The sequence below is a fragment of the Spongiibacter pelagi genome, from assembly GCF_014705705.1.
Classification (GTDB): Bacteria; Pseudomonadota; Gammaproteobacteria; order Pseudomonadales; family Spongiibacteraceae; genus Spongiibacter; species Spongiibacter pelagi.
Genome location: NZ_JACXLD010000011.1, coordinates 1 through 41515, shown reverse-complemented (window position 1 = coordinate 41515; position 41515 = coordinate 1). Strand labels below are relative to the sequence as shown.

At 49.3% G+C, this 41515-nt stretch carries 32 protein-coding genes and 1 pseudogene; 22 read left to right on the top strand and 11 right to left on the bottom strand.

Annotation, left to right across the window (positions count from 1 at the left end; translation table 11 throughout):
* Positions 1-110 precede the first annotated feature (110 nt).
* Both IB286_RS13940 and IB286_RS13935 read left to right on the top strand, forming a co-directional pair.
* Positions 111-785 (top strand): DUF4113 domain-containing protein, encoded by a 675-nt coding sequence (locus IB286_RS13940; RefSeq protein WP_190766565.1) that lies wholly within the window; start codon positions 111-113, stop codon positions 783-785.
* Between the two features lie 11 nt (positions 786-796).
* Positions 797-1030, top strand: coding sequence for a hypothetical protein (locus IB286_RS13935; protein ID WP_223826416.1), 234 nt, complete (start codon positions 797-799; stop codon positions 1028-1030).
* Positions 1031-1548: 518 nt separating this feature from the next.
* On the opposite strand, the gene IB286_RS13930 is transcribed toward IB286_RS13935, so the two are convergent.
* The 3 genes from IB286_RS13930 to IB286_RS13920 form a co-directional block, all read right to left on the bottom strand.
* The gene (locus IB286_RS13930) at positions 1549-2454 is read right to left on the bottom strand and encodes a hypothetical protein (protein ID WP_190766563.1); all 906 of its coding nucleotides are present in this window, start codon (positions 2452-2454) and stop codon (positions 1549-1551) included.
* Between the two features lies 1 nt (position 2455).
* Positions 2456-2947, bottom strand: coding sequence for a hypothetical protein (locus IB286_RS13925; RefSeq protein ID WP_190766561.1), 492 nt, complete (start codon positions 2945-2947; stop codon positions 2456-2458).
* A 207-nt stretch (positions 2948-3154) separates the two neighbouring features.
* The gene (locus tag IB286_RS13920; protein WP_190766559.1) at positions 3155-3859 is read right to left on the bottom strand and encodes a hypothetical protein; all 705 of its coding nucleotides are present in this window, start codon (positions 3857-3859) and stop codon (positions 3155-3157) included.
* A gap of 475 nt (positions 3860-4334) precedes the next feature.
* Between IB286_RS13920 and IB286_RS13915 the strand changes: the two genes are divergently transcribed.
* Positions 4335-6467: a DEAD/DEAH box helicase gene (locus tag IB286_RS13915; RefSeq protein ID WP_190766557.1), complete on the top strand. Its 2133-nt coding sequence runs from the start codon at positions 4335-4337 to the stop codon at positions 6465-6467.
* A gap of 140 nt (positions 6468-6607) precedes the next feature.
* The gene (locus IB286_RS13910; protein WP_190766555.1) at positions 6608-7006 is read left to right on the top strand and encodes a hypothetical protein; all 399 of its coding nucleotides are present in this window, start codon (positions 6608-6610) and stop codon (positions 7004-7006) included.
* 511 nt (positions 7007-7517) lie between these two features.
* On the opposite strand, the gene IB286_RS13905 is transcribed toward IB286_RS13910, so the two are convergent.
* On the bottom strand, positions 7518-8387 hold the full coding sequence (locus IB286_RS13905) for a helix-turn-helix transcriptional regulator (protein ID WP_190766553.1): 870 nt from the start codon (positions 8385-8387) through the stop codon (positions 7518-7520).
* Between the two features lie 391 nt (positions 8388-8778).
* Here IB286_RS13905 and IB286_RS13900 point away from each other — a divergent pair, with 391 nt between their 5' ends.
* The 12 genes from IB286_RS13900 (at position 8779) to brxL (ending at position 28546) form a co-directional block, all read left to right on the top strand.
* On the top strand, positions 8779-9363 hold the full coding sequence (locus IB286_RS13900; RefSeq protein WP_190766551.1) for a DUF1819 family protein: 585 nt from the start codon (positions 8779-8781) through the stop codon (positions 9361-9363).
* 13 nt (positions 9364-9376) lie between these two features.
* Positions 9377-9949: a DUF1788 domain-containing protein gene (locus tag IB286_RS13895; RefSeq protein ID WP_190766549.1), complete on the top strand. Its 573-nt coding sequence runs from the start codon at positions 9377-9379 to the stop codon at positions 9947-9949.
* Positions 9950-9977: 28 nt separating this feature from the next.
* The gene (gene brxC / locus IB286_RS13890) at positions 9978-13556 is read left to right on the top strand and encodes a BREX system P-loop protein BrxC (RefSeq protein WP_190766547.1); all 3579 of its coding nucleotides are present in this window, start codon (positions 9978-9980) and stop codon (positions 13554-13556) included.
* A gap of 11 nt (positions 13557-13567) precedes the next feature.
* On the top strand, positions 13568-15313 hold the full coding sequence (locus tag IB286_RS13885; RefSeq protein ID WP_190766545.1) for a DUF262 domain-containing protein: 1746 nt from the start codon (positions 13568-13570) through the stop codon (positions 15311-15313).
* A complete protein-coding gene (pglX, locus tag IB286_RS13880) occupies positions 15306-18929 on the top strand; it encodes a BREX-1 system adenine-specific DNA-methyltransferase PglX (protein ID WP_190766543.1) in 3624 nt (1207 codons plus the stop codon). The genes IB286_RS13885 and pglX overlap by 8 nt, the downstream gene beginning before the upstream one ends.
* 3 nt (positions 18930-18932) lie before the next feature.
* Positions 18933-19454, top strand: coding sequence for a hypothetical protein (locus IB286_RS13875; RefSeq protein ID WP_190766541.1), 522 nt, complete (start codon positions 18933-18935; stop codon positions 19452-19454).
* 97 nt (positions 19455-19551) lie between these two features.
* Positions 19552-20115 carry a hypothetical protein gene (locus IB286_RS13870; RefSeq protein ID WP_190766539.1) on the top strand — a complete coding sequence of 188 codons (564 nt, stop codon included), beginning with the start codon at positions 19552-19554 and terminating at the stop codon, positions 20113-20115.
* A gap of 44 nt (positions 20116-20159) precedes the next feature.
* Positions 20160-21527 carry a DUF2130 domain-containing protein gene (locus IB286_RS13865; RefSeq protein ID WP_190766537.1) on the top strand — a complete coding sequence of 456 codons (1368 nt, stop codon included), beginning with the start codon at positions 20160-20162 and terminating at the stop codon, positions 21525-21527.
* Between the two features lie 86 nt (positions 21528-21613).
* On the top strand, positions 21614-22021 hold the full coding sequence (locus tag IB286_RS13860) for a hypothetical protein (protein WP_190766535.1): 408 nt from the start codon (positions 21614-21616) through the stop codon (positions 22019-22021).
* A gap of 345 nt (positions 22022-22366) precedes the next feature.
* A complete protein-coding gene (locus tag IB286_RS13855; protein WP_223826415.1) occupies positions 22367-23860 on the top strand; it encodes a Fic family protein in 1494 nt (497 codons plus the stop codon).
* Positions 23857-26496, top strand: a complete 2640-nt coding sequence (gene pglZ / locus IB286_RS13850) for a BREX-1 system phosphatase PglZ type A (protein WP_190766531.1) — start codon at positions 23857-23859, stop codon at positions 26494-26496. Before IB286_RS13855 ends, pglZ begins: the two co-directional genes overlap by 4 nt.
* Positions 26480-28546, top strand: coding sequence for a protease Lon-related BREX system protein BrxL (brxL, locus tag IB286_RS13845; protein ID WP_223826414.1), 2067 nt, complete (start codon positions 26480-26482; stop codon positions 28544-28546). Before pglZ ends, brxL begins: the two co-directional genes overlap by 17 nt.
* A gap of 245 nt (positions 28547-28791) precedes the next feature.
* Here the strand turns inward: brxL and IB286_RS13840 are convergent, their stop codons facing one another.
* Positions 28792-29859 (bottom strand): ADP-ribosylglycohydrolase family protein, encoded by a 1068-nt coding sequence (locus IB286_RS13840; protein WP_190766529.1) that lies wholly within the window; start codon positions 29857-29859, stop codon positions 28792-28794.
* Positions 29860-29945: 86 nt separating this feature from the next.
* On the opposite strand from IB286_RS13840, the gene IB286_RS13835 reads away from it, so the two are divergent.
* From IB286_RS13835 to IB286_RS13825, 3 genes are all read left to right on the top strand, one after another.
* A complete protein-coding gene (locus tag IB286_RS13835) occupies positions 29946-30704 on the top strand; it encodes a hypothetical protein (protein ID WP_190766527.1) in 759 nt (252 codons plus the stop codon).
* A 77-nt stretch (positions 30705-30781) separates the two neighbouring features.
* A complete protein-coding gene (locus tag IB286_RS13830; RefSeq protein WP_190766525.1) occupies positions 30782-31858 on the top strand; it encodes an AAA family ATPase in 1077 nt (358 codons plus the stop codon).
* A gap of 2 nt (positions 31859-31860) precedes the next feature.
* Positions 31861-32073 carry a hypothetical protein gene (locus IB286_RS13825; RefSeq protein ID WP_190766523.1) on the top strand — a complete coding sequence of 71 codons (213 nt, stop codon included), beginning with the start codon at positions 31861-31863 and terminating at the stop codon, positions 32071-32073.
* A 44-nt stretch (positions 32074-32117) separates the two neighbouring features.
* On the opposite strand, the gene IB286_RS13820 is transcribed toward IB286_RS13825, so the two are convergent.
* Positions 32118-33533, bottom strand: a complete 1416-nt coding sequence (locus IB286_RS13820; RefSeq protein ID WP_190766522.1) for a relaxase/mobilization nuclease domain-containing protein — start codon at positions 33531-33533, stop codon at positions 32118-32120.
* Between the two features lie 138 nt (positions 33534-33671).
* Between IB286_RS13820 and IB286_RS13815 the strand changes: the two genes are divergently transcribed.
* Positions 33672-33836: a hypothetical protein gene (locus IB286_RS13815; RefSeq protein WP_190766520.1), complete on the top strand. Its 165-nt coding sequence runs from the start codon at positions 33672-33674 to the stop codon at positions 33834-33836.
* Between the two features lie 44 nt (positions 33837-33880).
* Here the strand turns inward: IB286_RS13815 and IB286_RS13810 are convergent, their stop codons facing one another.
* The 4 genes from IB286_RS13810 to gpt form a co-directional block, all read right to left on the bottom strand.
* A complete protein-coding gene (locus tag IB286_RS13810; RefSeq protein WP_190766518.1) occupies positions 33881-34282 on the bottom strand; it encodes a plasmid mobilization protein in 402 nt (133 codons plus the stop codon).
* A gap of 338 nt (positions 34283-34620) precedes the next feature.
* On the bottom strand, positions 34621-35418 hold the full coding sequence (locus tag IB286_RS13805) for a hypothetical protein (RefSeq protein WP_190766516.1): 798 nt from the start codon (positions 35416-35418) through the stop codon (positions 34621-34623).
* Positions 35419-35672: 254 nt separating this feature from the next.
* Positions 35673-36962 carry a tyrosine-type recombinase/integrase gene (locus IB286_RS13800; RefSeq protein WP_190766513.1) on the bottom strand — a complete coding sequence of 430 codons (1290 nt, stop codon included), beginning with the start codon at positions 36960-36962 and terminating at the stop codon, positions 35673-35675.
* Positions 36963-37311: 349 nt separating this feature from the next.
* Positions 37312-37776, bottom strand: a complete 465-nt coding sequence (gene gpt / locus IB286_RS13795; protein ID WP_190766511.1) for a xanthine phosphoribosyltransferase — start codon at positions 37774-37776, stop codon at positions 37312-37314.
* Positions 37777-38025: 249 nt separating this feature from the next.
* Here gpt and IB286_RS15760 point away from each other — a divergent pair, with 249 nt between their 5' ends.
* On the top strand, positions 38026-38988 hold the full coding sequence (locus tag IB286_RS15760) for a sigma-54-dependent transcriptional regulator (protein WP_190766509.1): 963 nt from the start codon (positions 38026-38028) through the stop codon (positions 38986-38988).
* A gap of 121 nt (positions 38989-39109) precedes the next feature.
* Here IB286_RS15760 and IB286_RS13785 read toward each other — a convergent pair whose 3' ends face one another.
* Entirely contained in the window at positions 39110-40720 is a 1611-nt protein-coding gene (locus IB286_RS13785; RefSeq protein ID WP_223826413.1) for a PhoX family protein, read from the bottom strand.
* A gap of 55 nt (positions 40721-40775) precedes the next feature.
* Here IB286_RS13785 and IB286_RS13780 point away from each other — a divergent pair.
* Positions 40776-41515: pseudogene (locus IB286_RS13780) on the top strand (IS3 family transposase); the annotation flags it as partial.

Below are 41515 nucleotides of genomic sequence, written 5' to 3'. Positions count from 1 at the left end.
CTGGAGGGAGAAAGTTACCGGAAACAGCAGCACATGGAAAAGGCGAAAAGCCAGTAGAAAACTGAACCACCCAACCGGCCATCATAGTTGTCGCCGACCGGACAAGATAGTTGACGCTAAACAATACTGCCTGGGATTTGGCGAATGCCAACACCAAGCTACTGCGAAGACGGTTCAGCGTAAACCTAGAGCGAACCATTGCCGAACTCAACGGAGAAGCTTGCCTGGAACTGGAAGAACACCCGCCAGCCAAAAAGCAGATCTACTGTACCCGTGGATTTGGAGTGAAGGCGACATCACTGCCACCCATCAAAGAGGCTATATCTCTATATGCCAGTCGGGCTTCAGAGAAGTTGCGTCAGCAGAATCATTTGGCGACCACGCTGCATGTCTTTATCCAAACCAGTCCCTACGACCAGCACTACTACAGTCGCAGTACGGTCGTGCAGTTACCTTATCCCACAGACGATACCCGGGTACTGAGCCAGTATGCGAAGTACGCGGCAGAGCAACTCTATAAGCCGGGCTTCAGTTACCTGAAGGCTGGGGTCGGCATTATCGAGATGGTGGACAGGAAGTACATGCAGGGCGACATGTTCGAACTGGGACAACCCAAGCAAACCGATAGCCTTATGGCATTACTGGATGGCGTGAATCGCCGCTATGGCCGAGGCACCCTGCAACTGGCCTGTGAGGGCGTGCAAAAGAAATGGTTCATGCGCCAGCAATACCGATCACCGTCTTACACCACCAGACTCTCAGACATACCCCGAGTACATATTTAGGGAGGTACACCATGTTGGCAGAACAACTACCCAATGCCATGGACACTGAGGAAACTAATAAACCAGAGTCCTATCTGGTAAGCCGAGAACCTTGGTGGGCAGAACCACCGAAACCAGGACAGAGCGAGCTGGGTGTGGAATGGGGGTATCTAGAAGTATATTCCGACGGTGAGTTTCGGTTTGTCAGAGAGCGACCAAGTCTTGAAGAAATCGAAAGCCGCATTTCTTGTCATTACATGGACTAGCCAAAAGCTATTCGCCCATTACTGTCTTGAAAAATTCCGCCCCACTCGGTGGGTCGAATAAAAACCAGGTGGGGGTGGGTTGTCAGAAATATTATTTTATTATTTATATACACAAAATATGTAAAACAGCTGATGGGTAAAGCCGCAGAAATAGAGGTCTCTGGGAATTTCTATCATCACTTAGAATCCTGTCAAGCATACAAACTGAAAGTAGCGAAAATGACGAGAAACTAGCTGGCAATGAAGCATACTCAAGCTAGTTACTCGTCTCGTACCCGTAAAGCAGTCGCCAGGCCTTCGGTATACGAGCTTTCTCTTCGTTTCGGCGAAGGCGATGACTTATTGGTATTTCCTTTGTCTGCACCATGCAGCCTTCCCCGAACCCTAACCAACTACCCCGTGAGTTGTTTGGGTCGTTCTCTCCGGAGTGTCAGATACCGAGAGCGGCGTAGTTTCTCAGTTGCAGTCCTTGCTTTTGTCGGAGTCGCTTGTTTCATCCCGCTATTTTCGTTTAATTTTTAATCCTCACACCCTGCTGTGCCTCTTACAGGAGCGCCAAAGCTCTCCGCACTTGCCTCAGACTCGCAGCGGAGATGATCAAGTGTTTCGGATTCTCGGTCAGAGTCATAACCGAATGGAAACTCAAACACTACGTTCTGTGAGGACAGCTCTGCTTCATCTCTTCCGATATAGGTCATAATTGGTAGCTGAATAACATTGTGAAGCAGGGTCATAACCTGAGAGTTAATAAAGTATTTCTTCCTGATATTGTCAGCAAAAGCCTCGTTGTGGTTCGACAATCCAACTGCATGCAGCAGCTCATGAAAAACCAGTTCTCTATCAACCGTGCATCCACCACCAGACAATCCATTACCAATATTCACATAAAGCTTGCTATCGATAACCCCATCTTGATTTTGGCCGTACCACCCGTAGTTCATGCTGCGCCCACCAATCTCGCTACTTACATTGCCGCAGCTATTTGGATCAGGAGTACCGCTTGCTCCTACAGCTGTACCTGCAACGAAAACAATGCCCATTTCAATGTCTTCATTAGGAATATCAGCAATGGATGTTCTGTCGAAAATTTGATAACCAAGATGATCCTCAATCAAATCAGCAGCCTCTTCAGCAAACTGAACATCATTCAGCTTAATAGGAATGTAGATGCCAAGTTCTGGATTTACGTTCCATCCACGAATATGATATTCAGATGTTGCACCAAAATTGCCAGCATTAGACCATGCTCCAGCAGTAACACCTACAGAGTTGTGGTATGCAGCGAGTACAGTTTCATTCGTAACGGTGAAATAGCTGCTAAGACCTGAATCATCAGTGTTGCCTTTCCCGTCACCACCGCCACCGCCACCGCAGGCCGTCAGCATCGTAGAAAGCAGGACTGACGTTAGTAAAAGCTTATTCATCTTAGTAGGCCTCCTTCACGGCGTTGAGAATATTCTGGTGCGTGGTGGAGTAGCTCATCAGGGTGATTTCCTTCTTATGAGTTTTCAGCAGATGTACCTCCGCCCTAATAAAGTTTGCCAGGTCGTACTGCTCAACCCAGGATTTAAAGACCGCCAACTCTGGTGCCATAGCAAAACCGGCCATAACGTTCCGATAGGCGGTGTAGTAAATAAAGTTTTCAACAGCCTGATTGGTGTATGCGCTTTGGAATTCTTGAGAGTGATCAATCTCGCTGTAATTCACGCAGCCATCTTGCTGGCTGTAGCTACAGGGGATGGCTGGAATTTCACCGTCATAGGGCCCATGAAATCCGTTGATGCCGAAAGTTGATCCAATTTCAAAAGCTTGCATTGACGTGTGTGATGACGCGAGTTCTTCGGCAAGTTTGATGGGTTCAGCTGTTGCCAGTGAGGTGGCAGTAACTAGCAGCGCCATTGAAAGTGTTTTTTTCATTTTTCTTGCGGTTCCTTGTGCTGAAAATTGATGTATCAGGAGTGTGCACACAACATTACGATGTATAGACGATCGCAGTGGTTATAAGCTGATATATGCAGGACTTGCTGGGAGAGTAGCGGGGAATTACTCATTGACGCTTCCAGCGTTAAGTCATCCTTGTGCAATGGCCTTGATTGAGTAAAGTTGCCTTAACGTTTGCAATTTCTAGTCTTCAGATTTATTGAGTCTAATAAACCCGAAAAGCAGCAATAAAACAATCGGAGGGAGAATCCATGATTGCGGGATAAGCCAGTAGGAGTGCGTTTCTCCAATGATTGATATCGGGAATGTAACGCTGTCAGATTCATCACCCGTAAAATACAGTAAGGCGTCTAAGACAAGCAGTCCGATTCCTAGGCCTACAAGCCGCTTCCCTGAGTGGGCTTTCGGGCTAATGTTTGCTTTGATCTCGGCTTGAGAAAGCCCCAGCGCTTTCTCAAGACCAAGCAAAGATCTATGGCCAAAAAATATGAAAGCTATTGATAAACCAACCCCAATGGGCACGTCCCTTTGCGGGTCGAAGTCACCTGTAAGTCCGTATCCACCGAACACAGAAGCAACAACTATCAAAAAACCTAAAGCAATCAGGTAAAGAGCCATCATCGCAAAAACGCTTGCAGCGTTAATGCCTTTAATTACCCTGCCGGATTCATCTCGGACAATATAGATACCATCTGGTGATAAAAAGCCTCTGGAGATGACAAAATCGATCGTTCTGTCTGGCTGGATAGTTGTCTCCAATTCATCTGGGATGTGCAAGTTCTTATAGCGCTTTCCCGCGACCTCCACGTAACTGCGCAAAATACCATTTTTATTCGAACGACCTGCGCCGAGTTCACCAATCGTTCCACTGACAAGTGTCTTGCTCATGTAATTCCCTATATTGTAGAGCGTTCTTTGCTTCCCTAAATCACCAGCCGCGAGATCTGGGTTCCTTGCAATTTTCCTCGATGCGCCAAGTATCGAGCACGTGGCGATGAGTGTCGAGATTAATTAGAGAATTACTATAAGGTCAAGCCCTTGCATGCGCTATAGCTAATTCAATTGGTAGACGCTTGGAGTCGCAGAAGGGTGAGCTTAGGCTCCATTTGCCTGCTCTTTGCGGAACCCTTTTCTACCAGTCGCTGAATCCAGATCGTTGAAAAAAATAGCCCGGTTGGCGGCCGGGCTGGGTTTTCTTTGTTAACAACGTGTCCGGAAAGACAGCACCATAATAACAGAAATATATAATAAATCAATAAATATAAAATAGCCGTCAGATTTTGTTGATTAATAAAAATAAAAAACAATATAATATATATTGTGATTTGGCAGATCACATAAAACAACAGGATTTAACGGAAAGATGGTAGATATATTGGTCTCGGCGCAAGACGTTAAAGATGTGCCCTCCAAAATCATATTAGAGCGTGTTGCTAGCGATACTGAGCTGGCTGAGAAAGTGGAGCTCTACCGAAGTCTCCCGGATGCACGGGTTGCAGTAGCGGATTATCTTTTGGCGAAGCGGCTAAAGGTAATGCACTATCAAAACGGAAAACTTCTCAAAACATCGCCTTTCAGATTTTTTACTGACGCTGAGCCCTGGCGAGTCAATAAGCACCGCAACATCGTTGTCGAATCAGCGTCGATAACGCGTACTTTAACAAAAAATGTCGTACAAACCGTTGATAGTGTAGATGTTGATGAATGCGTGAAACTGGGAGGCGTTTATATCTTCAAAGTGCCCACTGGCGCGGGAAAGACAAGCAAAATTGCCAAGCCTGGTTTATATACTGCCCTAGATTCGGGCTTAAATGCTGCGGTTATTGCGCCACTCATTGCAATCTGTGAGAGCTATGTCGCTGACGCGCGTAAGTCAACGAAAATCCCCGTTGAACTCTATTCAGATTTAACCTACGAGAATCTGAACGCCCCTGGATTAGCAACAACGATCAATTCTATCTGTAAGCCCCACGTGTCACATAAGTTGGATGATTTGGGGCTGCTGGTTGTTGAAGAGGCTCAGAAAGCACTGGATACACTGTCCGAAAGTGATGATCTTATGCGCGGGCGAGAATCACTATATCGCAAGCTGCTTGAGGTAGTTGGCGATTCTAAAACCGTTTTTCTGCTTGATGCTGATGCAAACGATACTCTGATTGATTTTTGCAGAGAAGCAGGGCGTGAGCCGGTAGTCGTTGAGATGCCTGCTGATCATAGTGACATTTCGGCGGAATTAGTCTCTGAGCAGCGTCTTATCGAGAAGGTTAAGAGTGCATTGTCTAAAAACCGGCGAGTGGCTATTGCTGTAGACAGCAGAGCTCAAGCTGAAGCGTTGGCTGCGATATTTACGTCTAAGACCGGCTTGATGCTACTGCATGCTGAGAATAAAGATAAGAGGCGGGAAAGATTCCTACGTAGTCCAAACCAAAATTTGAAAAATGTGCGGTTGCTCATCTATACGCCGGTTATGGGATCGTCGGTATCCATAGAAAAAGAGCACTTTGATGAGCATTTCGGTGTTTTTTCAGGCGTTATCCCGCCTCTCTATTGTGTGCAAATGCTCCGTCGTGATCGCACGGCGAAGAAATTCACGATTTGCGTGAAAGGCAGTCAATTTGTGCCATCGCTAGAAACTGTCTCTAACAATCATTACCTCCCGATTATTCATCAGATCCGTGCTCAAAATGACTATCTGAGACAATCCATTGCGACCAGCCTTGAGCTTACTTTGGAGCATCTAAAGTTTGAGGTGCTCAGAAATTATGGCCAGTTAAATAAGCCGGTGCAGCCAAGTACGGAGGTAAGGGCGGCAAAATCTGAGCTTAAAAAGCTGCGTGTTAACCAGATTTTACAGGCAGAAATAATCGACTTAAATCTTGCCCGAAAACTCAAATATCGAGCAGACCTTAGTAGCGCAGAGATAGCTGCGCGAGATGCGGCGTTCGTGAGAGATCTATGCGGAGAGGTAACCCCGGATGCTGTCGAGTTTTGGTTAGGTGGCGGTGAATTTAAGGTTCAGCTTCATCGAATTATTGCGTTGACGGAAGAGATGGCGGTTAACCTCGATGGTGGTGTGTGCTCAGTCGGACATATTTTTGGGGATGTCGACTTCAGGCTTGATGGTGCAAATTTCGAGATGGCAAGAGCCTTGCTTCTCAGGCTATACAAGACCGGTCGTGAGTTTGACGAAACCACGGCTTTGCGAGTATTGAATGGAATCCGAAAGAGTGCAAATTGGAATCGGATTGGGCTGATAAAAATGCCAAGGACAGGTAGCTTGAGCCCGAAGGTTGCTGCTCAAATTGCCTGCAAAATCTACAGACAGCTTGGCTACAGTGTGCGAAATAATGCGAAATCAGGTGGGAGCGTGATTGTCAAAGAGGACTCAAAATCGCTGAAGTATATTAAGAGGGCGCTTGGAAACCGGTTTGATATTAATTTCCAAGACGCAGCTGATAAATTCGAGACCCTAAAAACCTTGCATAAAAATAAATAAAAAACAGTAAAATATATATTGACATGCTACCGGTGTCCGTATAATATATACCGTATATTAAATATTTGAGGGGGAATATTTAATATGATCTCAGTCGTTTGGGGGAGCGGCTACCAATTTAAACTTTTAAGGAAATTATTATGAAAACATTGAACGAAAACCTTTTCCCAGTAGCAATCGCTGAGTCGGAAAATTACCAGGACTTGCGCACCCGCTCTCCCTACATGGAATTCTATGAATTCATGTTTAGCCTATCTGATAAAGAGTTGGCTCAAGTTGGTGAGTCCTTGAAAGTCAAAATTAATGACTATCTTGAAGGTAAGCGTGGGGTTCCATTTAGCCTCCTGATGCTGAAAGAAGCTATCGCTCATCAGGGTTCGATCAGGCACGGAGAGTTGGACATCCTTTTCCATGTGGATGCGTGGGTAGAATCCTGGTGCGATGAATATTCTGATTTTGATGGCCAGTTATCAGGTGATTTTATTACTTCAGAAAGTTTGATTGATTTAGTCGGCGTTTTAAAACGACCCGTACACTAATCGTTGTGAGGCATGTGCTTCTCTCAGTGAAGGGGGGAGCATCTTGCCACATACAGTAGTGCAGCAATCTCAGTTATGGAGTTTAAGTTAGCCGCCATCTGGGCGGTTGATAAAAGCAGTAAGCCCCGAAAGTAGTTGAGGGTAGCCACCATTGCAGGTGGATAGTTGGTAGTGCAGTAATCTCCGATTTGGAGTTTTAGTTATCCGCCATATTGGCGGTTGATAGAAGCAGTAGGCCCCGAAAGGGTTGTTAGGTAACCACCATTCAGGTGGGTTGGTACAACAGTAATCTCCGATTTGGAGTAGCAGTGCCGACCTAGGTGTCGTCGTGACACCTAGGTCAATCTGTCTTACAAAGCTCATTAATGACATAGCAAACAACAAAAATCAGTACCCACCACATATCCAGACTCCTTTCTTCACTAGTTCGTTTACATCCTGCGCTCGAGACTGGTCAAAATCTATACTGTCCGAATTCACATGTCGCTTTTTCGAGCAGTAGTAGCGAGTGTTACGACCAGATCCAGCGTTTGAGCTTATCGCGGTTGAGGAGCGTGATCTGCTGGGCTTCAGGCGTGCTTGAGGGGTTTTCTTCAACCAGTTGGAGCTGCTGGAGTACGTAGTGAACTAGGGCGCCGCGAGTGGTTATTGTCAGCCGATTCCGCACCATACCGAAATCTTGCCTAATGATGGCTTGCTGTGCGGGTGTTAATCTCGGATCCGGGCCGATGAGCAGCTCTACCTCTTGCTGCCAGTCAGCGTCACCCTCAGCACCATTCTCGCCTTTCAGCGTAATTTCAGGCTCGTCAGAAATGCGGCTGAGTACAAAATCTCGGTAACCCTGTCGATGCTCGCAGTAAGCGCGCACATGCCAGCGGATGCCGGTGAAAACCACTGAATGGGGCTGTATCACCCGGTATTCCGGAACGGGATTACTCAGCGAGGCGTAGCATATTTCGACTCGTTTCCCTTCGCGAGCGGCGCGCAGAATAGGGCGCAGCACTTTCGGGCGCAGGTCGCGGTTCAGAGGCGAGATAACTTCGGTGAAACGCCGAATCGGGTTGTCTACAGAAAAGACAGAACCAAATTCTGCATTGGCATTGACCATTTGCAAGTACTCGTCGGCCACGCCTTGGGTGAAAACCGGCTCAAAGGCTTTGGTTGGACAGTAGCCCTTCTGAACCGCGTCATAGCCGAGGTTGTTGGGCGCAAACTCTGCCGAGTACTTATTAATGTCTTTGGATGCCTGCTGCCTGCCTATGCCGAAGGCGTCCTGGAGATGATTCGTCGTCAGACGGCCCTCCCACAAGGCTACTGTCTCAATCATCCTGTATCGAAGCAGGGTATCCCAGCGAATTGCCCAATCCGTTTTTTTGCTCATGGTTCAGTTCCTTCTGCTTGAAAATGCGACATGTATATGTAGCCAATATGTACATGTATGTTTTGGCGGCAGTATAGTTCACCCATGCCGACACAGGAAGCGTTGGTGTGATGGATGACTGGTTAATCGCCTTACGGATGGAATCGTGCGTTGCGCTTTGAAAGGAAGTAAAGCGCAACACCTTTTCAATCGCTGGGAATGGCATGTGATGCTGCAAAATTGCTTAAAAAATGATCGTATTCGAGATCCCTACTTATGTCCGTCTGTGCGGGTTACAATCAGGAGTTGTATCGATAAAATAGCAATAAAAACGGGCGCTTGGAGAAGCTATCGCCAGCTTCCCCTTAAACCCCGGCAGCCACTGCTGAACCAAGCCAGACAAGGAGTCCCATTGCTCGCCAATTTCACCAAGGCATCGCTCATCGTTCCAGAGACACAGGCAGTCGCACGCTTGCTGCTGGAGCACCCGGATTCCGAGCGTTGGCGACAGGCAATCGAGGTAGAAAACATCCTCCAGGCCAAAACAATTAACACGGCAAAAAGCTACGCCAATATCGCCAGAATGCGACTCGAATCCATGGACGAGGAGCTGTGGGAGATCGTGGCCAACGCAGAACGCCCCACGGCAACCCAGGCAATCCTGGCCTGTGCGCTCAAGTTTTCCCCCTTGTTGGCCGAGTTCATGCGCACGGCGCTCGCCGATGAATACCGCAGGATGAGCCCCAGTCTGGAAGAGCGTATCTGGCGCAGCTTCTTTGCTGATATGACCCTAGTGCACGCCAACCTGGCCGAGGTCTCTGAGGGCACACAGGCCAAGCTCCGACAAAATGCTTACCGCATTCTGACTGAGGCCGGCTATCTGGCAAAAAACAAAGCGAAGTCCTTGCAGCATGTGCGAGTGCTACCAGAGATCCGAAACTACCTGGCCAAACATGGCCATAATGACATCCTGTCAGCCATGGACTGTGCACACTGAAAGGGAGAGCGGCGTGAACCGCCTGGACGAGAGACTTAACAAAATATTACCGACCCTCACCTCGGAGAACTTTCGGGAGAACCGAGGGCTGGGCAATGAAGTACCGTTTTATGCCTTCGACTACCCGGCAGAAAGTGAACTGCAGGTGCGCGAGCATATCGATTTTCTGGTCACCCAGCTTTCCAAAGCGAAACCTGCAATGAAGGTCGCCCGTGTTCATCTGTTTCAAGTGTTGATTGAAATGCTGGAAGCGCGCGATTTCTACGACAAAGCCGTGAAACTGCAAGCCACCAAAGGTGGTGAGGCGCTGGCCAAGCAGCTAAAAGGCCCGCTCAAAGCCGAAAAAATCGCAGACTTCATTACCGCAAAATGGCCAGTAGATGAATACGATGCCTACCTGATCGACGGTGTAGGCAGCGCATACCCCATCATCCGCACTCACAAGCTACTCAACGTTTTGCAGCCCTATACCGGGCTCACTCCGCTGGTGCTTTTCTTTCCGGGCGAATACGACGGCCAGTCACTGCGCCTGTTCGGCCAGTTAAGCGACACCCCATATTACCGTGCCTTTCGGCTGGTCGATTGATAACAGAATACAAACAGGGAGATAAACCATGCCGATAGGGAATATGTTTGAGCGCAGCATCCAGCGCAGCATCAACGGCGTCATCAAAGCCGATCAAAAGGACGATGCCAACGTCTGGCAGGAGCTCGACGAATACGTCATCACCAAAGAGCTGGATGGTCACCTACGCGGCTTCTTTGAGCGCTACCTCTCTGCGCTGGATAACCCCGCCGACGCCAGTGGCAATGTCGGTGTCTGGGTCTCAGGCTTCTTCGGCAGCGGTAAATCTCATTTCATTAAAATTCTGTCCTACCTGCTGGCGAACAAACAAGTCAGCCAAGAAGGACAAACCCGCAAAGCCCAAGACTTCTTTGAAGACAAAATCACTGACCCCATGCTGGCTGGCGATATCGCCCGGGCCATTACCGGCGACAGCGATGTGTTGCTGTTCAATATCGACAGCAAAGCCGATGCCGACAATACCCGCGATGCCATTCTCAAAGTCTTCCTGAAAGTCTTCAACGAAATGCGCGGCTTCAGCCCAGATCACCCCCATATTGCCCGGCTGGAGCAGGAGCTGGAGGAGAAGGGGGTATTCGATACCTTCAAAGCTGAATTCGAGAAAGAAGCCGATTCACCCTGGCTGGATGAGCGCGACGGCTACACCTTCTACTCCGATGCTGTTGCCACCGCCTACAGTGCGGCCATGGGGCAAGCGGTGGCCGATGCCGACGCCTGGCTGGAGCGCCTTGAGCGCGACTTCGACAACTGGCTCTCGGTAGAAAACTTCTGCAAGATGATCAAGGAATACCTCGATAAATGCGGCAAGAAACACCGTATCGTATTTCTCGTCGATGAAATCGGCCAGTTCATCGGCGGCAATACCCAGCTCATGCTGAATCTTCAAACCATCACTGAAAACCTCGGCACCATCTGTGACGGTCGGGCCTGGGTCATCGTCACCTCTCAGGAAGACATCGACGCCGTTGTCGGCCAGCTCAAGGCCAGCAGCGCCAACGACTTCTCCAAAATCCAGGGGCGTTTCCGTACCCGCTTGTCGCTGTCTTCCGCCAACGTCGATGAAGTGATCCAGAAGCGCCTACTCAAAAAGCGCCCAGAAGCCGCAGACAGTCTGCGCGAGCTGTTCCGCAAAGAAGCCGACATCCTCAAAAACCAGCTCAGCTTCACCAATACCGGCCGAACCTTCAAAGCCTATGCCGATGAAGATGAATTCGCCGACGTCTATCCCTTTGCGCCATACCAGTTCACCCTGGTGCAAAGCATCTTTGAATCTGTGCGCAAGGCTGGCGCTACCGGCTTGCACCTGGCCCGGGGGGAGCGTTCCCTGCTGGACGCCTTCCAGTCTGCCGCCAAAGCCGTTGTAGAAGAAGAACCGGGGATACTGGTACCGCTTCACCGTTTTTATCCCTCAATCGAGAGCTTCCTTGAAGGGGTGGTGAAATCCACCATCGAAAATGCCGCAAAGAACCCCTCGCTGCAGGATTTTGATGTCAAAGTACTGCAAACCCTGTTTTTGATCCGCTACGTGGACGAAATCCCCGGCAATGTCGATAACCTCATCACCCTGTTTATCGACCAGATCGACGCCGACCGCCGTGGCCTGCGCACCCAAATCGAAGAAAGCCTGCAACGGCTGGAAGGCCAAACCCTGGTCAGCCGCAATGGCGATAATTTCTTCTTCCTGACCAATGAAGAGCGGGATATCAGTCGTGAGATCAAAGCGGTAGACCTCACCGCCGCAGAAGAAGCCAAAAAACTCGGTGAACTGATTTTTGAAGACCTCCTCGGCGGTATGCGCAAATTCCGCTTTACCGATAACGGCAACGACTTCGGCCTGAACCTCAGCTGTGATCAACACCCCTACGGCAACCGCAGTGATGGCGCGCTGAACCTGCAGGTCATCACCCCCCTGATCGATGACCGCGACCAATGGCGTGACGACAAAACCCTCATGCGCAGCACCGAAGGCGAGGGGCAGGTCATCTTCCGCTTGCCAGACGATAACCAGCTGGCTACCGAGCTGCGCCAGTACATCCAAACCGATAAGTACGTGATGAAGCGCACCGATGGCAGTCTGCCATCCACGGCGCGTCGCATCCTTCAAGACCGCGCCGATGAAAACCGCCAGCGCCGTGATCGCCTCAAAATCACCCTGGAAAAATTGCTGCAAAGCGCCGTGGCCTTCGCCGCAGGCCACCAGCCAGAGCTTAAAGCCTCAACTGCAAGGGGCATTGTCGATGAAGCCCTACACGACCTGGTGCGCAATAGCTTCGGCAAAATGGCGTTCATCGAACATCTCACTGCAGACCCGCAGGCAGAGATCAAAGCCCTGCTGGACGACCCTTCAACGCCGGCGCTGGATCTGGGCGAAGGTGAAACAGTAAACCCCCGCGCCCTCAAAGAAGTGCAGCAATACGTGGAGCTGGCCAGTGCCAGCCACCGCCAAATCATCCTGCACGATCTGGCCAATACCCACTTTGCCCGCCGCCCCTATGGCTGGTCAGAGTGGGAGACCGTTCTATTGGTGATTCGCCTGGTAAAAGCCGGAGAACTCAGCCTCAGGTTGAACCAGACGCCGCTCCCTATCGAAAAGATCTACGAGCAACTCAACCCGCCGTCGCGCTGGAAATCCATCGAAGTCGAACGCCGCAAAGCCATCGGCAGCAGCGAACTGCAACAGGCCAGAAACCTCACTCGAGACATTTTCGGCAAACTGCCACCAGATGATGAAGACCGTATCTACGCCGCCATCAAAGCGCATCTGCAAAGCTGGCAGCAAGAGTTCAAGCAGTGGGTCACCCTCAGCAATACCGGCTACCCCGGCAAATCTTTGGCAGATGAAGGGCTGGCACTATGCGACAAGCTGCTATCCGCACCCGACAGCTTCACGGCCATTCAACAGTTCACCAACCACAAAGATGACCTGCTGGATACCGCCGACAACCACCAAGAGCTTAGCCACTTCTTCACCAACCAGAAGCCGGTATGGGACAAGCTCATCAAAGCGCAACGTGAGTTTGAACCCAACCGCCGCGAGCTGGAAAAAGACAACGAGGCTAAAACCGCCCTGCAACGCCTGGAAGCCATCCGCACCGCGCCTTCACCCTTTGGGCTGCTGCAAGAGGTGGAGGCACTGGTCACCAAAATCGATCAGGTCAACACGGCCGCTATAGCCAGAGTGCGCACCCGTGTGCTGGGCCATATCGACAATCAAATCGAGCGGGTTACAAAAGATCTGGATGCCGCCAAGGCCGATGCCGATACTCGCAACCGCTGCCTGCGCCAGCTCCAAACCCTGCGCCAAAGCGCAGAAGCGCAAACCAGTCTGGCACACTTGTATCAGCTTTCAACACAGTCAACGGATGCTGCCGATGACGCAGTAGAGCTACTGGCAAAATTGTCGGCAGAGGCGAACAAAGCTTCAGAGCCAAAAGAGGGTTATGAAGCTAAACCGGCCCCCGCGGTGAAGCCTGTCGAGCGGATCTACGCCAGTAAAATCAGCATGGACTATATAGAAAGTGCCGAAAGCGCTGAGGAATACTTGGAAGAACTACGAAAACAAATCATGAATGCACTGGAGCAAGGCCGTCGCGTTCATATTCGGTAAGGAAACCAGCCATGTACAAACCCGGTGGAACCATTTTTGAGCTGCTGAAAGGCGTCGAGGAACACCAATACATACTGCCGGCGATTCAGCGGGAGTTTGTCTGGGGGCCAGATCAAATCTGCCAGCTATTTGATAGCCTCCTTCAGGGCTACCCTTTCGGCACCTTTCTGTTCTGGAAGATAGAGCCTGATCAGCAATCTCAGTACCAGTTCTATGACTTTGTCCAGAACTTTCATCAGCGGGACAGCTACCACTGTGAGCTCATAAAAGAGCTGCCGAATAAGGCATTAACTGCGGTGCTAGATGGCCAGCAGCGCATGACTGCACTCAATATTGGTCTGCGCGGTTCATACGCTTGGCGAATTTCCGGTAAGTGGTGGACAAACGACTCTGCATTTCCAGAGCGTCACCTGTATCTAAACCTCTTGGGTGAGCCTGATCTGGAAACCGGTTCTCAGTATCAATTCGAGTTTCTCACACGGGAGCAGCTCGCCAAGACCCCTGAAGGTGAATATTGGTTCAAAGTACCGCGCGCGTTTGGCGAGGATCGAGATGTCCTGACGGACGAGCTAGACGACATCGCAGATAAAGAACACAGGGGCAAGGCGAGATCTACTTTGAGAGACCTACTGCGGGTGATTCACGATAAAGATGTCATCAGCTACTACGAAGAAACCAATCAGGATCTTGAGCGTGTCCTGAATATCTTTATCCGTATGAACAGCGGCGGCACAGCACTTTCGTACTCGGATCTACTTCTGTCGATAGCCGTTGCCCAGTGGCAAAATCTGGATGCCCGACAGGAAATCCATTCCATAGTCGATGAAATGAATGCCGAAGGCGATGGATTCGCTTTCAGCAAAGACCTTGTGCTTAAAGCTGGACTAATGCTGGCGGATATCGGCAGTGTTGGATTTAAAGTTGAGAACTTCAACAAAGCCAATATGGCTAAGCTGGAAACTCAGTGGCAGGCCATCCGCAGCTCGTTGATGTTGGCCGTTCGCCTATTGGCCAGTTTTGGTTTCAATGGTCAGAACCTACGCGCCGATAGCGCCATTCTACCGATCGCTTACTATCTACACGCCCGTACTCTCGGTGATGGATATCTGTCTCGGTCTGAATTTTCTGCGGATCGCGAAGCAGTCAGAAAATGGTTTGTACGCAGTTTGCTCAAGGCCTCGGGGATCTGGGGGAGTGGCTTGGACACCTTGCTGACTGATCTGCGAGAGGTACTCAAGGAAAAGGCGGGCAACGGATTTCCTGCTGCTGAATTGGAAGCCGCGATGACCAAACGAGGTAAAACTCTGGTCTTTTCCGATGAAGAAATCGACGAGCTGTGTGAGCTCCCCTATGGGGGTAAAACCACATTCGCACTTTTGTCAGTGCTGTTTCCCGGCTTTGATTTTTCCCAGCATTTTCATGTAGACCATATCTTCCCTAAGGGCCGGTTTACCAAGACCAAATTGATAAAGACGGGCTTCGCGGAAGAGCAAATAGAAGCCTTGCAGGATCAATGTAACCGGCTACCTAACCTTCAACTATTGGTAGGTTCGATCAACAACGAAAAGCGCCAAAAAATGCCCGCTGAGTGGTATCAGGCGCAATGGCCAGACGAACTGGCCAGAAAGCAATATCTCGAAAATCAGGCTATTCAAAACCTACCTGAAGATCTAATGGGCTTCCCTGAATTCTACAAACAGCGCAAAGCCACGCTCAAAGCCCGTATCAAGTCAGTATTGGATCAAATCGATGAATAAATCCGCCCTAAAAAAATACGCCCCCCAGGCGCGACTCGACTTTATCGCCGCGGTCACCCGTCGCGCTGAGCTGCTGGGCCTCAACCCCAAAAGCCCCGCCAAAGTTGAAAAACAAGGCGAAGCGCTGCTGATCAACGGCAAGGCCTTCCCGGCAGCCTATGGCCAAATGCGATCGATACTGGAAGCCCGCATTCGCGACCAGGGTTTTGCCCAGGTGATGGAGGCTATGGCCTACACCTGGTTTAACCGCCTGGTGGCCATCCGCTATATGGAGCTACAAGGCTTTCTGGATCACGACTATCGGGTGCTAAGTCACCCGGCAAACGCAGCAACTGGCCACACCCAGCCAGAGATCCTCGACCATATTGCCGATCTGGAGCTGCCGGGGCTGAATAAGCCTGCCGCGCTGGAGCTCAAGCTGGCAGGCAATAAAGACGAAGAGCTGTACCGCGAAGTGCTGCTGGCCCAGTGCCATGCCCTCCATAACGCAATGCCCTTCCTGTTTGAATCACTGGACGACGCCACCGAGCTGTTATTGCCCGACGGCCTGCTGCGCACCGATTCACTGCTAGCACCATTAGTCACCAAAATTGATGAAGCCGACTGGCAAGAAGTCGAAATCATCGGCTGGCTCTACCAGTTCTACATCAGCGAGAAGAAGGATCAGGTCATCGGCAAGGTGGTGAAAAGCGAGGACATCCCCGCCGCCACCCAGCTGTTCACACCCAACTGGATCGTCAAATACCTGGTGCAGAACAGCCTCGGCCGCCTGTGGCTGATGGCCAACCCCACAAGCCAACTGGCGACCAAGTGGGAGTACTACATAAAACCCGCTGAGCAGACGGACGAGGTCAACGCCCAGCTCGACGCGCTCATCCAGGCCCGCATCGATGAGGACGGCGCCACTCTCAACCCCGAATCCCTCACGCTGCTCGACCCGGCCTGCGGCTCCGGCCACATCCTGGTGGAAGCTTTTGAGTTGCTGCGCGACATCTACCTCGAACGCGGCTACCGCCGGCAGGACATCCCCCGGCTCATTCTGGAAAAGAACCTCTACGGGCTGGATATCGACGACCGTGCCGCACAGCTCGCTGGCTTTGCCTTGTTGATGAAGGCGCGGGCGGATGATCGGCGCTTGTTTGGGCAGCCGGTGAGTTTGAATGTGTTGGCCTTGCAGGAGGCGAAGGAAGGTAGCGCGGCGGATCTGCACAATGCGTTGAATGCGCCACAGATTGACTCTGCGACCGTGATTCAGCTTGTGGAGACCTTCGACCAGGCCAAAACCTTTGGCTCGCTGATTCAGGTTCCCGACGAACTGGCGAATGCCTTGCCAGATCTGCGGCGGGAGTTGGAGGCCGTGCGCGAAGGCGGCGACATGCTGGGCCGCGATGCGGCGGAGACATTGCTGCGGCTGGTGGCGCAGGCGGAAGTGCTGGCCAAGCAATTTGATGCGGTGGTAGCGAATCCGCCGTATATGGGCAACAAGTACCTGAATCCGAATCTGAAGGCGCACCTCAAAGCCGAATACAAAGGCTACGAGAAGGATCTGTTCTCCGCCTTCATGATCCGTGATTTGGCGATGACCAAGCCCGCCGGGCAACTCGGCTTCATGTCGCCATTTGTCTGGATGTTCATCTCCAGCTACGAAGAACTGCGCAGCCACTTCATCGAACGGAACACGCTAACCACGCTGGTGCAGTTGGAGTACTCCGGCTTCGCCGAAGCCACGGTGCCAATCTGCACCTTCACGTTATCGAAGGCACATGTCGAGAACTTCACCGGCTCCTACGTCCGGCTATCCGACTTCCGAGGCTCCGAGAATCAGGGGCCGAAAACGCTGGAAGCCATTCGCAACCCAGATTGCGGCTGGTTCTATACCGCCAAACCGGATGATTTCAAGAAGATTCCGGGAAGCCCGGTGGCGTATTGGTTAAATCCTAGTTTGCGCGAGAGTTTTGTTAAGTTTGATTCGCTCGGTGAGCTTGCAGATTTAAAGCAGGGGATGTCTACGACAGATTCAGATTACTTCGTGCGCAACTGGTCTGAAGTTGATTATGAGCTTGTTGCTTTCGGCTGTAGTAGTGCCTCTGAGGGAAATAAGCGAGGGTGTTATTGGTTTCCCTTTAACAAGGGTGGAAAATTTAGAAAGTGGTATGGAAATGTGGAGCAGTTGGTGCGCTATGAGGATGATGGCGCGATCTTGATTGACTTGGTTACAAAAAAATACCCGAACATATCAGATCCCGAGTTTGTTATAAAAAACCGTCGCAGATACTTTCGAGAGTCGGTCACATATTCGGCAATTAGCTCCTCAAATTTTGGTGTTCGGCTTTTGCCTAAAGGATCTATATTTAGTATTGGTGGCCCAGTTATTCAAAGTGAGAAAATAGATAATAGGATTATTCTGGCCTTGATGCTTTCGCCCGTTGCGAATGAGGTTGTCTCTGCATTATCACCAACTTTGAACTTTCAAGCCGTAGATCTGGAAAAGATACCGGTTCCCGATGATCTGAAAAATGGCGGCGAGATATCAAATTCAATAAAAATCGCTGTTGAAGAAATAATCGCCATCCATAAGGCTGACTGGGATGCTTTCGAAGCATCTTGGGATTTTCAAGGTTCCCCTCTGGTTTGTATTGCTGATAGGAAGCTACATTTATCCTTCGACACATATTTCGAGGCTTCATTAAAATTAATTGCGCGAGTAAAAGACCTTGAAGAGATTGTCAACAAAAAAATCATAGCCTCATTCGGTTTGTCCCATGACGTAGGCGCGGAAGTTTCAGAGGGGCGTGTCACTCTCTTCACGAATCCAATTTTTCGATACGGAATGAAGTTGAATGTAAATGAACTCCGTGAGAAGTTTCGCAATGACACTCTAAAAGAGCTAATTGCTTATACTATCGGCTGCATGATGGGCCGCTACAGCCTCGACGCTCCCGGCCTGATTTACGCCCACGCCGGCAACGAAGGCTTCGACCTCGGCCGCTACCAAACCTACCCGGCCGACGACGACGGCATCGTCCCCATCACCGACGAAGCCTGGTTCGACGACGACGGCGCCAACCGCATCCGCGAATTTGTCCGTGTCGTCTGGGGCGAAGACACCGAGGCCGAAAATATGGCCTGGCTCGCCGAATCCCTCGGCAGCAAAGCCAGCGAATCCGCCGACGACACCATCCGCCGCTACTTAAGCCGCGACTTCTACAAAGACCACCTGCAAACCTACAAAAAGCGGCCCATCTACTGGCTGTTCAGCTCCGGCAAACACAAAGCCTTCGAAGCCCTCGTCTACCTACACCGCTACAACGCCGGCACACTCTCCCGCATGCGCATGGAATACGTCGTCCCCCTCCAATCCCGTATGCAAGCCCGCATCGACAACCTGGAGCAGGACATCCAATCCTCAACCTCCAGCGCCGAGCAAAAACGCTTCCAAAAGCAAAAAGACAAACTCGTCAAACAACTCGACGAACTCCGCCGCTTCGACGAAAACCTCCGCCACTACGCCGACCAACGTATCACCCTGGATCTCGATGATGGCGTAAAGGTCAACTACGGCAAATTTGGTGATTTGCTGGCCGAGGTGAAGGCGGTTACGGGGAAGAAGGGGTGATATATGCCTGATGGCGTCTGGCAGGTCATTCTCGCGGCTGTACTATCAAATGCAGTTGCACTGGGTGTGCTGGGCTTTTTGTTCAAGGCCCTTATCGGGCATTTTCTGGACAAGGATGTGGCCCAGTACAAGAGCAAACTCGAAGCTGCGAATCTTCGCTTGCAAATCGCCTATGGCGGGATATTTGAGCGACAGGCAAATGCGATCCTTGAGCTATATTCGAAAGTTCTGGAGTTGGAGCACGGCGCAGGCTCGAGTGAGATAAAAGATCCGCAAGGCTGGAACGACTATAAAGAATCAATTCAAAAGGCGGCGGCTTTCTATCATGAGCAGCGCGTTCTTTTGCCCTACGACCTTGACAAGGCGGTTTTGGATACTATCCAAAATGCTCACGAAGTGCTTGCAAGTTCCACCTGTGGCGAGGTGCCTAGCGATGTTATTAACAACTTTCGAGCTGCTAAAGATGCCACTCTCTATGCTATGAGAAAGCTGTTGTCAGTTGGTGTGTCTTCGAATGAAAAATAGTAGAGCTGGCAAAGGTTTCTGTCTTGTTTAAGCATGGCCATTTGGTGGCAATTTTAGAGCTCATATTTGAAATCCAACAGGCACGGAAGGGTAAATAATGGTTGGTGAGTTCGCGACAATTCTTGGGTTAATCTCAGCCTTTATCTCAGGCAGAAAGCTGGAAGAACAAGTCGAGTTAACCGAGTTTCTTGTTTGGTTAAGTGACCATAACCATGATGAAATTCGATCCGTAATAGAGTCGAGTCATGCGACTTCTATCAGTATAAAGGCCCTGTTTAATAGGGGGCTTAGTGATATCAACCAAAAACTTGATGTGATTTCTGGTCAGATAGCCACTTTATCTTCAAGAAATATTGCGCTGAAGGAGCTGGCTGCGAATTTCGCCAAAGAAACCATTTCCGAACAATCGATAAAAATACTCGCTTTGATGAGGGACAATAAGTCTGAGTTTTTCCTTGTGTCTAAAACCATTTCGTCGAAAGAGAAGCGTCTAGTATTAGCGCCCGGCCCAAATCATATATGTGATGAACCTCAGTTTCTTGAAGATGATTTGGCCCAGATGGTTAGTTTGGGTTTGTTGGTGCAGAAAACAAATTCACAAGGTGAACCAATGTATTGCTATACGAGAGCGGCATCCAATCTTCTGGAAGGTCTCTCATAAGTGCATGCTTTGAATAGAAAAAGTCGAGATAAATGGAATTTCATATGAACGAAATAATCTGCCCCCACTGCAGCAAGGCCTTCAAAATTGACGAGGCTGGTTACGCCGATATCCTCAAACAGGTTCGAGACCACGCCTTCGAAGAGCAACTGCAGGAGCGACTCAGGCTCGCCGAGAGGGAAAAAGACAATGCACTAGCGCTGGCAAAGGAGCAGGCGGCCAGCGAAATGCAGAAGTCAGCTGCCGCCAAGGATAAAGAAATTCAGGAGCTGCAGTCCAAATTGGAAGCCGGTGAGGTCTCTCAGAAGCTGGCCATCAATGAGGCGCTGAAAGTCGTCGAGAAAGAACGCGATTCCTTGCTGAATGACCTGCAGCAGGCACGGCGAGACAATGAATCAGCTACCCAGCTGATTGAAGCCCGTCTGAATCAGGAAATTCAGGAGCTGAAATCAAAGCTCGATGCCACTGACACCAACCAGAAGCTCGCCATCACCCAGGCGGTCTCCTCAGTTGAAAAAGAGCGCGACCACCTGCAGCACAAGCTGAGCCAGGCCGAGCTGGAAAAACAAGCCTCGGAGCGATCTCTCAAAGATAAGTACGAAACCCAGATCAAAGACCGTGATGATGCCATCGAACGTCTGCGAGATATGAAAGCGCGGCTTTCCACCAAGATGGTTGGCGAAACCCTGGAGCAGCACTGCGAAACCGAGTTTAACCGAATTCGCGCCACCGCCTTTCCAAGAGCCTATTTCGAGAAAGACAACGACGCCAGCTCCGGCAGTAAGGGCGACTACATCTTTCGCGATTCAGACGAAAACGACACGCCCATCGTCTCCATCATGTTCGAGATGAAAAACGAAAGCGACACCACGGCTACCAAAAAGAAAAATGAGGATTTCTTTAAAGAGCTGGACAAGGATCGCAATGAGAAAGACTGTGAGTACGCCATTTTGGTCTCGCTACTCGAACCTGACAGTGAGCTCTACAACTCAGGCATAGTCGATGTCGGCCACCGCTATCCCAAGATGTACGTGATCCGCCCCCAGTTCTTTATCCCCATGATTACCCTGCTGCGCAATGCCGCCATGAACTCGCTGGAGTACAAGCAAGAGCTGGCCTTGGTGAAAGCCCAGAACATCGACATCACCAACTTCGAGAGTGACCTGAATACCTTCAAAACAGCTTTTGCTAAGAACTATGATCTGGCATCCCGCAAGTTCCAGACGGCAATCGATGAGATCGACAAATCCATCAATCACCTGCAGAAGACCAAAGATGCCCTGATGAGCACGGATCGCAATCTCCGTCTTGCCAACGATAAAGCTCAGGACGTGACAGTGAAGAAGCTGACGCGGAAAAATCCGACGATGGCAGCGGCTTTCGATCAACTTGAGGGTTCTGATCAAGCATGAGGCCCGAAGTTGTCGAGTATGCAAGAGATCGATATCTGGAGGAGCAGCAGAGGTTTGATCATATCGAGGAGAAGTGCGCAAGAATTATGACCTTTGTAACGATACTCGTGACCTTGGTGTCTGGCTTGATTGCGTATTTCAGCGCCACATTGTTTCAACCCCAAAGCTTACTGGACTTCGCTATTTCACTGGTTTCGGTATTATCAGTTTTCGTACTAATTTGCGCTTGGGGTCATGCTCTCAAGTCGCTAAAGATTGGAGAGATAAATGTTGCCCCTCGCAGAGAGAAAAATATTACGTATATGCTGGAAAAGGATTACGAGCAAATGTATCAACATATGATTAATTGCTATCTAGATCCGATAAAAAGTCTTTCTCCTAAAATTGATCAAAAAGCTTTATACCTTCGGTATACATATGAAGAATTAACTATTGCGGGCTTTGCATTGTCGCTACTGCTGTTCCTAACTTTCTTACGGGAGATTGTTGCATGATCAAATTAGGTAGCTTGAACTTTGGGCGCCCCGATGATGAACCAGAAACGGAAGAAGTAGTTATAAAATCGGGTGACCAAAAGCGTTACAGCATAGGAATGTAGGTATTTCCCACGCTGAATCTATTGGGTTGAGGCATTTGGGGGCAATATTACCTTCGTGTGTCGGTGAGTGGGGGCATCCAGTAATTAATATTCACAATTTCCATGTATTGTAATTAAAATTCATGGTCAAGAATCGTTTTTCATGTAATACTTTGTTCCTTCGAATTAAACAAAAATCACTATAGTGACAAAATATAACGATTTTTCCGGGAGAATAAGCCTTTTTCACGACTTTCCGCTATTGCCGGAGGATATCCCTCTGGCCGGCTACTCAGCTCTGATTCAGGCTCATGCTCTTCGAGTTCCAGCCCCTGACTTTCTCTCAGCTATCGGCACCAAGCACCGCCTGATCGATCAGGGCACTTGGCGGTTTTATACACCGCGTCACCGCCCAGAAGACACGTTGCTGGGGCATCTGACCTTTGCCCTTAAATATGAGGGGCTGGATCTGGGTATCCTCAGTGCCTTGTTTCGCTCAATAGAGCCCGGTGAGATCACCGAAATTGTCCAGAATGAACCTACGGGCTCTTACAGTCGCCGGATCTGGTTCCTTTTCGAGTGGTTAACGGACATAGAACTGCCTTTGGAAGACGCAAAACGAGGTAACTTTGTCGAGCTGGTCAGCGAAAAGCTCCAATACCCTGGGCCGCCACGAGACTCCCGCCGCCATCGGGTTCGTAATAATCTGCCGGGCACCCGCGTTTTTTGCCCACTGATCCGCCGTACAGCAAAGTTAGACGCTTTGATCAGTGAGAATCTGTCAAAGGTGGCTACCGAGCAGACAGGCAAAACCCACGGGGATCTGCTTTCCCGCGCGGCGGCTTTCTTACTGCTCAAGGACTCGAAGGCTTCCTACAGTATTGAGGGGGAGTCGCCGCCCCATAATCGCTTGGAGCGTTGGGGGCGGGTGATCGGCCAGGCAGGGCAGCGCAAATTGAGTATCGATGAGCTGGAGGCGCTGCAAGAGGCGGTAATACCGGATCATCGCTTTGTTATCCCAGGTTTGCGCTTTGAAGGTGGGTTTGTCGGTGAGCATGACCGGGTAACCGGGATGCCGCTGCCTGACCATATCTCGGCACGGGCCGAAGACCTTGAGTCACTGATCGGCGGTATGATCGAGGCCTACGAGCTGCTGCTTGAGAGTGATTATGACCCGGTGTTGGCAGCAACACTGATTGCCTTCGGCTTTGTATTTATTCACCCCTTTGAGGATGGCAATGGCCGGATTCACCGCTATTTGATTCACCATGTGCTGGCGGAAACCGGTTTTGTGCCCAAGGGCTTGGTGTTTCCTGTCTCGGCAGTGATATTGGAGCGTATTGAAGCTTATCGTGAGGCGCTGGAGCATTTCTCGAAGCGGCGGCTGGATTTGATTGAATGGCGCCCCACGGGAAAAAACAACGTGGAAGTGCTCAATGAGACGGCTGAATTGTACCGCTTTTTTGATGCCACCGCTCAAGCTGAGTTTTTGTATGACTGTGTAGCGGAAACGGTCAACGTTACGCTGCCGGAAGAAGTGAATTACCTTAACCGCTATGATCAGTTGAATACCTTTATCAAGAATTACCTGGATATGCCGGATAGAATGGTGGATTTGTTGATTCGCTTCTTGCACCAGAACGGAGGGCTCTTCTCTAAGCGGGCCATGGAAAAGGAGTTTGCCGCATTGGCCGAGGCGGAAAGGCACGCCATAGAGCAGCGCTATAAGGCGATATTTGGGGGAGATGCTGAGTGAGTGGAGCAAGCGCCATAGAGCGCATAGAGCAGGGACTGTCCAAGCTGTTGAAGGCTGGTAACCGGGTTGTCTGGTGGTCTGACCCGGATGGTGAATTTGCTGAAGCCGTGGCAGAACTTTCTCTAGACGATGCAGAACTGCTTTCGCTGGCAGACGCGCCGGCCCTGGCGGTAAAGCGCCAAGTTGAGCTGGACTCTCCAAGTCGCGCCTTCATTCTTTACGAATCCCAAGAGGCACCTGTACCAGAACAGGACTGGTTGCTGGATATTCGCTTGTATGCCGAGCCCTTTGCGGCCGATGCGACCTCGATGCTTCAGCAAGACTTGGGGCTGCGAAATGCCAGCCTGCGCCATTACTTGAAAGACCGCGCCCGGTTCTTTGCCAGTAAAGATCGCACTTCGCGATTGGCAGCAATGCTGCACCCTGATGATCTGGAGCGAGACATCGATGCCAAAATTTGGGCCGTGTTGTCGCGCAGCGGCTCTGCTGATGCCTCTACCTTGTTGCTGGATCTTTTCTGCGATATTGCGCAGTTGGACGCCGGCACCGCATTTGATGAATCCCCCCTGTGGCAGAACCTGATCAAATACGGCCTGGAGAACTTCGCGTGGGCCTTGGCCGAGCGGCAATTCGGTTACAGGGATGAGACGCCGTCGTTGGCGAGGTTTATCCCGAGGTTACTGGTTACGGATTTAGCTCGTGGCTTAAACCGGTCAACAAAGCCGCTTCCCAGCGGCTTGGCAAAATTGACGCTGCCGGATACCAAAGCTGGCAACGTTGCCGTTTTCTTGTCCCAGTGGCGTGATTCGACGGCTCGCCAGAAAGACTACGATGCCTTGTCTGCCCGCTTGGCCTCAGAACTCCAGCTCGCACACCATTTGGCTGGATTTTCCCCAGCAGAGCTGGGTAACTGCGCCACGTTTGTGGATATTGAACGCATAGTGGCCAACGCCCTGCGTGATGAATTGTTGGGCAATATGGCCAGCAGTGTCGTGGCGGACGTTCGTCGCACTGTGAATGGCCGATTGGCCAGTTACTGGGTAAGCGACCGCTTCCCCGATACCGAAGTCGGCAAACGCAGTATCTGGCGAGGGTATTATCAGGCGTTGCTCTCTGCTACGGATTTGTTTGAAGCGATAGAGACCCGTGCCCAGCATTTCAGTTTCTCAGGCCCTGAGCAGGCCTATACTGCCTATACCGATTCCCTGTTTGAGATTGATCAATTTTACCGGCTGTTTCATGAGTCAGCTGATGTGGTGTCAGCGCGTTTTCCTGATGCCATCGCTCCATTAGCGGAGCAGGTTGAGTCCATTTATCTGAATCGCTTCCTTAACAAGCTGGCCGCTCATTGGGATGGGCATTTGCAAAATGGCTTGCTGAGTAAGTGGCAGTTGGACGGTATTGGTAATCAGCAGAATTTTTACCAGCAAATCGTTGCGCCTTATCTTGCCAAGGGCGACGAGCGCCGCATGTTTGTGATTATCAGTGATGCCTTGCGCTATGAGGTGGCGGATGAGCTCAAAACCCAGATAAATAGTCGTGAGCGGATTGAGGCAACGATCAGTAGTCAGCTTGGGGTATTACCGAGTTATACCAAACTGGGCATGGCCAGCTTGTTGCCGCACAAATCACTGAGCTACAACGCCAAAGGCTCGGTGGATGTGGATGGCCGTTCTTCGGAGGGGCTGGATAATCGCAATAAAATTCTCGAAGCGGTTGGCGGGACGGCCGTAAAGGCCGAAACCCTAGCCAATATGGGTAAGCAGGCGTTGCGGGACTTCGTGCGGCCACACCGCGTGATTTATATCTACCACAACACCATTGATGCAATGGGAGATACCGCAAGTACAGAGTCCAATACTTGGGTGGCTTGCCGTCAAGCGATTAATGAGCTCGCCGATTTAGTTTCACGCCTGGTCAACAATGCCAGTGCGACGGCAATAACGGTGACGGCAGATCATGGCTTTCTGTTCCGTGAAACGGCTCCTGATGCATTAGAGAAAAGCGCGATGGCCAGTAAACCTGCGGGCACCGTGATCGCTAAGAAGCGCTATCTGGTCGGCAATCGTCTGGGCGAAGCCGAATACGCGCATCATGGAAAAACAACCACAACGGCGGGTACAGACTGCGATACAGAGTTTTGGCTTCCCCGTGGTGTGGGGCGATTCCACTTTGTTGGTGGCGCCCGATTTGTGCACGGTGGTGCCGCCCTGCAAGAAGTAGCTGTACCCATTGTAGAGATCCGGCAGAAGTACGGTAAATCCGCTGAAGCCACGCGGGTAACAAAGGTGGGTGTGAATGTGTTGGGTCAACAACACCGGATCACTACTAACTTCCATGTGTTTACGCTTTTGCAGACAGAGCCGGTAAGCGAAAAGGTTCTGGCGACGAGTATCAGCATAGAGCTGATGAATCAGCATGGTCAGAGCGTTTCATCTCGTGAATTGTTGAACCTGGATAGTGACGCAGCGGAGCTGGGCGAGCGTCAAAGTAAAGTATCCTTGAGCCTTGCTTCTCAGGCAGTGAAGGCTGGCAATGACCACTTCCTGGTACTCAGCGATGCTGAGACCGAAATTGAACTTCAGCGCATTCCAGTGCGCATTGACTTGGCAATAGAGAATGACTTCGACTTCTGATATGCAAAACGATATGGATAACTCGCCTGATCTGGACGCGAAGTTGGTTGAGCACTTTCCCGGCAAAATTGTCCGCAAAGATCTGACCAAGCGCCTTAAAGAAGGCGCCAATGTCCCTGTTTATGTATTGGAGTACCTGCTTGGTATGTACTGCTCGTCGGCTGATGAGGAGCAGATTGCTGAGGGTATGGAGCGGGTCAAGCAGGTACTGTCGCAGAACTATGTGCGGCCTGACGAGGCGGAGAAGATTAAAGCCCGCATTCGAGAAAGTGGCAACTTCAAAATCATCGACAAGGTCACCGTTCGCCTTAACGAGAAGAAAGACCAGTACGAGGCAATTCTGTCTAACCTGGGAATCAACAACGCCAATATTGAAGGCCGCCACGTTCACGACTACGAGAAGCTTCTGGTCGGTGGCATCTGGTCGATTATCTCCATCAAGTATGAGTATGAAGACGGGCAGGGTGGTTCGCCATTCACGATCAAAGAGCTAAAACCCATCCAGATGCCCAATATGGATATGAATGCCTTGATGGAGGCGAGGCAGCAGTTCAGCGAAGATGAGTGGCTGGATGTGCTATTGCGCTCCACAGGTATGGAACCCGCGCATTTCGATACGCGAGTTAAGTGGCACCTGTTGACTCGCTTGATTCCCTTTGTTGAGAACAACTACAACGTCTGTGAGCTTGGCCCACGCGGTACGGGTAAGAGCCACGTTTATAAAGAGTGCAGCCCAAACAGTATTCTCGTTTCTGGTGGCCAAACAACGGTGGCTAACCTTTTCTACAACATGTCGCGCCGGCAGGTGGGGCTGGTGGGGATGTGGGACGTCGTTGCCTTTGATGAGGTGGCTGGGATCTCCTTCAAAGACAAAGATGGCGTCCAGATTATGAAGGACTACATGGCCTCAGGGTCTTTTGCCCGTGGTCGTGATTCTATCTCGGCCAGTGCCAGCATGGTGTTTGTCGGCAATATCAATCACTCCGTTGAGACCCTGGTGAAAACCAGTCACCTGCTGTCGCCATTCCCGGAAGCAATGATCGACTCGGCCTTCTTTGACCGGTTTCATGCCTATGTGCCCGGTTGGGAAATCCCCAAAATGCGGCCGGAGTTTTTCACCAACCAGTATGGCCTGATCGTTGATTACCTGGCGGAGTACATGCGCGAGATGCGCAAACGCACGTTCTCTGACGCCATCGATAAATACTACAAGCTGGGAAACAACCTAAATCAGCGTGACACCATCGCAGTACGCCGCACGGTTTCAGGCCTGCTGAAACTGTTGTATCCGCACGGCGATTACGACAAAGCCGCCGTCGAACGCTGCCTGCAATATGCCCTGGAAGTTCGTCGTCGGGTGAAAGAGCAGTTGAAAAAGATTGGCGGGATGGAATTCTTCGATGTGCATTTCTCCTACATCGACGCCGAAACGATGGAGGAGCAGTACGTTAGTGTCAAAGAGCAGGGCGGTGGAGGCCTGATACCAGAAGGACAGCCGAAACCTGGCACTGTCTACACCGTCGCTACCGGCGCAACCAGCGGGCATCTGGGACTCTACCGGCTTGAAACCCAGGCAACGGCGGGTAACGGCAAGCTCAACACCTCTGGTCTAGGTTCCAGCACTGGGGCAAAAGAAGGACTCAAAGTTGCTCACGATTATTTCAAAGCCAATGTTAACCGCGTGAGTACTATGACAAAGGCCGGTGACTTCGACCTGCATTTACACATGGTCGAGCTTCATAACACCGGCCCATCAAAGCAAATGACTCTGGCATCGTTCATTGCCTATTGCTCGGCGACCATGAAACGCCCAACCCAGAATCAGATGATAGTACTGGGTGATATGAGTCTAGGTGGCAACATCATTCCAGCGGAGAATATGGCAGAGGCTCTGCAGGTGGGAATGGACGCTGGCGCCAAGCGGGTGCTGCTGCCAATGGCGAATGCTCAAGATATTCCGACGGTACCGGCTGAACTCTTTTCGAAGTATCAAGTGAGTTTTTACTCAGATCCGGTGGATGCGGTGTTTAAGGCGCTTGGGGTGGAGTGACATATTGATCAAAATACTTGCAGCAATAATTGCGTTAGTTCACTTCACTTACCTTGGAGGGCTAATGATCCTGGCTATCTACACTATCTTCGATGCAGGGATTTTTGTCGGGGTCATACTGTTGATAGTAGGGTTTACTATTGGTTACCCATTGCTTCAAACGGTTCTTCCTCTTCAATCGATGGACGAATAGCCGCCACATTTTCACACGCATTAGCTTTAGCTAGAATTCCTATTTACGAAAGCTAGTGCCCAGGATATTTATCCCACATGTTATGGTAACAGCGGGGTAAATCAATCATATCCGTGGCCATGGTCTTAATAACCTCCCTCAACTCCAGCTCTTCCATCCATCTAGACGGAATGGAGTCTGCGCCATTAAGCAGGCCCATGATATTACCGGTGATGGATCCCGTTGAGTCACTATCACCACTATGATTGACGGCAAGAATGATCGCTTCCTCGGTATCCTCTGTTGAAAGGGCACAGTATAGACTGATCGCGAGTGCTTCTTCAGCAACCCAGCCTTCGCCTAGTTGTGGCAGGGCATTACGGCTCCCTGGTGTTTGATCGGCCAACTTGGCTGCGTTTAGCACAGCTAGAAGAACTTCCTGGTGGCGATCATATTGCTGTAGTAGTAGGGTGCTTTTTTCTAGCGCTTTTGCCTTGCTCTCGCCGTTGAGAAGGAGGGTAAGGAACGCGGCAAAAAAACCTCCTGCTAGCTGACCGGTGGGGTGTCCGTGAGTTAGTGCGCAGAGTTCCATGGCCGTCTCAAAAGCCCAGAGGGCAGGTTGCTCGGTTTGATACCAGGTACTTGCCAGTGCTACCGGGGCAACCCTCATAATTCCGCCACAGCCCTTGCTGTCGTTGACCGCAAATTCTCCGAAATGGCTCATGGTTTCCAGAGCAGTTAAGCATGTATTACCAGGTGCTCTCTGTGCAAATAGGGCATCCTGGGAGCTTAGCCAGCCGTCCATTGAGACATTTAAGTTACTATTGTTTCGTCTTTGAGTTGTAAGCCACCGTTGGTAGGCATGTGACACAACGCTTGAAATGTCGCAAATTCCCTTCTCATTTTGTCTGATATACGCACGAATGAGACCTTCGGCGGTGAAGAGTGTCATCTGCGTATCGTCAGTAATTTTTCCGATACCGCCGTAAGACTCTGTGTAGTCGGTAATGCCTCGTTCACCAAATTTTTTGTCGATCTCCGCTGAAGATAAAAATTCAACTGCACCGCCTAAAGCATCACCCACAGCTCCGGCTAGAAGACAGCCCGCGTAGCGTTGGAAGATATTGTCGCTAGATGTCATGTTGCCTCCGTGCAATCTAATCAAAACTGAATTATTATACCGTATAAATAGTATTCGTTTAAGCAGATTGCTCGGGATTATTAACGATGGAAAAAAGAGGGCGTCCGAAGCTCAGTGAACTTGAAAAGTTGCTCCGCAAGGGCAAGCGCTTGCAGTTGAAAATCAAAGAGATTGAAAAGCAGGTTGAAGATGATCCGAATGGCCCGTATGAGTCTATTTCTGCCGTGGGAAGACCTCCGGTTAAGTACAAGGTGCAGCTGCGTCGAGCTAAAGATGAATATGAATCTATAAAAACTGAGGCGCGGGAGAAGGCAGAAAAAGAGCAGGATCACATTGATATCGAAAAAATGATCAAAGACGCTGAGGATCCCTCCATTGGTAGTGGTATTGGTCGTCCAAAAGCCCTAGAAATTCAGGATATAGAGTACAAAATTCGCCAAAAAGAAGCGCGGATAGAAAGAATCAAGAATGGAAAAGAAAAGCCCGAGCTGAAAATGTCGGAGGCAGGAAGACAGCTTGGCCGATTGCCAAAATCTAACAAAGAAAAAATTGATCGTTTAGAAAGTCAGATATTGGCAATGAAAGCTGAAATAAGGGCCTTAGAGTTAAAAATGACCCCACTGGAAAGGGAGGATATGGATATTCGTCGTAAGCGGAGAGTGGCCTCATTTCTTCGATCTGAACTGAGAAGAGAGGGGCTTGATGGACTTAGGAAAGAGGCGCATAAAAACTGGGAGGCCGCGAAACTGGACAGAGAAAGGTTTCCTGCCGAGGTGCTGGAGGTCTGTGCACTTGAGCGAGATATTGACGCTCGTGCGAAAAAGCTAAAAGAGGCAATGGGTTGATCCTGTTGCTCATACTGCTAACTTGACAAATAATAAACAATATAATATAGTTCGCTTCGTCTTTTGAGGAGCTCTCAATGATCGAAGGAACGACATACCAATCTTTTCGTGACGATTACCTTAAAACATATCACCCGGAAGCGGCTGTTGAGGCGGGTCGGTTTAACGACGTATCGATTGTCGATAGTACAGAAGTGCTAAAAAGGTGGGTTGATGGTGACGATGAGAAAGGCGAGGAGCGACGGCAGGCCCTGAAGGGGCTTGCTTCTAAAAAGTTAATTTTTATTCCTGACCACTCATCGATTAAAAAACTTAAAGACGTCGCGGAAACAAATCAGGATTTGTCGTCAATTTGCGATGAGATCGCGGTGTACGTTGAATTCTGTTCGGCTATCGGATCGCAGAATTTTTCTTTTGAACCACTGTTGCTGCTGGGGGAGCCAGGGGTTGGTAAAACTTATGTGGCTAATGAGCTCGTTGCTGCGCTAGGGTTAGAGAGCTACAAGCTTTCAGTTTCCGATGCCTGCGAGGCTTTTTATCTTTCCGGAACACAGCGAGGCTACGCGAACTCTACCCCGGGTCGAGTTGCTGACAGGATGGCGGCAAGTAAGCACGCAAACCCTGTCTTGATCTTGGATGAAATCGATAAAGCGAGTTTCAATCGTGAAGACGGAAGGCCAAGCTTATTATCACCATTGCTTCAGCTACTTGAGCCTGATTCGGCTCGAACGTTTCGTGATTTGTCCCTGGATGTTCAAATCGACTGTAGTCGTGTTAGCTATATCTGCACAGCAAATAATTTGGAAACCATCCCTAAGCCCTTACTCAGTAGGTTGCGGGTCATTGATGTGCGAAAACCGTCAAAAGAAAACATGGTGAAAATCGCATCAAAGATCTTGTCACAAACTTATGCTCAGATGACGGGCAGTTCCATGCCCAAGGAGTATGTCATTAGCCCTTGCGCCACTGAATTAATCAGCGCCATCACTCCGCGGGATTTTAAGCTTCAAGCTAGAAGAATCGTGTCACAACTCGCAATCGCAAAACCTGATAGCGAGAGATATGTCGTCACAAAGGAGTGTTTGCAGTTTGTTGAGCATCAGGAGCGTGCGTCATTCATCGGGTTTGTTGATACCAATTCTGTGAGAGCGTGATTATGGAAGGTTTAGTAAAGTCAGTTTTATTTGTTCTCCATATAATTTGTATCTACTTCCTTGCCTTGCTGGGTGGAGAGGTGCTGCTGGGATTGATGGGGGTATGTTTTGCCCCCGGATATGGGAAATCACATTTGGTGACATCAGCAGCCGTAACTCTGTTTTACTTGGTTACCATGCAAATTTTTTGGCCCGACAAGCTCTATTATGAATAAGCCAGATCGGGTGGAAGACTATGAATGTTAGAGTTGAGATGTCGTTATACCCAAAAAAGCCCACCCGTCGCTACTTTGGATGGATCTCTTTTGACGGACGCAATAAATCCTGGGTTGGGTGCGCAGTATCTCAAATCTTGACCAGGAGGAAGCCCTCGGCTGATAAGGGAAATAGATTTCGCTCTTTGAATTTGCTCGGTCAGCTCTTGCTCTGCAAGTTGCTTCTTGATTTTGCGTAGCAGTTCGTCAAGTTCGTACCATGTATTGCGATTAGCGACACTTCGAGGGATTTCAAGCCGCCAATATCCGCTAATATGATTTGCCTTCGCTTCCGCGTAGTGCGGCTTGGATGGCAAGCTGTTTAACCTCGGTGCGAATTCATAGGGAAAATCCATTTTCAGCAGGCAATGTGATTCACTACTTGAGGTGCTCGCTTCTTGAGCCTGGATTGAGATTTGTGAATCGAGTTTGTTGTCGGCTAGAAATCTTACTGGCGCTATAGGGGTGCTATGGTGTCGGCGGATTTTACTATCAGATGTGGTTTTTTCACAGAAGCCTTTGTCCGAATGGCAGTACTGAATGCCTCGGTTATGAAGACCAGGTAGAGAAAACCTTCCGCCACCCCCCAGTTTCCCTCCTGACCAGCTTCTTTCATCTCTAGAATAGCTGATTCCGGTTGGGCGGCCTTCTTTGAATTGAAACTGCACGTCTACCCCAAAGTCGGCTAATTTTGCTACGAAAGTTTCTAGCCGACTGCTCATGCGGCTGCCAGGGCCAGCATCTTGCTTCTGCGTCTGTTGAAGGGTTTCATTAACGCAGAAATCGACTATTTGTCTAATTTCATTACCCGTTATCTTTCGGGTTTTTCCATCTAGCTGTTTGCCCTCTACGGGAGAAGGGGTATATTGTAGTCCGAAATCGACTTCAATCTGTCTTACGCTCGTTACCGCTCGCTCAAAGTCATTCCACTGTTTGACGACTGGGTTGCCGGGTAGATTTTGCACCGTACATGCGGCGAAATGGATGTGGGTGTGTTCTGTATCTCGGTGAACGGCCGCAATCCAGGCGCAGTTAGAGAACCCCATATCCTCCATAAATTGCTTAGCTGAGCGCGTTAATATGAGATGATCAAGCTTCGACTCATCTTCGGGGGCGTAAGAAATCATCGCATGCCAGTAAGGATTCTGTACACGCGAATTCTGTGAGGCGAACTCATTAAATTGATCAAATATGCTTGAATTATCAATGCCCTGGTTAGAGCTAGGATTGAGTTGCATATTTCCCGCTGACTCGTCAATATCAAAAGTTAACTCTGAATTATGCACAGTTAGTAGGTTGGAAGTCAGGAAATGGCATTTCTCAGTGCTTCTTTCATCCTTTTTGTCTGTGTGTCCCAGTGCGTAAGAAACGGTGTTCGCGCCGGAGCTTCCTGAACGGGTTTGGAAAATTTTAGCGATCATTGTTGCCTTCCTCATTCTGGTATCCGTCGAGAATGGATCTAAGCCTGCGCCGCATATAATCGGCGGTGGATTCACCAGGTAATATTTCGGTGGTGTGATTCTTCGGTATTCTGTTCACGCTACTTGTTGGCGTTGGCGTTGGCGTTGGCGTTGGCGTTGGCGTTGGCGTTGGCGTTGGCGTTGGCGTTGGCGTTGGCGTTGGCGTTGGCGTTGGCGTTGGCGTTGGCGTTGGCGTTGGCGTTGGCGCGGGGTTCTGCCTCGATTCTGGGTTATCGAGACTTTTGCGGCACAAATAGAAAGTAGCTACTGCTACACTGCAAAGACATAAAGCTCTGAACACATTGACCTCAGACTTTATTGCGCAGATCTGAGATCATTTCAGCGAGAAGATTCAGCGCGCTGACTAGTTCAGCGCATTCCGATTTTCCTATAGCGCCTCCACGACCATGGGCTTTGTCGCAAAGTGTGTTGAGTGCATTGCTCGCAGTTCCCAGAGCGCTGATAGCGTCCCGCTTGCTTTGCTTTTCTCTTGAGTCTACTTCACCGCCTATAGCGGTGGTACGGATGTACTCAGAAAGTGAGAGTTGATGCTTGCATGCCATTGATTCAACGAAATCCAACTCTGTACTGTTGAATTTGACGTTTCGATTGTGAGTTCTCTGCTTCGCGATGGGCAAAGATCGGCGTCCGCGTGCATTGCGTTTTACCTCGCCGAAAGGGTGGTGAATAGAAGTGGTTAAATTTTCCATGGCTACCTTCTTTATTTTTATTATTGTGGATATGACGCCGAGGCGTCGTAGCTGAATTTCTCAGACGAAGATCAGGGCGAAGCCCGAGATTAATCTGCAGAATATTGCTTGCTATCATTTATATTATATCAAAAAATATATTAGTGTGGGCTGTTTTTTTATTTTCTTTTTGAATTAATTTAATGCCAAATCGACCAATCTAGTGGACGGGATGACAACGAAATTGGCGATTTGGCCACTAGATTGGTATATGTGACACTGAGTTGGCCAACTTGCCACTGGAATTGGCCAATTGGACACTCTGCTTTTCAGTATGGGTGGGGTAGGTCGGTTGGTACTTAGAAAGTAGTCGAGCAACAGGTAATTTGCGGATCTTTCATACCGCCACAGACTCCGCAAATTTCATTGGATAAATCGGTGGCCATGTCGACAAGGTCACTTTGGCTGTCAGTTAATGCATCAAAATACATTTCTAGATCACCTGATCGACCGTATTTTAGATCAGTCATCACTGGTAGTGGGCCTTGATTGATTTCTTCAATTTTTTGGCAGAGGTGCTCAACTAGGTTGTAGTGTCCCTTCATAGGAGGCTCGATGCCGATACGCTCCCCATCGATTTCTTGCGAAAGAATATCTTCAAATCGCAGGAGAACTCTTGACCATCGGCTAGGGAAATCTGCGTAGTATCTTTTTTGGCCAGTATTGGGCTGGCTGGGTACGGTCAGCTCATCTGATACGTTTGTAATATCCTGGTGCTTTTCACAGCGAGTCATGCGGTTTCCAAGCATGAGAACAGCTTTTCCTTTGCCACCACAAATTCCGCAAATTTGATCAAACCCCAGTCCCTCAAAGGTCTCAGTAAAGCGTACTTTTTTTGACCCTTTCACATAGAGCTGAGCTTGAAGATGCCCGGCCCCGTTAACGTGAAGATGCTGAACAATTTTCCCCGTCATATCCGTTAGATCTGCGACAGATCTTACAATTTTATCTTGGCTTTCTTTGGTCAAATATCCAGGCTCAAGGCGTTCTGAGACATTCCGGTCAACTCCGGGAAGATGCTTTAGCCTGCTGATAAGTAAGTTTCTTAATTCAGAAATGGTTAGTTTTTCTGTATCAACAGCTTTGTGATCTTCCAATTATCTTTCCTTGACAGTGGCTGATAAATTTTTAAGAAATAACTCTGTTTCTTTTCTGGATTGTCATGCGTAATCGGTTAGCTGTATTGAAAATCTGATTTAGGAGTGAATAATATTAAGCAATATAATATATGTGCGGGCGCATTTTGTCAACTATATTATAGCGATAAATAAATATTAGAGAGATGGTTTCTTTGTTTGCTATTTCCCTCTTCGGTGGGGCTATTGCTATCGTTGTTATGGGTTTTGAGGAATTAATACAAAAGCGAATCGAGGTTAAGGATTTCTTCTGTGAGATTAACACCAATGGTGCTAAGGTAATTTTCTGTGGTTTTGATCGAGCTATGCCCGAGCGCTCTACTAGTAATGACAATGTCTTTTTTCTGTGTGTAGATCTCCTTTGCAAATGTGTGTCTAAGGTCATAGAGTCTGTTGTCGATCATTGCAGCACTTTTGATACTATTCCACGGGCGTCGAAATTCCTTCATTCTTTGTCCGTAGTTGGGGCCTTTACGATAGTTTCTAAACAGCCACCTTTCGCTGTTGTATAAAATGCTGTCGACGTTCTCGACTTCAATATAATCTCGCAACATATCAGCGGTTTTGTCACTAATTTGTAGATACCTTGTTTTTTTTGTTTTTGTAAATGCTGCGCGTAGGAGAATACGCTTTCGACTGAAGTCGATGTCGTTAAGTGATATTCCCATGAGTTCACAGGGTCTCGCCCCCGTCGCGAGCGACATTAAGCAGAAGACCCGGTCACGAATATGCCTACTCTCAAGTATGACTTTTAACCGCTCTAATTCTTCTCTTGTAAGTGGCCTGCCCGCATCTTCTTTGTCGTCGATGAAAGTGGGTTTATTGCCCTCTTGGTCTAAAAATGGATTTCTGGGGATGTGACCACAGCGAACTGCAAAATTAAACACGGCATCAAGTGGTTTGAAGTAACGCTCTTTCGTTACATCTTTTACGCCTGGTTTTGTCAGTGTGCCGGCAAAGCTATCAATTACAGGCTTCCCATAATTTTCTTTCCAGTGGTCAAAGTCTTGAAGCGTAACTTCCACAAGCTTTTTATGCATGAAGCTGCCGAAGTGTGATCGCATGGCTTTTTGGGATTTGCTATTTTTTTGGGGCTTTGCTTTTCTGCTATTAAAAATACCTTTGTAATAATACTCATCAAGGTAGTCTATGAGGGGTAATTCACCTGGGGTGACCAGTGTGCTGTTGGATAGTATGGCTCTGTTTTCTCTTTTGGCATTTTTAATGGCTATGCGATTTTGAAATGCCTGTTCCCTCACTTTAGACACCCACTTCCGGTCGTCCATGTCAGATTCACCCAGCTTGCCAAGCTGAATACGTTTCCCTCTCGTTGCTTTGGAATATAGCGTGATACTTCGCTTTCCGATTACAGCGGTCAGTGAGGGTTCTTTTTCATCGGTAAGTTCTATTCGAGAGACCGCAGATCCGTTCTTATTCAAGACGTTGCCTTGAAGAAGCTTTGCTTGCGCTTGTCGAAGTCCTTTTGGTGTGAAAATCATTGCCATGAACCGGAATTCTGAAGGAGGTATGTGGGTGAATGGTAGAGTGAATCTGCAAAAAATGCACCACAGAAATGGCTAAATGTGGTGTAAATGTGGTGTGTTTTTACGGGGACTTTAGGATTTTGTGTATTTTTCTTATTTTCTTTAACTTGGCTGAATATTTGTTAAATATCTGATAAATAAAGGAAATAAATGGGTTTAAGCAGGTTTTGTGAGTTGAGGGATTGGGTCTGAAATCAAACTTAATCCCCTTAGGAGGGGGCCGCGCTATCCAGCTGTGCCACCGGGACTTAAGGGAGGAGGGATTCTATAGACAATTCCCCTTCCACGCAAAAGGGCTTTATTTGCGCGATTACTTAACTAGCGGTTCGCTATAGCTGGGCGCAATATCCCAAGGAAAATGAATCCACGTCTCTTGTTCAAAGTCTCGGGCATAAAACGCGGCCAGTGATTTTGCTTTAGGTTTCGCGTAAACCGTCACCAGTGTGGCTTCGGGCAGCATGTCCTGTGCGGCCTTTGCGGTAACGCCGGTATCCACAAGATCATCAACCAGTAAATAGCCCGCGCCATTACCTTCTACGGCTTTAAGCACATTAAGTTCGCCTTGGCGATCATGGTCATAACTTGAAATACAGAGTGTATCCATCAGGCGGATATTGAGTTCACGAGCGAGTATCGCGGCTGGAATCAAACCACCTCGCGCAATCCCGATAATCCCTTGCCATTTTTTGTAGGTGAGTTTTTTGGCCAGAATTCGCGTGTCTCTATGCAGCTCATCCCAAGATAAAAAATAGTGATTGCTCGTGGCATCTGACATAGAGGCGGCCTTTTTCCTTTGTTGAAGGGACAATGTGTTGCGCGCAATTTTGAATGACAGGTCGTTCAGCGGCAAGGCTTAAGATCCTGTTGCGTTAACTTTTTGACGCTTAGAATGGATTACAACGCTTAGATATTAATTCTGTCAAAAATGTGACACTCTTTGTACTACCTTTTAAATTCTGGATTTCATTAGGCCGTGTCAGCACACTCCACGCGTTACCCTGATCTTGTCTTCTATAGCGAGGCAATGCAGAAGCTTCTTGCGCTGCTTGTGAGCTTGGAAAATAAAAGTCCAACTGTTTTGATTTCTGGGGCGTCAGGTTCAGGTAAAGAGCTAGTCGCCCGCGCTATTCACGCTAATTCTCCTCGGGCCAACGGGCCTTTTATCCCGATTAATTGCGGGGCGATCCCCAAGGACTTACTTGAGAGTGAATTATTCGGTCATGAAAAGGGCGCGTTTACCGGGGCGATAAATCAACGTGCAGGTCGTTTTGAATTGGCGCTGGGAGGCACATTATTTCTTGATGAAATTGGCGATATGCCACTGGAGATGCAGGTAAAGCTGCTTCGTGTATTACAGGAAAAAGTATTTCAGCGGGTTGGCGGTAATAAAGATATCGCCGCTGATGTAAGAATTATTACCGCAACACATAGGGATCTTGAGCAATGTGTTGCCAAGGGCGAGTTTCGTGAAGACCTGTTTTATCGCCTCAATGTATTCCCAATCGGTGTTCCTGCCTTAAGGGAAAGACAGGAAGACATTCCCGGCTTGATCAAGCAAATAGCACAGGAATTGAGTGAGGAAGGCCTGGGTACCCTCAAGCTTAAGCCGACATGTGTTAGCGCTTTGCAGAACTATCCTTGGCCGGGCAATGTTCGCGAACTCGCCAACTTACTTGAACGATTGTTGATTGTTCATTCAGACAATCTTGTAGAGCTTGCTGATTTGCCTGAAAAATACCGTCAAGGTATTGAAATCGATTTGCCTGTAAACGAGCCAACGAAGTTGGTTTCGTCAGTGGCAAATATAGAAATCCTTCCAGAACAGGGCTTCGATATGAAGCAACGAATCATTGAGTTAGAAATTGGCTGGATTCAGCAAGCGTTAGAGCAGTGCGGCGGGGTCGTTACCCGCGCCGCAGAATTACTGGGTTTGCGCCGTACCACACTGATAGAGAAGATGCGTAAGTACGGTATTGTCGCTGACTGATATGCAGACTTAATATTCGCTCAAAAAGAAAAGCCCCGGTTTTTGGCCGGGGCTTTCAAGCAACTTTCAAGAAACCTTCAAGAAGCTTAAAAGAAACCTAAAAGTTACTTATGAGGTAGGCTTATTTGCCTGCTGGGTTGTAGATCCACAGCATATTGTTTTTATGGTCGCTAGTGTCTTCGCCAATCAGAACTCGGCCATCGTCAAGAACGATAACGTTATCTGGATCAGCAATATTGTCTACTGAGCAGCGGTTAATTGCAGCACTGTCATAAGGGCCACCTACGACTACTGGCTCCATGCGGCTAGCATTGTAGTTTGAATCCAAACCGAAGCGGTAAACGGCACCGCAGCGGGCAGCATCAAGTTGAATGTCACCAACGTCGTCAGCCATACCACCTGTTACGTCAGCAAAGGCAACATACATGAATGGTACTGCACCGCTGTGAAGGCCATCGTAATTGATGTTGATACCTTCCATTTTGTTGAATTCAACAGTGGCGTCTTTCGCTTTAGCTGCACGCAGGGTTTCTAAGAAAGCCACGCGGTCATCAGCAGCCCCTCCGTTGGCCCATGTAGTCACTTCAGCATCAGAAATGTAGTTGGTCGCGCCATCTACATACATAGTTTCGTCAATGCCATCGTAGGAATCGATCCAAGTTTCGATCATCGCATTAGTGCCGTGGGCAAGCTCAATCCACTCAATATCAAAGCCCGCTTTTTCTGGGTTTTTAGTGGCGTCTTGAGTTACCTTGGCGGCGTATAGAGTACCCGCACTCATATCACCAGCAACGTCTGCCACGAACTTGTAAAAGCCTTTGAATGAACCGTCGTCGGTCAAGTAGACAGTTTTCTTGTCAGGCATGATTACGGGGTTTTCGTGGGCTGAGCGACCCATGGTGAAATGCTTCACTGGGATCGGAGCGGCTTCTTTTGGATCGGTGATTTCTACAATGTAGCCGTAGTCGTATGGGTTAGGGAACGTACCGCCCAAATAGGTCTGGATATTTTGCACGTCCGCGTAGTTTGGATAGCCATTTGAATAGTTAGCATCATTCCAGCGAACTGTGTTTTCTGCTTCGTAGTTCTCTTCCGAGGTCAGTGGAGTGCCCCATGGAGAAACAGTACCGAAACAGTTGATCATGGTGCCATTTACAGCACTGAAATCAACATTGTAGGCGTCATTTACCAGCCAAGAACCGTCACCTTGCTTGGTGATTTCAAGACGGCTTACGCCACCTGGGCGATCTTCCCAAGCAGAGAACAAGAAGCCTTCGCTGCCATCTGCATTGCTAGGAATAAAGGCGTTGAAGTCTGGGTTTTCTGACTGCAGAACGCTAGCGCTCTCATCGCCAGTGGTAATGTTGCCGAAGCCAAAAGGCAATGCGCCGGTGAACGTGTCACCTGAACGACCCAATACTTGATAGCTGCCAGAAACAACACGGGTTGTTTGCGCATCGGCAGACGTATGATCTGGAACGGTGATGCTTTCTTGGCGTGGGTCAATACTGTCAACATCAACGCCTGTCCATGCGCCTACAGCGGCTTTCGCTTCATCGCCAGGAAGGCTGCTGCTTGGGTGCTGAATGTTGAAGAACATTTCGCCATTGTCGGTAACGTACATACCGGTCAATTCTGAACCGAGTGGCGTAGTGGCCAAACGAATCAGTTTGGGAGCTACAGTTAGGTCTTGGCCATCAGTACCGTTAGTGCCATTGTAATCCCCCCGCAAACACGTAACGGTTATTAGTAGAAAATTCCATTAAACTGAAACAAAGGAGTTTTCTATGCGAACATCACGATACAGCGACAGCCAGATACTGGCGATCTTGAAACAAAACGAGAGCGGAGTTTCCGTTCCTGAGCTCTGCCGTGAACACGGCATGAGCTCAGCTATGTTCTATAAATGGCGGGCCAAATTCGGCGGCATGGATGCGTCTATGATGAAGCGCCTGAAGGAGCTTGAAGAAGAGAACAAGCGGCTTAAGAAGATGTATGCCGAAGAACGGCTGAAAGCCGAGATTCGGCAGGAAGCCCTTGAGGGAAAGCTGTAACGCCATCTCAGCGTCGCGAGATGGCGACTGCAGCAAGAGAGCGTTACGGCATTAGTGTACGAATGGCTTGCCACTGTTTGGACATCAGTGTGTCGAGCTATTACTACCAGCCAAAGCTGTCATCAGAGAATCAGTTAATAGCCGACTGGTTGTTGCGGTTAACAACCACGAATAAGCGGTGGGGGTTTGGTCTGTGCTATTTATACCTGCGCAATGTGAAAGGCTACGGCTGGAATCATAAGCGGGTGTACCGGATTTACCGTGAGCTTGAGCTGAACTTGCGCATCAAGCCTAGACGGCGAATCAAGCGGGACAAGCCTGATGCGCTATCTGTGCCGACCGCTCCCAATCAGGTTTGGTCAATAGATTTTATGAGCGATTCTCTTGCTGACGGCCGACAGTTGCGCACCTTCAATGTGCTAGACGACTACAACCGCGAAGGGTTAGGCATTGAAGTTGATCTATCATTGCCA

What these genes read in the sequence shown, in the direction of transcription:
- IB286_RS13935 (WP_223826416.1), top strand. Translation starts at nt 797, where the DNA reads ATGTTGGCAGAACAACTACCCAATGCCATGGACACTGAGGAAACTAAT.
- IB286_RS13930 (WP_190766563.1), bottom strand. Translation starts at nt 2,454, where the DNA reads ATGAATAAGCTTTTACTAACGTCAGTCCTGCTTTCTACGATGCTGACG.
- IB286_RS13925 (WP_190766561.1), bottom strand. Translation starts at nt 2,947, where the DNA reads ATGAAAAAAACACTTTCAATGGCGCTGCTAGTTACTGCCACCTCACTG.
- IB286_RS13920 (WP_190766559.1), bottom strand. Translation starts at nt 3,859, where the DNA reads ATGAGCAAGACACTTGTCAGTGGAACGATTGGTGAACTCGGCGCAGGT.
- IB286_RS13915 (WP_190766557.1), top strand. Translation starts at nt 4,335, where the DNA reads ATGGTAGATATATTGGTCTCGGCGCAAGACGTTAAAGATGTGCCCTCC.
- IB286_RS13910 (WP_190766555.1), top strand. Translation starts at nt 6,608, where the DNA reads ATGAAAACATTGAACGAAAACCTTTTCCCAGTAGCAATCGCTGAGTCG.
- IB286_RS13905 (WP_190766553.1), bottom strand. Translation starts at nt 8,387, where the DNA reads ATGAGCAAAAAAACGGATTGGGCAATTCGCTGGGATACCCTGCTTCGA.
- brxC (WP_190766547.1), top strand. Translation starts at nt 9,978, where the DNA reads ATGCCGATAGGGAATATGTTTGAGCGCAGCATCCAGCGCAGCATCAAC.
- IB286_RS13885 (WP_190766545.1), top strand. Translation starts at nt 13,568, where the DNA reads ATGTACAAACCCGGTGGAACCATTTTTGAGCTGCTGAAAGGCGTCGAG.
- pglX (WP_190766543.1), top strand. Translation starts at nt 15,306, where the DNA reads ATGAATAAATCCGCCCTAAAAAAATACGCCCCCCAGGCGCGACTCGAC.
- IB286_RS13875 (WP_190766541.1), top strand. Translation starts at nt 18,933, where the DNA reads ATGCCTGATGGCGTCTGGCAGGTCATTCTCGCGGCTGTACTATCAAAT.
- IB286_RS13870 (WP_190766539.1), top strand. Translation starts at nt 19,552, where the DNA reads ATGGTTGGTGAGTTCGCGACAATTCTTGGGTTAATCTCAGCCTTTATC.
- IB286_RS13865 (WP_190766537.1), top strand. Translation starts at nt 20,160, where the DNA reads ATGAACGAAATAATCTGCCCCCACTGCAGCAAGGCCTTCAAAATTGAC.
- IB286_RS13860 (WP_190766535.1), top strand. Translation starts at nt 21,614, where the DNA reads ATGACCTTTGTAACGATACTCGTGACCTTGGTGTCTGGCTTGATTGCG.
- brxL (WP_223826414.1), top strand. Translation starts at nt 26,480, where the DNA reads ATGACTTCGACTTCTGATATGCAAAACGATATGGATAACTCGCCTGAT.
- IB286_RS13840 (WP_190766529.1), bottom strand. Translation starts at nt 29,859, where the DNA reads ATGACATCTAGCGACAATATCTTCCAACGCTACGCGGGCTGTCTTCTA.
- IB286_RS13835 (WP_190766527.1), top strand. Translation starts at nt 29,946, where the DNA reads ATGGAAAAAAGAGGGCGTCCGAAGCTCAGTGAACTTGAAAAGTTGCTC.
- IB286_RS13830 (WP_190766525.1), top strand. Translation starts at nt 30,782, where the DNA reads ATGATCGAAGGAACGACATACCAATCTTTTCGTGACGATTACCTTAAA.
- IB286_RS13825 (WP_190766523.1), top strand. Translation starts at nt 31,861, where the DNA reads ATGGAAGGTTTAGTAAAGTCAGTTTTATTTGTTCTCCATATAATTTGT.
- IB286_RS13820 (WP_190766522.1), bottom strand. Translation starts at nt 33,533, where the DNA reads ATGATCGCTAAAATTTTCCAAACCCGTTCAGGAAGCTCCGGCGCGAAC.
- IB286_RS13810 (WP_190766518.1), bottom strand. Translation starts at nt 34,282, where the DNA reads ATGGAAAATTTAACCACTTCTATTCACCACCCTTTCGGCGAGGTAAAA.
- IB286_RS13800 (WP_190766513.1), bottom strand. Translation starts at nt 36,962, where the DNA reads ATGGCAATGATTTTCACACCAAAAGGACTTCGACAAGCGCAAGCAAAG.
- gpt (WP_190766511.1), bottom strand. Translation starts at nt 37,776, where the DNA reads ATGTCAGATGCCACGAGCAATCACTATTTTTTATCTTGGGATGAGCTG.
- IB286_RS15760 (WP_190766509.1), top strand. Translation starts at nt 38,026, where the DNA reads ATGCAGAAGCTTCTTGCGCTGCTTGTGAGCTTGGAAAATAAAAGTCCA.